Source organism: Micromonospora sp. NPDC047074 (assembly GCF_040643815.1).
GTDB lineage: Bacteria > Actinomycetota > Actinomycetes > Mycobacteriales > Micromonosporaceae > Micromonospora.
The window spans coordinates 49,598-106,444 of the sequence record NZ_JBEYVB010000006.1 but is presented as its reverse complement, the minus strand read 5'-3'; the positions used below and the strand labels follow the sequence as shown (position 1 = coordinate 106,444).

The window sequence follows — 56,847 nt, the reverse complement described above, 5'->3', positions numbered from 1 at the left end:
TGGGGCACGAGTTCGGCGAGGTGCACCAGGCCTGCCCGGGGCCCGGCCAGCCGGCGCCGGTGATGCAGCAGCAGACGTACGGCCTGGACGGCTGCGCCGCCAACGCCTGGCCGTACGTCGACGGCTCCCGGTACGAGGGCGAGATCGTCCCCGGCATCTGAGTTATTCCCGGTCCCGCAGTGCGGGCGACGTGTCACTCCTCATGGCAGGTCGCCCCTGGTGCGAGCGACAATGGCCCGGTTCGCCATAGCCGATCCCGGGGAGTCCACCGTGTCGCTGCCCCCGCTCGTCGAGCCCGCCGCCGAGCTGACCGTTGACGAGATCCGCCGCTACTCGCGCCACCTGATCATCCCGGACGTCGGGGTCGAGGGGCAGAAGCGGCTGAAGAACGCCCGGGTGCTCTGTGTCGGCGCCGGCGGTCTCGGCTCGCCGGCGCTGATGTACCTCGCCGCCGCGGGGGTCGGCACCCTGGGCATCATCGACTTCGACACCGTCGACGAGTCCAACCTCCAGCGCCAGATCATCCACGGCGTCTCCGACGTCGGCCGCTCCAAGGCCGAGTCGGCGGCGGCCTCGATCCGCGAGATCAACCCGCTGGTCAACGTGGAGATCCACAACACCGCGCTGGACCGGGAGAACGTGCGGGACATCTTCTCCCGCTACGACCTGATCGTCGACGGCACCGACAACTTCGCCACCCGCTACATGGTCAACGACGCGGCGGTGCTGCTCGGCAAGCCGTACGTGTGGGGGTCGATCTACCGCTTCGACGGCCAGGCGTCGGTGTTCTGGGCCGAGCACGGCCCCTGCTACCGCTGCCTCTACCCGGAGCCCCCGCCGCCCGGCATGGTGCCCTCCTGCGCGGAGGGTGGCGTGCTCGGCGTGCTCTGCGCGTCGATCGGGTCGATCCAGGTCAACGAGGCGATCAAGCTGCTCGCCGGCATCGGGGAGCCGCTCGTCGGCCGGCTGATGGTCTACGACGCCCTGGAGATGAGCTACCGCAAGATCAAGGTCCGCAAGGACCCGAACTGCGTGCTCTGCGGCGAGAACCCGACGGTCACCGACCTGCTGGAGGACTACGAGGACTTCTGCGGCGCGGTGTCGGTGGAGGCCCAGGAGGCGGTGGTCGACGCGACCATCACCGCCCTGGAGCTCAAGGAGTGGCAGGACGCGGGCAAGGACATCTTCCTCGTCGACGTCCGCGAGCCGGCCGAGTACGAGATCGTCCGGATCCCCGGCGCGACGCTGATCCCCAAGGGCGAGATCATCTCGGGCGAGGCGCTGGCCAAGCTGCCGCAGGACCGGCAGATCGTGCTGCACTGCAAGTCCGGGGTCCGCTCGGCCGAGGCGCTCGCCGCGCTCAAGGCCGCCGGGTTCCGTGACGCGGTGCACGTGCAGGGCGGCGTGCTGTCCTGGATCAAGCAGATCGACCCGTCGCTGCCGGCGTACTGAGCCCCTCGGCCGAGGTCACGGCGGGCCGTCCCGACCCCTGTGACCTCGGCCGATTCGGCGAGGCGGGATCGCATTCCCGCCGGTAGCGTTGCCGCCGTGGTCGACATCGATGCCGCGGTCGGATTCGTCGTGGCGCACGGGGACACCGTGGAGCGCGCCCGGCTGTCCCGGCTGCGCACCGGCGCCGCGCCGCCGCCCGAGCTGCTCGACGACGCGGAGGTCGGCGAGGCACCCGGCGGTGGCTGGCCGGCGACGCTGGGCGTCGGGATCGCCTCGGTGGACGCCACCTGCTTCCGCCTGTCCGAGCTGGACGACCTGGGGGCGCTCGGCCGCCCGGCCGCCCGCCGGGCGCTGGACTGGCTGGCCGCCCGGCAGTTGCGCGACGGCGGCTGGGAGGAGGATCCGGCGCTGGCCGGCCACGCCCCCGAGTGGGCCCGGCCGGGCGACCCCGAGGCCGGGTTCTACCTGACCGCCAACGCCGGCTTCTGGTTGACCGTCGCCGGCCTGGACGCCCGCGCCGCCGGGCCGCTCGACCACCGGGTCGGCGGCGCGTACGCGGGTGTCGTGCACGCCTCCGCGCAGTCGCTGGTCGCCCGGCTGCGCCCGGACGGCGGCTGGCCGTCCTTCCTGCCCGCCGGCTGGCTCAGCGCGGCGGTCCTGCACCGGCAGGAGATGTTCCACGAGGCGGCGCGGATCCAGGTGATCCTCGCCGAGCGGATGCCGGAGCTGTCCCCGAGCGACGTGGCGTGGCTCGCCGCGACGCTGCGCCGCGCCGGCATCGACGGAGAGGACTGGCTCATGGCGCGGGCGCGCCGCCGGCTGACCGAGACCCAGCGCAGCGACGGCGGATGGGAGAGCGACGACGGGCACCAGTTCGACGTGCACACCACGCTGCGCGCGATCCGGGCCTGCCGCTGACACCCACCTGACCAGACCTATCTGAGCTGGCTGATCACCAGCGGCCACCAGGCGTCGGGCGCGAACGCGGCCCGGTCGATGCTCTCCAGCACGGTGCGCAACGTCTCCGCCCGCTCGGCCCGGCCCGGCTTGCCCTCGTCGGCCTCGACGAAGAGGGCGAACTGGTAGAGGAACTCGACGAAGGTGCGGAAGTTGCTGTTCACGGCCTGGACGTCCTGCTGCGCCAGGTCGAACTGGAGGATCTCGCCGGTCTTCGGATCGAGCACGTAGAGCAGGTCGGGGTTGTCGGCGACCGCCCCGACCACGATCAGCCGGAGGTCCAGCGAGCCGTCCTCGGTGCTGAGCTGGATGGTGTCGAACAGCTCGATGTCGCCTTCCAGGAAGGCGGTGTAGACGACCGCCACGTCGAGCGGGATCTCGTCGCCCGCCGGCAGCAGGTCGGGGCCGAATCCGCCCTCCAGCCACGCCTCGCGCGGGTACGGGATGAGCTCGTCCTCGTTCCACAGTGAGCGGAACCGGGGGTCAGCGGCCATCGGTGGTCCTTCGCGTCTCGGGGTGCGGGCGGCGGGCGGCGCGCCGGAGGCGGCGGCGTCCGGACGGCGGACGTGGGGCGGCGTCAGGACGCCAGACCGGCGGCGACCAGCAGGCGTCGCCAGTTGTCGGCGTGTTCGCCGGCGTGCCGGCCCGTGCGCAGCCGCCGGTCCCGGACGCCGGGGCCGAGAACGACGGCGACCAGCTCCGGGTAGCCGGGGCCGAGCACGTGCTCGTCGAAGAACGTGACCGGGTCGCCGGCGATGACGGTGAACTCCACGTCCTCGTCGGGGTGCTCGTACTGGAAGACGTAGTCGTCCGGCTCCATCCAGTAGACGTCGAGGTCGGCGGTGTCGAGGTAGATCGGCGCGCCGGACGCGATGTCGCCGCGCAGCTTCGGCGGGATGCTGTGCACCTCGTGCCCGACCGCGAGCGGGCTGCCCATGGGGTCGTCCTCGTCCACGACGCGGGCCGCCCAGGCCGCCGGGCTGAGGATCGCCTCGGGCGGGTCGAACCGGAAGTTGTCGCCCGCCAGCCGGCCGAACAGGCTGTAGACCTCGGCCAGCCCGGGCAGGTCGGGGATCGGCTCCAGCGGGGTGGGCTCGCCGATGACGACGCCGAAGCCGCGCTCGGCCTCCAGGCGCCGCAGCAGCGCGAGCTTCTCGCGGATGCCGTCCAGGCGCGCCGGGTCCTGCGGGCTGGTCACGGGATCACCTTGACGATGACCGGTGTGCCCTCGGGAACGTCGCGCAGCGCGACGGAGATGTCGCTGCCGAGCTGGCGATTCGTCCAGGCGTCCATCGGCCTGAGGTTATCGTACGTGTCCGTTCCGTCCAGTTGCAGCTCCTGGATGTGGTCGGGGTCGTAGCCCTGGCCCCGGGCGGTGATCGGCCCCTTGCCGGCGTAGAGGCGCTCCACCACGTTCTTGTTGGCGAGGTACTTGTTCGTCTCGGGCGTGCCCTTGTCCTGGGTGAGGCGGCCGTCCTTGGTCAGGTTGCGGATCATCCGGTCGCGGTAGATGTTGGTGCGGGTGCGGCGCTTGCCGGTCGACGGGTCGTAGACCTTGTTGCTGTCCCGGTCCGACGGCGCCTTCTTCAGCTTGCCCTCCTGCCCGAGCCGGGCGAGGTCCCGCGCCTTGCGGTCGAAGTCGCGCTTGTCGAAGTCCGGCCGGTTCTTCAGCACCAGCACCGCCGGGCCGTTCGGCTTCGTGCCGGCCGCCTTGGCCGTGCGGAAGACGTCGGCGTTCTCCAGGTACGCGGAGACGACGCGGGCACCCCTGGCCTGCGTCTGCCGCGGCGGAGTGGTCCGCTTCCTAACCATTGAGCACCGTCTCCACGGCCATGCCGATGAGCGTGTCGATGATGAAGCCGGTGATCATCTTGAAGATCGGGATCTGGAGGAGGGAGGCTCCGAAGGTGACGGCCGCCGTCACGATCGCCTGGGCGATCTGGATCGCCAGCAGCGCCAACTGGATGATCACCTGGATCTTCAGGGCCAGCACCACGCCCGCCGCGACCATCAGCCCGACGCCGATGACGGTGGCCGGGCGGGCGACGTCCGCGATGTTGCGCGCCGCCGACTCGCCGTCGTTCCACTCCCCGGCGAACGCGGTGAAGCTCTCGCCCCGGTTGTTGTCGAGCACCGTCCGCGCCGCCGACTCCAGTTGCGCGACCGAGCCGGAGATCCGGCCGGACATGCCGGTCCACTCCCCGGCGAGCTGGAAGATCGCCGTCTCGTCGGACTGGGGCCACTCGTAGCCGAGCATCGAGAGCAGGGAGGCGAGCTCGCCCGGGATCGTCAGACCCACCGCGGCTCCTTTCGTGGTCGGGGCGGCTCAGCCACCCAGCGAGCCGAAGAGCGAGCGGAAGGAGGCGGCGGCGTTCTCCTCGGCGGCCCGGTAGCCGTCGGCCATCCCGCGCAGCCCGTCGACGTAGCTCTCCAGCTCGGTGATGTTGGTGCTGAGGCACTCGGCCAGCGCGTCCACGCACGCCTGGTGGGCGATGCCCAGCAGCGACCCGATGTCGTCGCCGCCGAAGGCCTCGGCGTAGCCGCCGACCGTTGCCTGGAAGCCCTCGAAGACCTGGCGGACGGACTCCTTGGCCTGCTCCAGCTCGTTCGCGCCGCGACCCAGCGCGTCGATGTCGACGTCGAGGCTCTCCACGTTCAGCTCCCGTGCAGTTTTCGCATTGTCTCGCTGACGGCCTGGCTGATCTCCCGCATCTGCCGCAGGCCCTGGTCCTGGAGGCGCTCGATGGTGGAGTTCAGCGCGGCGAGGTCGGGCATCGGCTCGGCTGCGACGGCGCCGTCGTCCTGGGCGTCGAGCGCCGTGTTGACGGCCTGGCGCAGCTCGTCGGCGAGGTATTCCGAGCCCTCCCGGAGCACCCGGGGGTCGATCTCGACGGCGCTGACCCGGCCGTCACCACCGAGGGTGACCCGGATCCGGCCGTCGGCGGCCTCGGCCACCGACTCCGCCCGTTCCCGGGGCACGGCGCCGCCACTGACCTCACGCAGTGCGGCCCGCGTCTGTGCCAGTTGCCGCTCCAGGGCTTCCTCGCCCAGCATGCCGCCTCCCCAAGACAAGCCGCGCCGAACCCGCACCAGCGTAACGGCCAGCCACATCGCGGCGGGCTGCCCCGCCACCGCGGACACGGTGATCCCCGGCACGGCCGCCACCGGGCACCGTCACCCGCGCAGGTGGCCGTCCCCGGTGACCACGTACTTCGTGGAGGTCAGCTCGGGCAGGCCCATCGGACCGCGCGCGTGCAGCTTCTGCGTGGAGATGCCGATCTCGGCGCCGAAGCCGAACTCGCCACCGTCGGTGAACCGGGTCGAGGCGTTGACCATCACCGCCGCCGCGTCCACCCGGGCCACGAACTCCCGGGCGACGCTTGTCGAGTCGGTGACGATCGCCTCGGTGTGGCCCGTGCCGTACCGCCGGATGTGCGCGACCGCCGCGTCGAGCGAGTCGACGACGGCGACCGAGATGTCGGCGGAGAGGTACTCGGTGGCGAAGTCCTCGTCGGTGGCCGGCACCACCGACGCCGAGTGGGCGGCGACCCGGTCGTCGCCGTGCACCGTGACGCCCGCCTCGGCGAAGGCGGCCAGCACCGGCGGCAGGAAGGCGTCGGCGACCGCCGCGTGCACGAGCAGCGACTCGGCGGTGTTGCAGGTGGACAGCCGCTGGGTCTTCGCGTTCAGCGTGATCGCGAGGGCTTTGGACAGGTCCGCGGCGGCATCGACGTAGACGTGGCAGTTGCCGACGCCGGTCTCGATCACCGGCACGGTGGACTCCTCGACGACCGTGCGGATCAGGGACGCGCCGCCGCGCGGGATCAGCACGTCGACCAGGCCCCGGGCGCGCATCAGCTCCTTGACCGAGTCACGGGTGGTGGCGTCGAGCAGCTGCACCGCGTCCGCCGGCAGGCCGGCCCCGGCGACGGCGTCGCGCAGCACCGCGACCAGGGCGGCGTTGGAGTGGGCCGCCGACGAGGAGCCGCGCAGCAGCGCCGCGTTGCCCGACTTCAGGCAGATGCCGGCGGCGTCGACCGTCACGTTCGGCCGGGCCTCGTAGATGATGCCCACCACGCCGAACGGCACCCGGATCTGGCGCAGCTCCAGCCCGTTGGGCAGGGTCGAGCCCCGGACCACCTCGCCCACCGGGTCCGGCAGCGCGGCCATCTGGCGCAGCGCGTCGGCGATGCCCGCCACCCGCCCCGCGTCGAGGGCGAGCCGGTCCAGCACGGCCGCGCTCAGCCCGGCCTCGCGCCCGGCCGCCAGGTCCGTGGCGTTCGCGGCCAGGATCTCCGGCGTACGCGCCACCAGCGCGTCGGCCATCGCCACCAACGCGGCGTCCTTGGCCGTACGCGTGGCGACGGCCAACGCCTCCGCCGCCGTACGTGCCCGCCGGGCCTGCTCGCTCACGCTCATCGCCGCTCTCATCTCCTCAGTCGATAGGAAGGGCCCCCTGCTATACGAAATCCGATAACAAGGTGCCCTTCCTTACAGCAGAACCAGGTCGTCGCGGTGGACTACCTCACGCTCGTACGCCGGGCCGAGCGCCGCGGCGAGTTCCGTGGTGGAGCGGCCGAGCAGTCCGGGCAGCTCGACCGCGTCGTAGTTGACCAGCCCCCGGGCGACGGGTGCGCCCTCGGAGTCCACCAGGTCGACCGGGTCACCGGCGGTGAACGCCCCGTCCACGGCCGTGATCCCGGCGGGCAGCAACGACTTGCGGCGCCCCACCACCGCCGCGACCGCGCCCGGGTCGAGGTGCAGCCGACCCCGGGGCGAGGTCGCGTGGGCCAGCCAGAACAGCCGGGCCGCCGGGCGTCGGCGGCTCGGGTGGAACAGCGTGCCGACGGGCTCGCCGGCCAGCGCGGGGGCGGCCAGCGGCGCGGCGGTCAGCACCACCGGGATGCCGAAGCCGGTGGCGATCCGGGCCGCCTCCACCTTGGTCACCATGCCGCCCGTGCCCACCCCGGCCCGGCCGGCGCCGCCGATGTCGACCCCGCTCAGGTCCCGCTCGTCGTGCACCTCGCTGATCCGGCTGGAGCCCGGGCGGGTGGGGTCGCCGGTCCAGAGGGCGTCCACGTCCGAGAGGAGCACCAACAGGTCGGCGTGGACCAGGGCGGCGACGAGGGCGGCCAGCCGGTCGTTGTCGCCGAACCGGATCTCCTCGGTGGCGACCGTGTCGTTCTCGTTGACGATCGGCACCGCCCGCAGGTCGAGCAGCTTGCGCAGGGTGCGGTACGCGTTGCGGTAGTGCGCCCGCCGGGTCACGTCGTCGACGGTGAGCAGGACCTGCCCGACGGTCAGCCCGTGCCGGGCGAAGGCGGTCGCGTACCGGCCGATCAGCAGGCCCTGCCCGACACTGGCGGCGGCCTGCTGGGTGGCCAGGTCGCGCGGACGCCGGGACAGCCCGAGCGGCGCGAGGCCAGCGGCGATCGCGCCGGAGCTGACCAGCACGACCTCCCGGCCCTCGGCGGCGAGCTGGCCCAGGCTGCCGACCAGCGCGTCGACCCGCTCGTCGGCCAGGCCGCCGCCGGCGGTGGTCAACGAGGAGGATCCGATCTTGACGACGACCCGCCGGGCCGCCGTGACTACGTCGCGCACCCGCCTATTCTGCGCGGTCGGTTCCGGCACACCCGGTCGGCTTCTCATATCGTGGCCGGTCGTGAGACCTGACGAGTACGTCGAGGCGGTGCTGGAACTTGTCGAGCGGATCCCGCCCGGCCGGGTGATGTCGTACGGGGCGGTCGCCGACGCGCTGGCCGAGCGGTCGGGGCGGACCTCCGCCCGGCTGGTCGGCTCGATCATGGCCCGGCACGGCGGGGGAGTGCCCTGGCACCGGGTGGTGAACGCGGCGGGCCGGCTGCCACCCGGTCACGAGCGCGAGGCGCGGGCCCGGCTGCGGGCCGAGGGGACGCCGCTGCGCGAGGCCGGGGTCGACATGACGGCGGCGAGCTGGCTCCCGGAAGAGGGGATGTGACCAGAGCCATAACGTGAGTAACATTCGGCCCCATGGAAGCGCCGCCGGGTGGAGCCGGCTCATCCGCGTCGGGCGTGCTGCCGCGCCGGGTGCACGCCGGCTACGCGCTCGGGTCGCTGGCCACCGGCGCGTTCGGCACCGTGCCCGGCCTGCTCCTGCTGCCGTACCTCACCGACACGCTCGGCGTCGCGGCGGGCGCCGCCGCCCTGCTGGTGCTCCTGCCGAAGGCGTGGGACGTGCTGGTCAACCCGGTCGCCGGCCGGATCTCCGACCGCACCCGGTCGCGCTGGGGCGCCCGCCGGCCGTACCTGCTGGGCGCCGGGCTCGCGCTCGGCGCGTGCTTCGCCGCCATCTTCGCCGCGCCGTTCGGCGCCGGGCCGGCCGCCGGGGCGTACGTGGCGGTCGCCTTCCTCGCCGCCGCCACCGCGTTCGCCTTCTTCCAGGTGCCGTACGTGGCGATGCCGGCCGAGCTGACCGGCGACTACGCCGAACGTACCCGGCTGATGACCTGGCGGATCGCGGTGCTGGCGCTGGCCATCCTGGTCTCCGGCGCGGTGGCCCCGCTGGTGCGCGACGCCGGCGGCGGAGGCGTCCCGGGGCACCGCTGGATGGGGCTCTTCGTCGCCGGGCTGATCGTGCTCGGGGCGGTCGGCGCGTTCCTCGGCACCCGCTCCGCGCCCGTCGGCACGGTGGGGGAGAGCGAGCCGACGCTGCGCGCCCAGCTCGCCGTCGCCACCCGGAACCGGCCGTTCCGGGCGCTGCTGCTCTGCTTCGTGGTGCAGTCCGCCGGGGTGGCCACCGTCCTCGCCGGGGTCAACTACTTCGCCGACCAGATCCTGCGGGACTCCGAGGGCGGGCCGACCATCCTGTTCGCCTGCTTCGTCGGGCCGGCGCTGCTGGTGATGCCGCTGTGGACCCGGGTCGGGGCACGGATCGGCAAGCTCGCCGCCCTGGTCGCCGCGTCACTGATCTTCGCGGCGGGCGCGTTGGCCCTGGTCGCCGCGCCGGTGCTGCCCGCGCCCGTGGTCTACCTCCTGGTCGCGCTGATCGGCGTCGGGTACGCCGGGCAGCAGGTGTTCGCCCTCGCCATGCTCCCCGACTGCATCGCGTACGACACGGCGCGCACCGGCCGGCGGCAGGCGGGAGTCTTCACCGGCCTCTGGACGGCCGGCGAGACCTTCGGGCTGGCCCTCGGGCCGGGCATCTTCGGCCTGGTGCTCCAGCTCAGCGGCTACGTCTCCTCCGACACCGGCACGTCGGCGGCCCAGTCCGACACCGCCCGGCTCGGCATCCTGCTCGGCTTCACCGTGCTGCCCGCCCTCCTGGTCGGCCTGGCCGTCCTGCTCCTGCGTCCCTACGACCTGACCCCCGCCCGGCTGGCCGACGCCCAGGCCGAGGCCGTGTCCCGCCCCGCCGGTCACCCGGTTGTGGTGGTGGACGACCACCGCTGAACCCCACGGAAAGGCAGCACGACTCCATGACCGACGAGGAAGCCGGCCGGCGCGCGCTGCCCGGCAACGGGTTGCCCGCCGAGCGGGTGCTGGCGGAGGTGCGGGCGCTGCGGGCCGCCGACCGGCCCACCCACGGGGGGCGGCTGTTCGCGTACGTCTACGACCCGGCGGTGCCCGGGCTGGACGAGCTGGCCGCCGCCGCGTACGCCGGCAGCGCGCACGTCAACGGGCTCGACCCGACCGCCTTCCCGTCCCTGCTGGCGATGGAGAACGCGCTGGTCGGCGCGGCCGCCCGGCTGCTCGGCGGCGGCCCCGGCAGCGCCGCCCCCGACGTCGTCGGCAGCGTCACCAGCGGCGGCACCGAGTCGCTGATCCTGGCCGTGAAGGCCGCCCGCGACGCCCACCCGGAGATCGCCGCGCCCCGGATCGTGGTGCCGGCCAGCGCGCACGCCGCGTTCGCCAAGGCGGCGCACTACCTGCGGGTCGCCGTGGACACGGTGCCCGTGTCGGCGCGGACGTTGCGGCCCGCCGCCGCCGACGTGGCCGCCGCCATCGGCCCGGAGACCGTGCTGGTGGTCTGCTCCGCCCCCTCGTACGCGCACGGCGTCATCGACCCGGTCACCGAGATCGCCGCCGCGGCGGCCGAGGCCGGGGTGCGCTGCCACGTGGACGCCTGCTTCGGCGGCTGGACCCTGCCGTACCTGCGCCGGCTCGGGGCGCAGGTGCCCCCGTTCGACTTCGCCGTCGCCGGGGTCACCTCGATCTCGGTGGACCTGCACAAGTACGCGTACGCCCCGAAGGGCGTCTCGGTGCTGCTGCACCGCGAGCCCGCGCTGCGCGCCCCGCAGTACTTCGCGTACGCGGACTGGCCCGGCTACACGATGGTCAACCCGGTGATCGCCTCCACCCGCTCCGGCGGGCCGATCGCCGCCGCGTACGCCACCGTGCGGCACCTCGGCGACGACGGCTACCTGCGGCTCGCGGCGGTCACCCGGGACGCCGCCGCCGGCCTGGCCGACGCCGTCCGCGCGGTCGACGGGCTGCGGCTCATGGCCGAGCCGGAGTCGACAGTCGTCTGCTTCACCTCCACCGACCCCGGGCTCGACCTCTTCGTCCTGGTCGACGAGTTGGCCGCCCGGGGCTGGCACACCCAGCCCCAACAGTCGTACGCCGATTTGCCGCGCAGCGTGCACCTGACGGTGACGGCCGCGGTGGCGCCCCGGGTGGCCGAGTTCGGCCCGGACCTGGCCGACTCGGTGGCCGCCGCGCGGGCCGCCGGGCCGGTCGCGCTCCCCGCCGAACTGCTCGCCCTGGCCGGCACGCTGACCCCGGAGGCGCTCACCCCGGAGCTGGTCGCCGGTCTCGCCGCCGGGCTGGGCCTGACCGTCCCGGCCGACGCCGGCACCGACGCCGCCGCCGCTCCGGCCGACGCCAGCGCGCCGGGCGGGCCGCTGCCCGGGCGGACGGCGGTGGTCAACACGCTGCTCGACGCCGCGCCGCCCGCGCTGCGGGAGCGGCTGCTGGTGGAGTTCGTCGGCCTGCTGCAACGCCCCACCTGGTGACTGTCGGCGGCTGACCTCGGCGGTCGCCCGGCCGGCCGCCGAGGAGACGACGTTCTCCACCGTCGCGGTGCCGTCCGCCGGCCGGGCGGAGCGACCGGTGGGCGCCACCGCGGACTGTGGTTGACTGGTGGCGGGCTTCGGGAAGGGGGCGGTCGTGCAGGTGCCGGCAGTGCTCGGCGAGCCGATCCGGTTCGTGCTGAACTGGGGCCGCCGCTACTCGCTCTGGGTCTTCAACTTCGGCCTGGCCTGCTGCGCGATCGAGTTCATCGCCACCAGCATGGGCCGGCACGACTTCATGCGGCTGGGCGTGATCCCCTTCGCGCACGGGCCCCGGCAGGCCGACCTGATGGTGGTCTCCGGGACGGTCACCGACAAGATGGCCCCCGCCATCAAGCGGCTCTACGACCAGATGCCCGAGCCGAAGTACGTCATCTCGTTCGGCGCGTGCTCCAACTGCGGCGGCCCCTACTGGGATTCCTACTCGGTGACCAAGGGCGTCGACCAGCTCATCCCGGTCGACGTCTACGTGCCCGGCTGCCCGCCCCGGCCCGAGGCGCTGCTGCACGGCATCCTGCGGCTCCAGGAGAAGATCGCCGCCGAGCAGTCCGGCATCGGCGGGGTGCCCCGCCCGGACGCGCTCGCCCCGCCGGTCGACGCCCCGCCGGCCGACGCCGGGTCCACCGGCGCGCGCCCGCGCTCGGCGGAGTCGCTGACCGCCCCGCCGGTCCGCCCGCCCCGCGACTGAACCGCGACCGGAACGCGGTGGCCGCCGGGGGCTAGCCTGCGCACCATGAACCACTCCGCCGATCAGCGTTCCGCCTACATCGTCGACGTGCTCACCGAGGAGTTCGGCGCGTCGATGGCCCTCGACCCGGCCGCCTTCCGGCGCAAGTTCCGCAAGATGGCCGCGTCGCCGTTCGCCTTCTACCGGGGCAGCGCCTCGCTGTTCTACGCCGACCAGGTCGGCGCCTTCGCCGACGAGCGGTTCCTCGACGACCGGACCAGCCGGGTGTGGATCCACGGCGACCTGCACGCGGAGAACTTCGGCACGTACATGAACGCGTCCGGGCAGCTCGTGTTCAACGTCAACGACTTCGACGAGGCGTACGTCGGCCCGTTCAGCTGGGACCTGAAGCGCCTGGCGGCCAGCGTGGCGCTGATCGGCTACACCAAGGCGCTCTCCGACCGGGCGATCAGCGACCTGGTCGCCGGCTTCGCGAGGTCGTACCTGACCGAGCTGCGGGCCATCGCGGCCGGCGGCGACGACGCGATCGGCTCGATCACCCTGGACAACGCCGACGGAGTGCTCCGCCGGGTGCTCCAGCAGGCGCGGCTCAACACCCGGGTCGACCTGCTCGCCGCCCAGACCACCATCGACAACTACGAGCGCCGGTTCTCGCTCGGCGACGGCGTCTTCGAGATCGACGCCGAGACGCGGGAGCGGGTCTGCGCCGCGTTCGAGCGGTACCTCGGCACCCTGCCGGCGTTCTCCGCCCAGTTCCGTCCGGTGGCCACGCACATCAAGGACGTCGTGCTGCGCAAGGGAGTGGGCATCGGCTCCGCCGGGCTGCCGTCGTACAACCTGCTCCTGGAGGGCCACACCCAGGCGCTGGAGAACGACGTGGTCATCTACATGAAGCAGGCCCAGGTGCCGGCGGTGGCCCGGCACATCGCCGACGAGGCGGTCGCGGCCTACTTCCAGCACCAGGGGCACCGCACCGCCGAGTCGCAGCGCGCACTCCAGGCGCACGCCGACCCGTGGCTGGGCTTCACCGAGCTGGACGGGGCGGGCCAGCTCGTCGCCGAGGTCTCCCCGTACGCGGCCGACCTCGACTGGGCCGACGTGAACGAGCCGGAGGAGCTGGCCGGGGTGCTGGCCGACCTGGGCCGGGCGGTCGCCCGGATGCACTCGGTGGCCGACGACGAGTCCAGCCACGACCTGGTCGACTACTCCACCGAGGAGGCGATCGTGGCGGCGGTGGACGCCGACGAGGCGGGTTTCGTGGCCCACCTGGTCGACTTCGCCCACGCGTACGGCGTCCAGGCCCGGCAGGACCACCAGCTCTTCGTCGACCTGTTCCGCAACGGCCGGCTGCCCGGCCTCTGAGCGGCGTCAGGAGCCGAACTCCAGCACCACCTTGATGTCGTCGGGTTCGTGGGCGTACGCCTCGGCGTACGCCCCCACCGGCACCCGGCGGGTGATCAGCGAGTCGAGCCAGCCCCCGTCGGCACGGGTCAGCGCCTCGGCGGCCAGGTCCCAGTGCCGGCGGTTGGCGTTCACGGAGCCGAACACCACGTTGTTCTCCAGCACGAGAGCGCGGTTGAGCGCGCCGGCGTCGAAGTCGATGGTCCGCCCGCCGCTGGAGACGCCGGTCAGGCAGACGACGCCGGCCGGCCCGACCTTGCACATCACGTCGAGGACGACCACCGGCGCCCCGGTGCACTCCAGCACCACGTCCGGTGCGAAGTCCAGCTCGTCGACCGGCACGGTGTGGTAGGTCGCCCCGAGCGCCCGGACCAGCTCCGGCTTCGGGCCGGTGGTGTTGCGGTCCAGCACGTGCACGGCGAGCCCGCGCTGGGTGGCGAGCAGCGCGGCCAGCAGGCCGATCGGTCCCGCCCCGGTGACCAGTGCGGTCTGCGGCTGCCATTCGGCGCGGGCGCCGATACGCTCGATGTGTTCCCACGCCTTGGCCACCACGCTCGTCGGTTCCAGCAGCATGCCGACCGGGGCGAGGGCCCGGTCCAGCCCGACGGCGAACCGGGGTTGCAGCCGCCAGCGTTCCCGGGCGAAGCCGGGCAGGGCCTTGATGCCGTGCTCGGTGAACTGGCCGTTGCGGCACATGTCCCACTCGCCGACCGCGCAGTTCGGGCAGGGCACCGGGTCGGGGTGCCGGACGATCCCCGCGACCAGGTCGCCGGGTTGCAGGGTGCCCGACGGGTCCTCCAGCACCCGGCCCAGTGACTCGTGCCCCAGGACCAACTGGTCCACGCCGGGCGGCGCCTCGCCGTACTCGCCGGCGATGATCTCGTGGTCGGTACCGCAGATCCCCACCGCCAGCGCCTCGACCAGGATCGCGCCCTCCTCGGGCGGCGGCTCCGGATGGTCCTCGACCAGCCGCAGGGAGTCGGCGACACCCGGGATGACAGTCACAGCGCGCACGGCCCCATCCTTCCCGGCCGGCCCGCCCGTCGGCGGGCAAAGCGACCAGATCACCCCGGATCGGGGGCGTCCCACCGGCGCCGCCCGGGCGGGCGGGGCCGGGCGCTGGGCCGTCGCTCGCTCCCGGCGGGCCCCACCCGGCAGGCCCTAGGATCAGCGGCATGACTCCGGAAGAGGTCGGTCAGCGGATGGTCGCGCTGCTCGCGACCGCCGAGGTGACCCCGTCGGTCTCCGGCGGCCAGGCACACGCCCGGGCCACTGTCGACGTACCGCCGGCGCAGTGGCGCGACGCGCTCCGCGCGGCCCGCGACGACGCCGAGCTGGCCTGCGACTTCTTCGACTGGCTCTCCGCCGTCGACGAGCTGGCCGGCGGCTTCGACGTGGTCGCCCACCTCTGGTCCACCACCCGCCGGCACGGCCTCCTGCTGCGCACCCGGGTGCCCCGGGAGGCCCCCTCGGTCGCCTCGGTGGTCGACGTCTACCCCGGCGCCGGTTGGCACGAGCGGGAGACGCACGAGATGTTCGGCATCGACTTCCCCGGCCACGCCGGGCTGACGCCGCTGCTGCTGCCGCCCGAGTTCGAGGGCCACCCGCTGCGCAAGGAGTTCGTGCTCGCCTCCCGGGTGGCCAAACCCTGGCCGGGCGCCAAGGAACCGGGCGAGTCCGAGGCCGGTGGCGGGCGCCGGCCGATCCGTCCGCCGGGCGTACCGGCGCCGGGGGAGTGGGGGACGACCCCGACGCCGGCCGGTGCGGGCGGGGTCGGCGAGGGCCCGCGCGGCGGCACCCCCGCCCGTCCGGCCCGGGAGCGGCCGGCCCGGCCGGCGCCGGGGGCCCGTCCGGCCCGTACCGCCCGGCCCGCCGGTGCCGCCGACGGCCCGGCACCGACCGATCCGCCGGCCCCCGGCGCGGGCCAGGAGTCGGCTGACCCGCCGGTCTCCGGCGCGGGCCCGGTGTCGGCTGACCCGCCGGTCTCCGGCGCGGGCCCGGCGCCGCGCGGCCCGGCCGCCGACCGGCCGGCACCCGACGACCGTGCCGGCGACGACGGAGGTACGCCCTGATGCCGCTGTGGTTGGAGCTGGTGATCCGGGTGGGCGGGGTGCTGGTCGCCTTCCTCACCCTGCCGCTGCTGGTCGGTCAGGCCGAGCACAAGGTGATGGCACACATGCAGGGCCGGCTGGGCCCGATGTACGCGGGCGGCTTCCACGGCTGGGCCCAGCTGGTCGCCGACGGCGTGAAGTTCGTGCAGAAGGAGGACGTCACGCCCCGGGAGGCGGACCGGGCCGTGTTCCGGCTCGCCCCGGCGGTCGCCCTCGTGCCCTACCTTCTTGTCCTGCTGGTGATCCCGCTCGGCCCGAACGACCTGGTCGGGCAGCCGCTGGACGTCGGCCTGTTCTTCGTGCTGGCAGTGGTGGGCGTGGGCGTGGTGGCGGTGTTGATGTCGGCGTGGGCGTCGGCCAACAAGTACAGCCTGCTCGGCGGGATCCGCGGCGCGGCCCAACTGCTCGGTTACGAGCTGCCGCTGGTGCTGGCCGCCGCGTCGGTGGCGATGGCAGCCGGCACCCTCAGCCTGTCCGGCATCGTCGAGGCGTGGCAGCCGTGGTGGCTGCTCTGGCAGGCCCCGGCCATGGTCGTCTTCTTCCTCGCCGGGCTCGCCGAGATCCGTCGCCCGCCGTTCGACATGCCGGTCGCCGACTCGGAGCTGGTCTTCGGCTACATGACCGAGTACACGGGGCTGCGGTTCGCCTTCTTCCTGCTCGCCGAGTACGTCGGCATCGTCGTGATCGCCGCGCTCACCACCGTGCTCTTCCTCGGTGGCTGGCAGGGCCCGTTCGCCGACGCGCAGCTCGGCTGGCTGTGGACCCTGCTGAAGGTCTTCGCCGTCTCGTTCCTGATCATCTGGCTCCGGGTGTCCTACCCCCGGCTACGCGAGGACCAACTCCAGCGCCTCTGCTGGCTGGTCCTGGTCCCCGTCTCCCTGGGCCAGCTCGTCCTGACGGCCGCCGTCCGCGTAGCGCTGTAACCCACCCCCACCCCCGCCCCTGCCTTCCCCGCCCCTTGGCGCTCGTCGATCTTGCACTTTGTGCCTCGACATATCTACCAAAGTGCACAATTCGCGGGCACAAAGTGCAAGATCGCAGGGCGGGGCGGGGCGGGGCGGGGTGGGGTGGGGTGGGGTCAGGGGAGGGGGGTGTGGGTGGGGGTGACGCGTTCGGTGGGTGGGGGCGGCGGGGGCGGGGTGCCGTCGCCGAAGGGCCGGCCGCCCAGGGTTTCCCGGCCGTGCGGGGTGAGCCAGTTCGCCAGGTCCGGGCCGAGCGGCACCACCCCGGTCGGGTTGATGTCGCGGTGCACCTCGTAGTAGTGCCGCTTGATGTGGTCGAAGTCGACCGTGTCGCCGAAGCCGGGGGTCTGGAACAGGTCCCGGGCGTACGCCCACAGCACCGGCATCTCGGTCAGCTTGCTCCGGTTGCACTTGAAGTGGCCGTGGTAGACCGGGTCGAAGCGGACCAGCGTGGTGAACAGCCGGATGTCCGCCTCGGTGATGGTGTCCCCGACCAGGTAGCGCTGCCCGGCCAGTCGCCCGCCCAGCAGGTCAAGCCGGTCGAACAGCCGGCGGTACGCCCTCTCGTACGCCGCCTGGTCGCCCGCGAAGCCGCACCGGTAGACACCGTTGTTGACGTCCCGGAACAGCACCGCGCTCACCTCGTCGATTTCGTCGCGCAGCCGCTCCGGATAGAGGTCGGGCGCGCCCTCGCGGTGGTACGCCGTCCACTCGGTGGACAGGTCGAGGCTCATCCGCCCGAAGTCGTTGGTGACCACCTGCCCGGTCGGCACGTCCACGATCGCCGGCACCGTGATGCCCCGCTCGTAGCCGGGGAACCGGGCGAAGTACGCGTCGGCCAGGCGCTCGATGCCGAGCACCGGGTCGCGCCCGCCCGGATCGAGGTCGAACGTCCAGCTCCGCTTGTCGTGGGTCGGGCCGGCGACCGCCATCGAGATCGCGTCCTCCAGCCCGAGCAACCTTCGTACGATGATCAACCGGTTCGCCCAGGGGCAGGCGCGGCTGACCGCCAGCCGGTAGCGGCCGGGCTGCACCGGCCAGCCGTCCCGACCGTCGGCGGTGATCCGGGTGGCGATGTAGCGCTGGTCCCGGGTGAACTCGCCGCCCGGTTCGACATACCTGCCGCCGGTCCGCATCAGCACCTCGTCGCCACCGGCCGCCCCGCCACCACCGGATGCGCCACCGGCCGTCGCGCCGCCGTCTGTCGTGCTGCCCTCGGTCGTGCCGTCCACGCCCGCCCCCTCCGCCGTCGCCTTCGTCCGTCCCCTCCCATCATGGCGGCTTCGCCACGGTCGGGGCGCGTCGAGCGTCGACCTCCGTCCCGTCCCGCCGGTTACCCGGTCCGGTCGTCGCCGGCGGGTGCGCTCGGGGCCGTGCAGACGGCGCGCGGATACGCTGCCGCGATGACCGATGTGGAGGCGGCGGCCCGGCGCTTCATCGCCGACGTGTGGAACGCCCGCCGGGAGGAGTCCGCGTACGAGTTGGTCGCGCCGCAGTGCCCGGGGCTGGGCGGCGAGGGCCCGGAGGCGACGCTGGCGTGGCACCGGGAACGACGTGCCGCCTTCCCCGACCTGCGCTACAAGATCGTGGACGTGGTGGCCGGCGGGGACCGGGTGGCGGTGCACTGGCGGGCGGCCGGCACCCACGCCGGGCCGTTCGGGCCGGTGCCGCCGACCGGGCAGGTGGTCAGCTATTCGGGGGCGAGCTTCCTGCGCTTCGACGACGCGGGCCGGATCGTCGACGTGTGGAGCAGCACCGAGCTGTTCCAGCTCCTCCAGCAGCTCGGAGTCGAGATGCTCCCGCCCGCGGCGGGTGGGATCAGCGGGACCGGGGCGTGATCCTGCCCAGCGGGATGTCGATCTCCCACGGCTCCGGGACGAGGATGCCGTCGGTCATCCGGGCCTGCTCGACGTAGACGCGCTTCGCCGGGTCGAGCTTGTGGGCGTGCACGACGGTCCAGGAGTCGGTCTCGATCCGCCAGAAGTAGGGGATGCCCGCCTCGGCGTACAACGCGGGCTTGAGCACCCGGTCGATGCTCCGCGACCCCTCCGCGACGATCTCGACCACCAGCATGACCTCGTGGGGCTGGTAGTGCGACGGGTTGCGCGCGGCGGCGTCCAGCTCTGTGACCAGCACGTCGGGGAAGAAGGACCGGGTCCGGGAGAGCCGCACCTCGACGCCCTGCGTGACGTCGAGGTCGGGCGGGCAGGTTTCCTCCAGCGCGGCCATGAGGCGACCGGCGATCGACTGGTGAAGTCGCGTGGGGGAGGGCGACACGATGAGGTTTCCGTCCAGGAGTTCGTGGCGGCGGCCGTCGTCGGGCAGGCGGTCGAGGTCGTCGGCCGTCCACCCGCCCGGCGGCGGATGGTCGCCCTGCAACGCGACGGTCATGGCGAGCCCTTTCCGGTGCGTCGTTCTCCCCACCGCACCGTACCGCCGGCAGACCCCGGGTGGTGGTCGCGCGCGCCGCGGCCACAGGGCAGGATGGTCGGCATGACCGACCGCAGCGAGCGCAGCGAGCCGGGCGGCACCGACCCAGATCGTGGCCTGCCGGGCGCGGGCCTGGTCAAGGGGCTCGCGGTCACGTTGAAGACGATGACCCGCCGCTCGACCACCCAGCAGTACCCGGACGTCGCCCCCGAGCTGCCGCCCCGCTCACGTGGGGTGATCGCGCTGCTCGAGGAGAACTGCACGGTCTGCATGCTGTGCGCCCGGGAGTGTCCGGACTGGTGCATCTACATCGACTCCCACAAGGAGGAGGTGGCGGTGCCCGGCGCCGCCCGCCCCCGCCAGCGCAACGTGCTCGACAAGTTCGACATCGACTTCTCGCTCTGCATGTACTGCGGCATCTGCGTGGAGGTCTGCCCCTTCGACGCGCTCTACTGGTCGCCCGAGTTCGAGTACGCCGAGTACGACATCAAGGACCTGCTGCACGACAAGGACCACCTCGGGCAGTGGATGGCCACCGTGCCACCGCCGCCCGCGCACGACCCGCACGGTGAGCCGGCGAAGGAGGAGACCGCCGCCGCGCGCAAGGCCGCGGTCCCGGCCGCGCCCGCCGCCCGTCCCGCCGCCCCTGCCGTACGCCCCGAGCCCGAGGCCGGCGCATGACCGGTGCGGACGTGCTGCTGCTCGCCCTCGGGGCGGTGGCGGTCGGTTCGGGGGTGCTGGTGGTGGCGACGCGACACCTGGTGCGCGCCGGCCTCTACCTGGTGCTCTGTCTCGGCGCGCTGGCCGGGATGTACCTGGTGCTCACCGCCGAGCTGGTGGCCTGGGTGCAGGTGCTGATCTACGTCGGCGCGGTGGTGGTGCTGCTGCTCTTCGCGGTGATGCTCACCCGCGCCCCGATCGGCGCCTCCGACGACCTGGACCGGCCGGGCTGGGCCGCGGCGCTGATCGGTGGCGGCACCGGCCTGGGGCTGGCCGCCCTGCTGGTCGACGCCTACCGCTGGACGGCCGTGGAGCTGCCCGACGCGGGCACCGCGGAACGCCTGGGCGATCAGATCTTCCGCAGCTGGGTGCTGCCCTTCGAGGTGCTCTCGGTGCTGCTGCTGGCCGCCCTGGTCGGGGCCATCGTGATCTCCCGCCCCGACATCGGCCGGCCGAAGGCCGACCAGGGCAGCGACCGGCCGAGGGCCGACCAGCGGAGCAGCGAGGGGCGGTCGCGGTGAGACCCGTCATCCCGTACGTCACCGCCGCACTGCTGTTCGGCCTCGGCGTCTACGGCGTACTGCGCAGGCGCAACGCGGTGCTGGTGCTGATGGCCGTCGAGCTGATGCTCAACGCGGTCAACCTGATCCTGGTCACCGCCGACACCACCGTGCGGGCCCAGCTGCCGCACGGCGGGCAGGTCTTCGCGCTCTTCGTGATCGTGCTGGCCGCCGCCGAGATCGGGGTCGGCCTGGCGATCGTGCTCCAGCTCTACCGGCTCCGGTCCACGGTGGCCGTCGACGAGGTGGCGCTGACCGAAGGCCGGCCGACCGACAGCCCGGTCGAGCCGGCCCTGACCCGGTCCGGCGCGGGCAACGGCGCCGGGGCCCGCACCCGGCCCGGGTCCGTCGACCGCCCGGAGGGGGAGCGGTGAGCACGACCACCCTGCTCGGCGCGCTGCTGCCGGCCGTACCGCTGGTCGCGGGTCTGCTCGGCCTGCTGCTGCCACCCGCGCCGCGCGGCGCCGGAACGGACGGGGGCCGCGCCCGACAGGTGGCGATCGCGCTCGGGGTGACCGGTGCGGCCGGTGCGCTGGCGCTCGCCGTCGCGCTGCTGGCCACCCTCGACCGGCCCGCCGAGGCGTCCACCACCTGGGTCGACCTCGGCGGGCTCACCGTGAGCCTCGGGGTGCGGCTGGACTCCGCCGCCGCGCTGGTCGCCGTCGCGGTCGCCGCGGTGGCCCTGGCCGTGCAGGTCTACTCGGTCGGCTACCTGCGGCGGGGCCCGCACGACGACGTCGACACCGACCACCGCTACCCGCCGTACGCGGCGCAGATCAGCCTCTTCACCGCGGCCATGCTGCTGGTGGTGGTCGCCGGTGACCTGATCCTGCTGCTGGTCGGCTGGGAGGTGATGGGCATCTGTTCCTACCTGCTCATCGCCCACGACCGCCGGCTGCCCGAGGCGCCGGCCGCCGCCATGAAGGCGTTCCTGGTGACCCGGGTCGGCGACGTCGGCTTCCTGCTCGGCATCGCGCTGCTCGGCGTCTCGGCCGGCAGCTTCCGGATCGCCGACGTGCTCGCCCACGACCACGCCACCGGTACGCTGACGGCCGCCTGCCTGCTGCTGCTCGCCGGGGTGGCCGGCAAGAGCGCCCAGTTCCCGCTGCACACCTGGCTGCCGGACGCGATGGCCGGCCCGACGCCGATCTCGGCGCTGATCCACGCCGCCACGATGGTCGCCGCCGGCGTGTACGCGGTGACCCGGCTCTACCCGCTGTTCGAGGTGACCCCGGCCGCGCTGACGGTGCTGGGCGTGATGGCCTCGGTCACCCTGCTGCTCGGCGCGTTCGCCGCCACCGCCCAGGACGACCTCAAGCGCGTGCTGGCCTGGTCGACGGTCTCGCAGATCGGCTACATGACAGGCGCGCTGGCGGTCGGCTCCACCCCGGCGGCCCTGTTCCACCTGCTCACCCACGCCGCGTTCAAGGCGCTGCTGTTCCTCGCCGCCGGTGCGGTGATCCACGCCGTCGGCACCACGCTGATGTCCCGCATGGGCGGGCTGCGCCGCAGCATGCCGGTCACCTTCTGGTGCACGGTCGTCGGGCTGGGCGCGCTGGCGGGGCTGCCCCCGCTGTCGGGCTTCTGGAGCAAGGACGGCGTGCTCGCCGTCGCCCAGGACGCCGCCCTGCACGGCACCGGCCCCGCCCCGGCCTGGGTGGGCTGGCTGGTCTGGCTGGCCGGGCTGGTCGGCGTCGCGGTCACCGCCTGGTACGCCACCCGCCTGCTGCTGCGCACCTTCTTCGGCGAGACGCGGATCCCGCTGGCCCACCCGCACGACCCGCCCGCCGTGCTGCGCTGGCCGCTGCTGCTGCTCGCCGTACCGGCCGCCCTGCTCGGCCTCGCCGGCTTCGACCAGTCCTTCGCCCGCCGGCTGCTGCTGACGCCGACCGTCAGCGCGCCGGCCGGCGAGCATCTCCTGATCCACGTCGGCCCGGAGTTGCTGCTGCCGCTGGCGCTGCTCGTCGTCGGGTCCGGGCTCGCCTGGCTCCGCTGGCGGCGGGACCCGGCCGCCGACCCGGCGACCGGGCTGGGCCCGCTGCGGCCGGTCTTCGCCGCCGCGTTCCGGCTCGACGACATCCAGCGCGCCCTGGTCGTACGCCCGACGACGGCGCTGGCCCGCGCGGCGCGTACGACCGACGAGGTGGTGGTGGACGGCGCGGTCGAGGGCAGCGGCCGGGCCGCGCTCGGCCTCGGCGGCGGGCTGGCGGCGCTGCACCGCGCGGCGCTGCCGCGCGCGGCGGCCGGGGTGCTGGCCGGGGCGCTGCTGATCGGCCTGGCGGCCGTCCTGATCGGAGTCTCCGCATGAGGGCCGTGAGTGCGAGGAGTGAGCCGGGTTTGCGAGCCCCGCAGTCGCGAACTGAGGTGACGCCGTGAGCGCGAGGAGTGAGCCGGTGTTGCGAGCCCCGCAGTCGCGAACTGAGGTGACGCCGTGAGTGCGAGGAGTGAGCCGGGTTTGCGAGCCCCGCAGTCGCGAACTGAGGTGACGCCATGAGGTTGGGGGAGTTCCTGCTGGTGGCGGTGCTGGCACTGCCGGCGCTCGGCGCGCTGGCGGTGGTGGCGACGCCCAGGGACCGGGCGGCCCGGATCGTCGGCACGGTCGTCGCCGGGCTGACCCTGGTGGCCGCCGCGCTGCTCCTCGTCGGCGATCGCGGCTGGACCGGCTACGCGGCCGACGCCCCCGCCGTGCGCCCCTGGCACCGGCTCGACCTGCCCTGGGTGCCCGGCCTCGACCTGCGCTTCCACCTCGGGGTGGACGGCATCTCCTGGCCGCTGGTCGTGCTGACCGCCCTGCTCACCCTGCTCTGCTGCGCCTACACGGTGTGGAAGGTGCCCGACGGCGGCAGCGGCCGGGCGCTGGTGGCCCTGCTGCTGGCCGTCGAGGTCGGCATCCTCGGCACCTTCCTCGCCCTCGACCTCGTGCTCTTCTTCGTCTTCTTCGAGGTCGTCCTGCTCCCCATGTACGCGATCATCGCCGGCTGGGGCGGCGCGGACCGGCGGCGGGCGGCCCGCAAGTTCGCCCTCTACACGCTGCTGGGCTCGGTGCTGCTGCTGGTCGGTGTCTTCACCGTGGTGGCCGCCGCCGGGACGGCCGACGTGGTGGCGCTCACCGGCGGGACGGGGCTGTCCCGGGGCACCCAGCTCGCCGCGTTCACGCTGCTCGCGCTGGCCTTCGCGGTGAAGAGCCCGCTCTGGCCGCTGCACTCCTGGCTGCCCGACGCGCACACCCAGGCACCTACCGTCGGCAGCGTCGTGCTCGCCGGGGTGCTGCTCAAGATGGGCACGTACGGGCTGATCCGGATCGCGGTCGGGGTGGCTCCCGAGGGCGCCCGCTGGGCCGCCCCGGTGCTCGGCGTGCTGGCGGTGGCGGCGATCCTGGTCGGGTCGCTGGTCTGCCTCGCGCAGCGCGAGCTGAAGCGGCTGATCGCGTACTCCAGCGTCGGGCACATGGGCTTCGTGCTGCTGGGGGTCGCCACGCTCACCGCCACCGGCATCCAGGCGGCCCTGATCGGCAACGTCGCGCACGGGGTGATCACCGGCCTGCTCTTCTTCCTCGCCGGCGCGGTCAAGGACCGTACCCACACCGGGTCGCTGGACGAGCTGTCCGGGCTGCGGGAGACCGCGCCCCGGCTGGCCGGGCTGCTCGGCTTCGCCGCCGTCGCCTCGCTCGGCCTGCCCGGACTGGCCGGCTTCTGGGGGGAGGCGTTCGCGGTGGTGGCCGCCGTCGAGGTCGGCGGGGCGCTCTGGACCACCCTCGGCGTGCTGGCGGCGGTCGGCGGGGCGCTCACCGCGGCGTACCTGCTGCGGCTGCTGCGGCGGGTGACGCACGGGCGGCCCAGCCCGGCGGTCGGGCGGCTCACCCCCGGCCTGGCCGGCGTGGAACTGGTCGCGTGGGCGCCGCTGGTGCTGCTCGCGCTGGCGGTCGGCCTGGCCCCGACCCTGGTGCTCGGCGTCGCCGAGGCCCCCGTCGACGCCCTGGTGGAGGTGCTGCGGTGAGCGAGCGGAGCGAGCGAATCATCGGGCGCAGTGCTCTGGTGGCTCGTGACGGCGCGCAGCGGAGCGGAGTGCGGGCATGAGCGTGGTGCAGAGCGTCGACAACGTGGCGCTGCTTCCGGCGTACCTGGCCGCCGGCACGGCCGTGCTGGTGCTGCTCGCCGACCTGCTGGTGGCCCGCTCCCGGGTCACGCTGGCGACGGCCGCCGTCGGCGCGGCGGCCACGGCGCTCGGCGCGGCCGTGGTCGGTGCGGGAGGCGAGCGGCGTACGTTCTGCGTCGGCCCCGACTGCTCGTACGTCTTCGGTGGCCGGGCCGCCCTCGTCGCCGGGGTGGTCGCCCTGCTGACCCTCGGCGTGCTCGCGCTGTCCGGCCCGCTGCTGCGGGCGGGGCAGTCGCCGACGGGGGAGTACTGCTTCCTGCTCGCCTGTTCGATGACGGGCGGCGTGGTGCTCGGCGCGGCCGGCGACCTGATCACCCTGATCGTGGCGCTGGAGACGCTCACCCTGCCGCTCTACGTCCTCGTCGGGCTGCGCCGGGGCAGCCTGGCCAGCGCCGAGGCGGCGGTCACCTTCTTCGTGGTCAGCGTGGTCGCCACCACGGTGACCCTGCTGGGGGCGGCGCTGCTCTACGCGGCCACGGGCGGGCTGCACCTGGGCCGGATCGGCGCGCTCCTCGCGGAGCGGCCGGAACTGCTGGACCTGCCGCTCACCACCGCCGCCGTGGCGCTGGTCGTGCTGGGGCTGGCGTTCAAGGTGGCGGCGGTGCCGTTCCACGCCTGGGCGCCGGCCACCTACGACGGCGCGCCGCTGCCGGTGGCGGCATACCTGTCCACCGCCTCCAAGCTGGGCGGCGTGGTCGCCCTGCTGGCCGTCGTGCAGCACGCGCTGCCGGCCGACGTGACCGGCCCGGTGCTCGCCCTGCTCGCGGTGCTGACCATGACCGTCGGCAACCTGGTGGCGCTGCGCCAGCGGCGTACGGTGCGGCTGCTCGCCTGGTCCTCCGTGGCCCAGGCCGGTTACATCCTCGCCCCGCTCGGCGCGCTGGCGCTGGCCGCCGGGCGCGCCGCCGACGCCCGCACCGCCGCGTACGCGGCCGCCGTCGCGTACGCCGTCTTCTTCGTGGTGCTGGAGTTGGCGGCCTTCGCGGCCGTGGTGGCGCTGCGCCCGGCGGGCGCCGACGGCGGCACGGTCGACGACCTGCGCGGCGCTGCCCGCCGGCACCCGTGGCCGGCGGTCGCGCTGGGGCTGGCGCTCGTCGGGCTCGCCGGCCTGCCGCCGGGCCTGGCGGGCCTCTTCGCCAAGGTGACAGTGGTCCGTTCGCTGCTGGACGGGGGCGCGGGCTGGCTCGCCGTGGTGGTGGCCGTGAACGCGGTGATCGGGCTGGCCTACTACCTGCGCCTCACCGCCGCACTCTGGGCCGCGCCGGCCGCGTCGCCCGGTGGCAGGGAAGCGCCGGCTGCCGCGTTCGCCCCGGTCGGCGGCGTTTCGGCCCCCGTGCGGGCCCGGACGGTCGGCCTGGTGCTCGTCGTGGCCACCGCGGTGGCGATTGTGATCGGTTTCGCACCGCAGCTCGTCCTCGACGTCGCCGCGCGCTGAACGGCGCTCCCGGCGGTCGGTTTCCCGCTTTCCGGCGGGGTAGGCATCGACGGGCACTCCGGACATCCCAGGCAACTCTCAGCCATGAGACGGATGGTTGACGGGTACCGGGATGTTGAACCGGTCAGCGGGTCCCGCGTGATCCGTGCACCGAAGGAGTGATCGTGCACCACAACCGTCTGAAGACCGCCGCGCTGCTCGGCCTGCTCACGTCGCTGATCCTGGCGGTGGGCTACTGGTTCGGCGGCAGTGGCGGCCTGGTCATCGCCGTCGTCCTGTCGCTGGTCATGAACGGCGTCACCTACTTCTACTCCGACAAGCTCGCGCTGCGCTCGATGCGGGCGCAACCGGTCAGCGAGGCACAGTTCCCCGAGCTGTACCGGATGGTCCGCGAGCTGGCCACCGAGGCCGGGCAGCCGATGCCGCGCCTCTACGTGAGCCCGACGGCGCAACCCAACGCGTTCGCCACCGGGCGGAACCCGCAGAACGCGGCCGTCTGCGTCACCCAGGGGATCACCGAGATCCTCGACTATCGCGAGCTGCGCGGGGTGATCGGGCACGAGCTGTCGCACGTCTACAACCGGGACATCCTCATCTCCAGCGTGGCGGCCGGTCTGGCCGGCATCATCACCATGCTGGCGAACATCGCCTGGTTCATCCCGCTGGGCGGGGGCGACGACGAGGATTCCCCGAACCCGGCCGTGCTGCTGCTCACCATCATCCTGGGCCCGATCGCGGCCACCATCATCCAGTTGGCGATCAGCCGCAGCCGGGAGTTCCAGGCTGACGCCTCCGGCGCCCAGCTCACCCGGGACCCGCTGGCCCTGGCCAGCGCCCTGCGGAAGATCCACATGGGTACGCAGAGCCGGCCGCTGCCGGCCCAGGGGCAGCTCACCAGCACCGCCCACCTGATGATCGACAACCCGTTCCGGGGCGGCGGCGTGGCCACGCTCTTCGCCACCCACCCGAAGATGGAGGAGCGGGTCGCGCGGCTGGAGCGGATGGCCGCGAACAGCGGCCCGGTGCAGTTCCAGCGCTGAGGCGTTGATCACCTTTCCGCCCGTGCCCGGTCCGCCGGGCACGGGCGGGACCTGCGTGTGAGCGCGTTAACCGTTTCTTCCACCCGCCGCGCGGCGTTAGGGTCGAAAGGTTTCCCGCTCGTTACACCACCTGGAGGTCGACCGTGGCCGCACTGCGCCAGTACCTGGGCGTCTGGCGGATCCCCGGAGCACCGATGCTGCTGCTCACCGGCATCATCGGCCGGCTCGGGATCGGGATGACGCCGCTGGCGCTGCTGCTGGTCGTCGAGCAGGTCACCGGGCGCTACTCGCTGGCAGCCGTCGCCGGCGGCATCTACGCGCTCTCCGGCGCCGCGCTCAGCCCCGTGGCCGGCCGGATCGCCGACCGGATCGGCCCCAGCCCGGTGCTCGTCGGCACCGCCATCGCCCACCCGTTCGCCCTGCTCGGGCTGCTCTGGGCCGCCCGCTCCGACTCCGGCAGCCTGGCGCTGGTCTTCGTGGCCTCCGGGGTCGCCGGGGCCACCTATCCGCCGCTGACCGCCGCGATCCGGGGCGCCTGGAACGACCTCACCTCACCCGCGTCCGGCCGGTGGCACCTGCGCAACACCGCCCTCGCCGCCGAGACCACCCTCTTCGAGATCGTCTTCGTACTCGGACCGCTGCTGGTCGCCGGCTTCATCCTGTTCGCCGACGCCGGGGCCGCCCTGGTCGGTTCGGCCGTGGTGACCCTGGTCGGCACCCTGGCGGTCGCTTTCGGCCGGGTGATGCGCGGCTGGCAGCCGCACCCGCGTGAACACCACACCAGAGGGCTCGGGCCGCTGCGCGTCCCCGGCTTCCCGGCGCTGCTGCTCTGCGTGGCCAGCATCGGCGTCGCCTTCGGCGCGGCCGGCGTGACCGTGCCGGCGTTCGCGACCGCCTACACCTCCGACGACCCCGACAGCCTCGCCGGGGTGCTGCTGGCCGTCTGGGGCGTCGGCAGCGCCGTGGGCGGATTCTGGTTCGGTGTCCGCAAGCCGGCCCGGAACATGACCCGGCAGTTCTCGCTGCTGCTCGGTGCGGTGGCCGCCAGCTTCGCCGTGTTCGCCGTGATGCCCACCCCGCTGGCGCTGGGCACCGCCCTGGTGATCGGCGGTGCCACGATCGCGCCCGCGCTCACCCTGGAGAACACCCTGGTCGGCCGGATCTCCCCGACCAGCATGCTGAACGAGGCGTACACCTGGGTGGTGACCATGTCGGTGGGGGCCAGCGCCGCCGGCGGCGCGGTCGCCGGCCTGATCGTCGACCACGGCGGCGGGGTGCCCTGGGCGTTCGTCTTCGCCGGGGTCGCGGTCGCCGTCGGCGCCGGGGTCGCCGCCCTGCCCGCCGGGCCCATCGCCAGCGCCGAGGCGAGGGCGGTACGCACCGAGGAACTGCTACCCGCCTGACGACCCGGCCGGTGCGGGTGCCACCTGCCGCCGCGCCGGCTCCGGCCGCCGGTCCATGGTCCGCCACGGTCCACCGAGCAGGGGTGTGAGCACGACGAGGAAGTAGCAGGTGCCGACCGCGACGAGGGTGCCGGTCGTGCCGAGGTGCTCGCTGGCGAAGCCCGCGCCGAGCGCGCCGAGGGGGATGGCGGCCCAGGCGCCCGCGCCGATGACGCCGTAGACGCGGGCGCGCATGTGCGGCGGCACCCGTTCGAGCTTGACGGTCCCGATCAACGGGTTGATCGCCCCGGCGGCGAAGCCGGAGACCGCGAAGACGGTGGCCTGCACGGGCAACGGCAGCCCGGCCGCGAGGCTCCAGAGGGGCGGAGCGCCGGCCACGGCGAACGCGGTCACGAAGGTCGTGCGGCGGGGCAGCCGGTGCCCGACGGCGCTGAAGGCCAACGAGCCGACGAGGGCGCCGCCGCCCATGGCGCCGACCAGCAGCCCGAAGGCGGTCGCACCCCCGAGTTCGCGGGCGGCGCGTGTGCGGCCAGGAGGCCCACCAGGGGCGTCCGGCGCGGCGGCGCGCTCAATCGGGCCGCCGGAACGCGTGGTGGATCAGCGTCACCGGGCGGGCGTCCGCCCGCTCGGGGTCGCTGCGCGCCGCCCAGCGTGCCGCCAGCGCCTCAAGATCTTCGCGCAGTTCCACCAGCTCGTCACTCGTCAGGTGCAGCGTGGTGTCGCTGCTGGCGGTGCCCCGGACCCACTGCGGCTCGTAGGTGGCCTCGGCGGCGAGGTAGGCCTGCAGGTTCTCCGTGTAGCGCTGGAGCACCGCCCGGCGCAGGAGATCGGAGGCGGCCTTGCGTTCCGGATCGTCGAGCACCTCGAACGGTTCCCAAGCGGTGCGGGCGTGCGCCGCCCGCCACCACCGTTCGCGGCGACTGCGCGCGCACTCCGGTGCCTCCTGCACGAAGCCGTGCTCGGCGAGCTTGCCCAGGTGGTAGCTGACCGACCCGACCGCCTCGTCGACGATGTCGCTGAGCATCCCGACGCTCTGCGGCCCCCGCGTCCGCAGCTCTGCCAGCAGGCGCAGGCGGGTCGGGTGGGCCAGGGCACGCATGGCGCGCGGGTCGGTCAGGTGCAGGACGGGCTGATTCTCTGCCACGCCTTTACGCTAAACGTACAAGAATTGACGTACAAGATGTCTTGTTGATTCTGTCATGGGGTTGCCGGTGCGGGCGGTTGCTGCTGAAGGCGGTGTGCGCGCCTGGCGGCGACTGGCTGTCAGGCGCGCACTCCCGTCGGTCGTGATCGAGCGGGCTGGGGCTCACTCCGGTCCTTGTCGACCGCGCGGCAACCCGCTTCAGCCGTCTGTGCCGTCACCGCCGGCGGCGAGTCGCCGGAGTCATGCCTGCGTATCTCGCCGATACGGGCGGCACGCGGAACGGCCGGTGCGTCCTTACCTGTAGTTGGTGAACTGGAGGGCGACGCCGAAGTCCTCGCTCTTGAGCAGGGTGATGACGGCCTGGAGGTCGTCCTTCTTCTTGCCGGTGACCCGGAGCTGGTCGCCCTGGATCTGGGCCTGGACGCCCTTCGGGCCCTCCTCGCGGATCTTCTTGCTGATCGCCTTGGCCTTGTCGGAGTCGATGCCCTGGATGACCTTGCAGTCGATCTTGAAGATCTTGCCCGAGGGTCGGGGGTCGCCGGCGTCCAGCGACTTCAGCGAGATGTTCCGCTTGATCACCTTCTCCTTGAAGACCTCCAGCGCAGCCCGCACCCGCTCCTCGGTCTCCGCCTGGAGGCTGATCGCCTCCTCGCCCGACCAGGAGATCTCGGCGCCGGTGCCCCGGAAGTCGAACCGCGTCGCGAGCTCCTTCTCCGCCTGGCGGAGGGCGTTGTCGACCTCCTGGCGATCGACCTTGCTCACGATGTCGAACGACGGGTTCGCTGCCATGCTCATGCTCCTGCTGTCCGGCGGTCTGTGGTCCATTTGTCCCCCGCTGACCAGCGGTACGACCCCCTGACGGTACCCGGTTGCGCCGATGCCGGGGTGAGCCGCTATCCTTGCTTCCGCCGCCGCGTTACGACGCGGTGGGGTGCCCTGGCGGGTTGCCCGAGCGGCCAATGGGAGCGGACTGTAAATCCGTCGCGAAAGCTACAGAGGTTCGAATCCTCTACCCGCCACCAGGTGCAAAAGAGGCCCCTGACTAGCGATAACGCCGGTCAGGGGCCTTTTTCGTGAGTCTCAATCGATTCCGCTTCAGCACGCTCGGTCCAGCTGGCTGCGTCACCTACCGTCACCGAGATCAACTCGGGTACCCGGCGAGGGTGGCGGTGAGGTCCTGAACCGGTGGGGGTAGCCGGCGGCTCTGAGACGCCCTCCGTCGCAGCGGCATGCGATCCTCTTCGCGGCTGATAACGCTACCTGTCCATCATGGGGAGACCACGTGGGTAACGCTCCGCGCGCTCGTCAGCGTGCCATGGCTCTGATCATGGCCTCGACACTTGGCTGCGCAACGATCGTGGGGCTCACCGTCGCCCCGGCCGCCGCGGCCGCGGGCGCACCCACTGACCTCAAGACCTCCGGCCAGCCGTGCGCCACCGCCGCACCGGGGCCGTACCTGAGCCCGGTCAGGCTCAACGACGCCCAGGCCGTCGTGCTGCGGGGCACCTTCGACCGTACGGGTGCGGGCTCCCAGCTTGAGGCCGACTTCCAGGTGTGGGACGTGGCCGACCCGGAGCACCCGCAGCAGTGGCTCCGCCTCGTCGGCGAGCAGAGCAACGAGGTCTACGTCCAGCTTGAGGACGATGCGAAGCAGCTCGACGGCGTCACGTACGCCTGGCGGGTGCGGGTCCTCGACGGCGCGGCAGCGTCGGCGTGGAGCGACACGTGCCATTTCACCATCGACCGCAGCGGTGGCCCGGCGCCGACCGTCACCTCTGCCGAGTATCCCGAGGGCAGCTGGGACGACGCCAGTGGCGCGATCGGCGTCCCCGGCGTGTTCGCGCTGGCCTCAGTCTCCGCCGACACCGTCAGCTACCGTTACCGGTTCGGCTCGGCCGAGGTCTGGGAAGACACCGTGGAGGGCACGGTGGACGCCGAAGGGCTCGGCGGTCCGGCGACCGTCCGCTGGACCCCGCGAGCTGCCAGCCACCACTCGCTCACCGTCCACGCCGTCGACCGGGCTGGCAACTGGTCAGAGCCGGCCCACTACGTGTTCTACGTCAAGGAGACCCGGCCGTCGGTCTTCTCTGCCGCGTACCAGGACTCGGCTCCGAACCTTGACTACAACGTCGGCGTGCCCGGCGCGTTCGAGTTCACCGCCACGGTCGCCGGCACAGCGGCGTTCGCATGGCGGATCGACGAGGGCGGACCATCGGGAACCGTGCCCGCGGACGCCGCCGGAAAAGCGACGGTCATGATCGCTCCGACGCGGGGCGGCTTGCAGACCCTCTACGTGCACAGCGTCACGCGTGACGGCACGGCGCACGCAGACCGCGCCTACCGGTTCCTCGTCGACAACGGCCCGACGCTCACCGGGGACCCGGGCGGCGACGTGGTCATCGGGTCGTCGCTCACCTTCCGCCTCGCGCCCCGGATGCCGGACGTCGAGGCGTACGTCTACTGGGCGGAATACTCGAGCCTGGACCAGCGGCCGATCGAGAAGATCACCGTTCCGGCCCGGCCGGACGGCACCGCCGACCTGACCTGGACGGCCACCGAGACCGGCGTCGCCGGCCTGCGGATCCAGAGCCGGAGCGCCGACGGCACCCTCTCCCATCCGCGCTGGCGACCGATCTCCGTCGACGGAGCGGCACCGACGGTGACCCGCACCGGCGGCACCGACCTGGGCACGCCGGCGACCTTCACGGCCCGCAGCCAGATGGCCGACGTGGTCGACTACGTGGCGACGCTCCACTACGACGAGGCCAGCAGCCAGGTCGTCGAGCCGGCCGCCGACGGCACCGCCACCTTCAGCTTCACCCCGGCCAGGAGTGGCTACAAGGCCGTCACGGTCATCGCCCGCAACGCCGCCGGCCTGCAGACGGACCAGGGCGGCGTGACCTGGACCGTGACGGACGGGCCCCGGGTCGCCTCGACCGACTTCCCGGCGACCGGCAGCGGTCACCTCGCCCCGGGTACCTTCCGCTTCACGCCGCGCATGCCCGGTTCGACCTCGTACCAATGGTGGGTCAGCAACGGGTCTGCCGCGGGCAGCGGCACCGTTGCCGCGGAGGCCGATGGCAGCGCGGCGGTGACCTGGACACCGCCGGTCGCCGACAGGTACGTCCTCAGCGTCCGCAGCTTTACGGCCGACCGCACCTCATCCATGGTCACCACGTACGGCTTCACCGTCGAGGGCCCGGCGATGGTGTCGAATTTCAAGGCGACCGGTGGTGTCGGCTCGGCCACGCTGTCCTGGACGCTGCCGTCGATCACAAACCTGGACCAGGTGATCGTGCGAAGTGCCACGGGCCCGACGGCGCCGTCGTCACCAACCGCCGGCACGGCGGTGTACGGGGGCACGGGCAGCGGTGTCACGGCGACGGGGCTGGTGCCGGGTACGACGTACACGTTCGCGGCGTGGGTCAAGGACAGCAGCGGCAAGCTGTCGGCCGCGCCGAGTGTGACCCTGGTCGGCAGCACGACCACGATCGCGGCCAGTGCCACGCCGCTGGCGTACGGGTCGGCGGTGACGGTGTCGGGCGCGGCAGTCCGCGCGGACACCGGCGCGGGTATCGCGAACGCTCCGGTGCAGCTCTACGGCAGGCGTAAGGGCACCAGCCAGTGGACGTTGATCACCACGTCGACCACTGACAGCTCGGGCGAGGTGAGCTACAGCCACAAGCCCTCGTGGGGTCTGGACTACAAGTGGCGGCACCGCGGCTCGACGGCCCACCTGGGTTCGGAGAGCGGCCTCACGACGGTCTGGGTGAAGACCACCGTCACTGCCTCGCTGTCGACGACGTCCGTTCCCCTCGGTGGCTCGGTCACCCTGTCGGGCAGCGTGTCCCCGGCCCACCCAGGCAAGGCGGTGCACCTGCAGCGTTACGTGGACGGAAGCTGGTCCACGGTGAGCAGCACGGCGTTGTCGTGGACCGGTGCCTACTCGTTCGCCATCCAGCCATCCGCGAAGGGCACCCACCACTACCGGGTGCACATGCCGCCCGACCTCGACCACCTGGCCAGCTACAGCGACAGCCGCAGCTTCGAGGTCCACTGACCCGACCCGCGTGGCCCCGCTGCTTCGACGAAGCAGCGGGGTGGACCGACAGGTCCAGCCGTGGACGCAAGGACCGGTGCCGCCAGCGGTGGTGCTTGTACGCGGTGTCGACGTCGATCTCCGCCACCACAGTCGGCTCCACCTGGTGGCAACGCAGCGGCTCGGGCGTCGTCCAGCCCAACCGGCATCAGATGGTCGGGATCATTCCGGTGGCGGCCATGTCCTGCCGCCGACCGGCTACCGAAACTCGTGTACGACCTCGATGAGCCCGACGAGGTGCGCGTTGAATTCGTCCAGCTCTTCGGCTGGCACCCACAGTTCCAGGATGGTGTCACCGCCAGCCTGTCGTACGGGGTAGCGGCGCAGGAAGTCCGTCTCGACGTGGAAGCGGGTCACGTATCCCACGCCGGATGCGGGCACGTTCCAGTCCCGGGCGATCATCACCGCGTAGTCCTCGTTGAGGACCGGGTAGAAGATCGGCTGGTCCGGCAGGCGCGGCGGCCACCTCCGCCATCCCGACTCGCGAACGAGGTCGAGTTCTGCCGGTCCGGTCGGGCGCCACAGCACCGTCGTTCCGCCACCGCTGCTCATCTCGACCTCGCTGCTCGGGTTCCTGGTGAGCCCGGACAGTACCGGCTGAGCAGCGCCCGACACCACCGCATTCGGCTCCTGGTGGAGGTGGGCTGATACCGCCGCCGCCGTCGTGTTCGCCGTCGGCGCGGCCCGGCGTTACTCCGGCGAACGTCGGTGCGGCCAGAATGCCGCACGTGGCGGGTTACGGGAAGCGTGAGGTTTTATCCGCCTCGAGACCTGGTGGCCGCACATCCTCGCGTTCATCCAGACCGGGATCACCACCGCCGGCTCGGAGGGCGCCAACCGCGTGATCAAAACCGTCGCCCGCGATGCCTACGGCTTACGCAATCCCGGCAGCCAACGACTACGCACCCGCTGCGCCACCACCCGACGAGTCCGCGATGCCTCAACTCCCCATAGCTCCGGAGCCGTGCGGGTAGCTTCACCAACACTCCCGAGGGAAGGTGGACCTGTGGCCGACAACGAAATTCGCCTGACGCTGAAGCGGGGGAAGGCCGAGAGCAGTGTGGTGAGCACAGCGATGTCGAACCGGTGGATGATGCACACGATGGGGAACCGGAACGTCGACGTCTTCGTCAACGGATGGTCGACCCCCCAAGGTGTCGACGTCCGCTACGTCGAGGACCCCTTGACAGGGATCGCATTTGTCACCCTCCGCGGCACACGGTCTCACGAAGTCGCCGAACTGCTGCGGCAACGGTGCGATTTGTGGGACTTCGCCGAAGCCCTCGAAACCCTGCGGCAACTCAAACCACGCAACAAGTACCGAGACGCCCGGCTCGCAGCCGCCTATGCAACGGCATACACCGCCCCCGACGAACCGGTGCCATCAATAAATATTCGCTGCCCTCGCCGCTGATCGCGACCCTGGCATCCGCCAAGCCGTGATCGTGGCCACGGGTCACAAGCCCTGGCCCGCTCTGGTCGGACTCGTAGAACATCTTGCAGAACATGACCCCAGTGACCATGTGCGCCACAATGCAACCGTCCTGCTTGAGGGTCTGCGACCTCGCCACAATTAACGCTCACGTCTGAGGTTGCGTGGTCGAGGGTCCGGCTGGACAACGATGCAAGAACGTGCCTGGCCACCCTCTGGGCGACAACACTCTCCACCCTCAGCGCATCGAGTTGGCTGAGAAGGCGATAAGGGGAGAAGTGCCGCTTCCTGTTCCGCTCCGCTGACGGGACGGACGTCCACTTCAACTGCGGCCGGCAACGCCGGCTCCGACCCGCCTGTCGTGAAGCGTGGGGTGGCGTTGGGCGGGCATGGTGGAGCCGTGGATGCAGTCCGGATGTCATGTTGGGCGGATGGAACCTTGATCGGCTTGGCTGAGGTCATGCGGTCGATCGATGGTGGGGAGGCGCTGCACTGGCGCCTGTTCGAGGCGGAGTTCAACGGCGATGTCCGGGCTGTGTGGCCGAAGAGTGGCACTCTGGCTGTCGAACAGCAGTCGCGGGAGCCGGGCGGCCTGCGGCTTTCCTGGGAGATCATGGCGGCGCTGGCCGGCAGCGGCGTGCAGATCATCGACGGTGACTTCGTGGGGTTCGATGATGCCGGCGTGCCGCAACTGCAACTCCTGATGGTCGACAGCGGGCACTGGAAGGTCTGGTCTGTCCGGCCCGCTGACTACGCGAGTGTGCGGAAGGCGTTCGCCCGGGTGGAGACGGTGCCGCACACGCAACCGGAGCCGGCGATCCGCCGTGGAGGATGGGCCGATGGCGGGTGAAGGAAACTCGCCACCGGTGACGACGGGCAGGCTCATGCTGGGCGGGCGCCGATCGCTCGGGCCGTACGGCTCGGCGCCTCGGCGATCGATGACGGCCTGCGCCTGATCGGCGCGTTTCCGACGGTCGCGTGGCGGGTATCTGCGCCCGTGCGGCTTCCCGGACGACGTGAGGCGAGCGCCGCGCGGCATCCGGACGACCGGATCGACGCGGCGCTGGCATCTCTCGGGCACCGGAGCGCCACGACGCTGCAGGACCGGTTACGCAAGCTGCGCTTCAGCGCCCTGGTAGGCGTCCAGGCGGGCGCCGCCGCCGCGCTGGCCTGGTACGTCGCCAAGGACCTGCTGAACAACCCGCAGCCGATCTTCGCCCCGGCGGTCGCCGTCGGCACGCTGGCCAGTTCGCTCGGCCACCGCCTGCGTCGCACGTTGTATCTCATCGCCGGCGTGGCGGTCGGGATCACCGTCGGGGACCTGCTCGTGGTCGTGATCGGCAACGGGCACATCCAGATCGGCCTGATCGTGGCCGTGTCCATCCTGCTGGCGGTCATGCTCAGCGGCGAGGGAGGCTTCATCGCCCAGGCCGGTGGCAGCGCCATGGTGATCGCAGTGCTCTCCCCGGCCTCGACGAATCTGGCGGTACCCCGTCTCGTCGACGGGGTGGTCGGTGGAGCCGCGGGGCTGGCCGTCTCGTTGCTTCTGTTGCCCCTGCATCCGGTCCACCGGATCAAACGGGCCGCCGGCCCGCCGCTGGACGCCCTTGCGCGCGAGCTTGCCGTGGCCGCGGACGCGTTGGCCGCCAGGGACCAGAAGATGGCCAAGCAGGCCCTCGACCGGCTCCGTGCCGTCAGTCTCGGTGATCTCGAAACGACGCTCAGCGGGGCCGTCGAGGTGGCCAAGGTCTCGCCGGTCCGCTGGCATCAGCGCACCGAACTGAGCGGATGGCGACACGGCGCGGGGCTGATGATGCGATCGCTGGTGCACAGCCGGCCGCTCGTGCTCCGGCTGACCGCGGTGATCGAGGACGGCGAACCGGTGCCGCAGGCCCTGGTGGAGGCGGTACGCAGCCTCGCCACGGCCGTGCGCCACGTCCGGGACGGCTTCGCTCCCGGAAAGCCGTCCACCACCTGCCAACGGGCTGCCCTCAACGCCATCCGGCTCGCCCATCAGGCACTGGGTAGCGGGTTGGGCTTCTCGGGGGTCAACGTCGCTGGGCAGATCAAGACCGTCGCCGTGAACACGCTGCGGGCCACCGGCATCAGTAAGGCCGACGCGGAGCGTCTCGAACAGTCGGTCGGGCCGGACTCGCGGGGTCGACCGGACACCCAGCCGGTGCCGGACAGCTGAACCCGCCGGCCTCCGGGCGGTCGTCGCGGACAGGTGGTGTGGTGGCGCGACAGCCCCGGCGGCCCCGGCGGCCCCGAAGGTCCGATCCGACGCCACCGCGCCCCTGGTGCACTGGCGAGAAGAAGGTATGGTGGTCGATGTCCAGCCGGCCGGCCCGACTTGGACCGACACTGCCGGACTAATCACACACAGTGACTGTTCGTTGCGATTCGAGGACCGTTTCCGGCTGTCAATCGAATTGCACCTAAGGTCGCATTCCGCAACATGCGAAGTGCAAGGTGGCCGCTCAGCGCCGTGATCAGGGACCGGCCGGGCGACTTCTGGGCCGAACGGCGGAGCCGGGCCAGCGCAACGGGTCGGCGGTGCTCCCGCCGCTTTTCTGGATACCTGCGGTGTGGCACGATCGTGGAGCCTCCACTATCCCCCTGACACTTCCCCGACAGGAGCAAACATGTCTGGTCGAAAGCTGGGCCGACTGTATGGCTCGCTCCTCGTGCTTGCCGTCGCCGCGATCATCGGTCTCGTCGACGTCGGTGGCGACCTGCGCACGGCGGACCTGATCTGGACCAACGGAGACCCCGTCGGGACCAACGGAGACCTGATCTGGACCGGCGCCCCCGAGGACGTCCTGGCCGACGGAGACCTGATCTGGACCGTCGCTCCGGTGGACGCCCCGGCCGGCGGCGGGCGCTGAATCCTGCTCCGTGACGTCGCCGGCCTGACCGGCGAAGGCCGGACAGGCCGTAGGGAGCGGTATGCCCCAGCGTGACCACAAGCGACGTCGGTCGACCCAACACGCCTGGTTCATCACTGGACCGCTGGCGTTCGTCGCCATCGTCTGTGCCACCCTGACCAGCCTGGTCGCCGACCCGGCGTTCGGTGAGTGGTGGCTGGCGCTCGCGCTGCTGGGCGTGATGATCGGCCTCGGCATGCCGGTCCTGAACTTCGTCGTCCGGCGGCAGTCGTTCGGTGTCACGCTGACCGAGATTCCGCTCGTCATCGCGTTCTATCTCGTGCCCCCACTCACCGTGATGGTGATCTACACGGTGGCGTTGGCGGTCGCGCAGACCAGGCACCACTTCGCCCCGGCGAAGTTCTGGTTCAACGTCGCGAAGACGGCGGCCGGGACGTCCCTCGCCGGGCTCGTCCTCCAGGCGCTGCCGCCCATGCGTGACGTCGGGCCGGGCACCTGGGCCAGCCTGTCCGCGGCCGTCGGCGCGGTGTTCCTGGTCAGCCTCGCGGGCATCGTCGGCGTGCACACCCTGATGCAGGGGTGGCAGGCCGGGCGCGACGCGCTGCGTACCGTGCCGCCCGGCCTGCTCACCGCCGCGATCAACGTGTGCCTGGGGCTGATCATCCTGATCGCGGTGACCGTGACGTGGTGGTCGGTGGCGCTGCTGGCGGCGCTGGGCGCGGCGCTGATCCTGGTCTACCGCTCGTACGCGCAGTTCTTCCGGCAGCACCGCACGCTCGCGGAGATGTACGACCTCACCCGCGCGATCGGGGAACGTGGCCAGGACGGCACCCTCGTCGACGCGCTCCTCGGCCGGGTGCGCGCCCTGATGCAGGCCGAGTACGCCACGCTCTGGCTGCCGACCCAGGGCCGGCACCCGGAGGTGCTGCTCACCGCCCGGGTGGACGACCCGGGGCTGCTGGACGTCGTACCGACCCCGTCGGCGTTGCGCGACCAGGCGGCCAGGGAGGGCCGGACGGTCGCCGTGGGCCGGGCCTTCGAGGGCGGGCAGGCGGCCCGTCGCGCGCTGAACAACGGCAGGGTCAAGGACGTCATCGTGGTGCCGCTCCGCTCCGGTCAGGCCGTGATCGGCACGCTGGAGGTCGCCAACCGGCTCAGCGACGTCGGCCACTTCACCGACAGCGACATCCCCGTCTTCGAGACGGTGGCGGCGCACGCGGCGGTGGCGCTGGAGAATTCGCGACTGGTGGACCAGTTGCGGCACGACGCCTACCACGACGCGCTGACCAAGCTGCCCAACCGGCGGCGGATCACCGGGGCGCTGGAGGAGGCCGTCAAGATCCGGGCGCCCGGCGAGGTGGTGGCGCTGCTGATGTTCGACGTCGACCGGCTGCGACAGGTCAACGAGTCGCTCGGCCACGCCGCCGGCGACAAGGTGCTCGCGGAGGTCGCCGACCGGTTGCGCTCCTGCGCGCCCTCGTCGGCCCTGGTCGGTAGGGCCGGCGGGGACGAGTTCCTGGTGACGCTGCGGCTGGAGAGTGCCGAGGCGGCGATGGAGCTGGCCGCGCAGTTGCGCGAGCAGATCCGCGACGAGATGGTCTTCGACGCGCTCACCCTGGACGTGGACACGGCGGTCGGTGTCGCCGTACACCCGGACCACGGCAGCGACGCCGCGTCCCTGCTGCAACGGGTGGACCTGGCGGCGACGGCGGCCAAGTCCGTGCCGGGGAGCGTGCAGCTGTTCAGCCCGGCGCTGGAGTCCCGGTCGCTGCGGCGGCTCGGCCTTGCCGGCGACCTGCGGCGCGCGTTGGACGACGGCGAGCTGGAGGTCTACTTCCAGCCCAAGGTGACGCTGCGGGACCGCCGGCTGGTCGGCGTGGAGTGCCTGGCCCGTTGGGAGCACCCCGCGCACGGCACGGTCGCCCCGGAGGACTTCGTCGCGGTGGCCGAGCACACCGGCCAGCTCGGCCGGTTCACCGACTTCGTGCTCCGCGAGGGGCTGCGGCGCAGCCGGGACTGGACGCACGCCGGCCAGCCGCTCGACGTGGCGGTCAACCTCTCCCCGCGTACGCTCACCGACCCGCACTTCCCGGCCAGGGTCAGGGAGCTGCTCGAAGAGTACGACGTGCCACCGCAGCGGCTCACGTTGGAGATCAAGGAGGCCGGGGTGCTGGACGGCACCGACCGGCCCATCCCGACCCTGCGGCGGCTGAGGGATCTCGGCGTACGGCTGTCGGTGGACGACTTCGGCACCGGTGACTCGTCGCTGGCCCACCTGCGCCGGCTTCCGGTGCACGAGGTGAAGGTCGACCGCTCCTTCGTGCAGGGCATGGCGACGGACCCGGGTGACCTGGCGATCGTCAACGCGGTGGTCACGCTCTCCCAGCAGTTCGGCCTGGCTGTGGTCGCCGAGGGTGTGGAGAGCGAGCTGACCCTGGAACTGCTCCAGGACATCGGCTGCGAGATCGGCCAGGGCTTCCTGTTCAGCCGGCCGTTGCCGTACGAGCGGCTGGAGGCGTGGTTCGGCGCCCAGGTCGATCCGGAGACGATCTCACCGGGGGAGCTGCCGCGGCTGCGGGCCGTGCCCTGATCTGCGGAAACGCTCCGGTGGGGGATCCGATTTCATCTCCACCGTGCGGCCGTGTAATGTATCCCCTGCGCGACGCCCTCCGGGGAGATCGCGCAGGCCCCCTTAGCTCAGTCGGCAGAGCGTCTCCATGGTAAGGAGAAGGTCTACGGTTCGATTCCGTAAGGGGGCTCAGAGGGTCCGGCTGGACCCACCACGGCGGTGTAGCTCAGATGGCAGAGCAAGCGGCTCATAATCGCTGTGTCGCCGGTTCAAGTCCGGCCACCGCTACTCTCGTCCACCGGGCCAGCTCCCGGCGGTCGGTGGGACGGGCGCCATAGGCGCCCGCTTTGCATGTCCGCGCAATCAGTGCGTAGGCTGATGCGCTGTAGTTGTTACCCGTTAGCGAGGAAGGCACTCCGCCGTGGCGAAGGCGACCGATGTCCGGCCGAAGATCACTTTGGCGTGTGTGGAGTGCAAGGAGCGCAACTACATCACGCGCAAGAACCGCCGTAACGACCCGGACCGCATCGAGCTGAAGAAGTTCTGCCCGCGGGACGGCAAGCACACGGTCCACCGCGAGACCCGCTGATCCGCGGCCGGCATCGCCGGCCCGGTCCTCTGGCACTTCCCGATCGCCGGTTCCGTACGGACGGCGCGGCTCCGGCCGCCGTCGACCGCACGGGCCGGCGATTGTCGTTTGCGTGTAGGTTCGCGGCATGTCCCTGGACCCGTCCTTCGTCGGCCGGACGTATCCGCCGACCGCCCCCTATCAGGTGGGCCGCGAGAAGATCCGTGAGTTCGCCACGGCGATCGGCGCCGCCGACCCGGCCCACCACGACCCGGAGGCGGCCCGTGCCCTCGGCCACGCCGACCTGGTCGCCCCGCCGACCTTTCCCTTCGTGCTCACGATGGCGGCCAACCAGCAGATCATCGACGACCCGGAGCTCGGCGTCGACTACAGCCGCGTCGTCCACGGCGACCAGCGCTTCGCGTACACCCGGCCGGTGGTGGCGGGGGACGAGCTGGTCTGCGTGAGCGTCATCGACGCGGTCAGCAGCCGTGGTGGGCACGGCTTCCTGACCACCCGCACCGAGGTCAGCACCCCGGCCGGCGAGCCGGTGGTCACCGTCTGGATGAAGCTCGTCGTACGCGGGGAGGGCTGAGATGGAGCTGCCAGCCAGGACGTTCCGGGTGACGCGCGCGGACCTGGTCCGCTACGCCGGCGCCTCGGGGGACTTCAACCCGATCCACTGGAGCGACCGGGTCGCCACGAAGGTGGGCCTGCCGGGCGTGATCGCCCACGGCATGTTCACCATGGCGCTGGTCGGCCGGGCGGTTGCGGAGTGGGCCGGGGCGCCCGACGCGATCGTCGACTTCAACGTCCGCTTCGCCCGGCCGGTGGTCGTCCCCGACGACGACGAGGGCACCGAGATCGAGGTCACCGCGGTGGTCCGGGACGTCACCGAGGACGGCCTGACCAGGCTCGACGTGACCGCGACCTGCCTGGGGGAGAAGGTGCTGTCGCAGGCCCGGGCGACCGTCCGGACGGCCCGCTGACCAGGCACTCGACGCGCGAGGGGCAGACCGGTTGGGAAAGTCGTGCCGCTACCCGTACACTGGTCCGCCGTGGGGCAAGTAACCCCTGCACGGTCGTTCATGACCGAGCGGGGCGAGCATTGCCGCACAGGGGTGTAGCTCAATTGGCAGAGCAGCGGTCTCCAAAACCGCAGGCTGCAGGTTCAAGTCCTGTCACCCCTGCGCCTCAGGCCTGACCGTTCCCGTGGGTCGCGCCGCCGAACGGCGGCGTCCGGCCCGTGGTGGTGGCATTGGCGAGGTGGCTCCGAAGCATTCGGGCCCTCTGGCTGATCCGCCGGCCGCGGCCCGTCGCGGGACGGTTGGTCCGGCCGGCGTGACCAAACGCCGCGCACGCCCGACAGCGTGTGACCCGACATCCCGCGACGGAGGGCGAAGTGGCCGACAAGAAGCGGCGCGGCGAGGACGCTGGCGACGACGGTCTGCACGACGAGGTTGTCGACGAGGTGGCCGACGACGACGCCACCGGCGACGACGCCGAGGAGCCGGTATCCCGGGGCGGCACCGCGACGCGGTCGAAGACCAAGGCGGATTCGGCGGACAGCCAGTCGAAGACCAAGGCGGAAACCGGTCGCGTGGGTCTGTTCGGCCGCATCGCCCGATTCATCCGCGAGGTCGTGGCGGAACTGCGTAAGGTCATCTGGCCGACCCGCAAGGAGCTGCTGACCTACACGGCCGTGGTGGTCGCCTTCGTCGCGGTGATGCTGACGATCGTGGCCGGCCTGGACTTCGCCTTCGCGAAGGGCGTGCTGTGGGTCTTCGGCAGCACCAGCTGACCGGCCGACTGAGCCGATAGTGACGGAAGTGAGCGAGCGTGCCTGAGTACGACGAGACCGCCGAGACCACGGACGACCAGTCCACGGTGGCGACGGCGGCTGGTGACGAGTCGGTCGAGGCCGCCAGCGAGCCGGAGTTCCCCACCAGCGAGCCCGCGCCGGACGAGGACTACGACCCGGTCGCCGAGCTGCGGCAGAAGCTGCGCTACGCGCCGGGCGACTGGTACGTGGTGCACTCGTACGCCGGCTACGAGAACAAGGTCAAGACCAACCTCGAGACCCGGATCACGAGCCTCGACATGGAGGACTACATCTACCAGGTCGAGGTGCCGACCCGGGAAGAGGTCGAGGTCAAGAACGGGAAGCGGTCGCAGATCCAGGCCAAGGTCTTCCCGGGCTACATCCTGGTCCGGATGGAGCTGACCGCCGAGTCGTACTCCTGCGTGCGCAACACGCCGGGCGTGACGGGCTTCGTGGGTGCGACGGACCGGGCCGACCGCCCGGCGCCGCTCTCCCTCGACGAGGTGCTGAAGTGGCTGGCGCCGGCCGTCGAAACCGAGCAGAAGAAGGCCAAGCCCGAGGTCAAGGTCCTCGACTTCGAGGTCGGCGACTCCGTCACCGTCACCGACGGGGCCTTCGCCTCGCTGCCCGCGACGATCAGCGAGATCAACGCCGACCAGCAGAAGCTCAAGGTGCTGGTGTCGATCTTCGGGCGCGAGACGCCGGTGGAGCTCAACTTCAACCAGGTCGCCAAGATCTGACGTCCGGGGCGCCGGCGGTGGGCAGCGGCCCGCCGCCGGCGTACCTGTTGCGCCCTCGCGCCCGACCTCGGCGGCGAGGGCGACGGGACGCTGCGCTACCCTAGAACGTCGCCGCTGTCGCATCGCGCTGACCGTGCGCGCCCGCGGCCGGCACCTTTCCCAGTTCCAAGCCCCAGGAAGAGACATGCCTCCGAAGAAGAAGCTCGTCAAGACGTTCACGCTTCAGCTGAAGGCGGGCCAGGCCACGCCGGCTCCGCCGGTGGGCCCCGCGCTCGGTCAGCACGGCGTCAACATCATGGAGTTCTGCAAGTCCTACAACGCGCAGACCGAGTCTCAGCGGGGCGACATCGTCCCCGCCCAGATCAGCGTCTACGAGGACCGGTCCTTCACCTTCGTGCTGAAGACGCCGCCCGCGGCCCGGCTGCTGATCAAGGCCGCCGGCGTCGACAAGGGCTCCGGCGTCCCGCACACCCAGAAGGTCGGCACCGTGACCCGCGCCCAGGTGCGCGAGATCGCCGAGAAGAAGATGTCCGACCTCAACGCCAACGACCTCGACCAGGCTGAGAAGATCATCGCCGGCACCGCCCGGTCGATGGGCATCGTCGTCAACGACTGAGCTCGGCCCCGGCAGACCAGACCAGATCGTGGGAGGGCGCGCGTGACCGCCGCCCGCCAGAGACCACAGGAGTAACCAGAAATGCAGCGCAGCAAGAGCTACCGCAAGGCCGCCGAGGTCATCGACCGGTCGAAGCTCTACACCCCCGCCGAGGCCGTGAAGCTGGCCAAGGAGACCACCAACGTCAAGTTCGACGCCACGGTCGAGGTCGCGATGCGCCTCGGCGTCGACCCCCGCAAGGCGGACCAGATGGTCCGCGGCGTGGTCAACCTGCCGCACGGCACCGGTAAGACCGCCCGCGTGATCGTCTTCGCCGCCGGCGCGAAGGCCGAGGAGGCCGCCGCCGCCGGTGCGGACGAGGTGGGCACCGACGAGCTGGTCGCCCGGATCCAGGGTGGTTGGCTCGACTTCGACGCGGCGATCGCCACGCCGGACCAGATGGCCAAGATCGGCCGGATCGCGCGGATCCTGGGCCCGCGCGGTCTCATGCCGAACCCGAAGACGGGCACGGTGACCATGGACGTCACCAAGGCCGTCGCGGACATCAAGGGCGGTAAGATCACCTTCCGGGTGGACAAGCACTCCAACCTGCACCTGATCATCGGCAAGGCCTCGTTCGGCGAGAGCCAGCTGATCGACAACTACGCGGCGGTCCTCGACGAGGTCCTGCGGGCCAAGCCGTCCGCCGCGAAGGGCAAGTACCTCAAGAAGGTCACCCTCACCACCACCATGGGCCCGGGCGTCCCGGTCGACCCCAACGTGGTGAAGAACCTGCAGGAGGCTCCGGCCGAGGGCTGAGCAACCGCACCCGTGACGGGGCGTCGCCACATCGTGGCGGCGCCCCGTTCCATGTCGGCTGTGGCATGCTCGGCCGGTGCGGCTGGAGGATGTCTGGTTGCGGTACCGGCGGCGGGGCCCGTGGGTGCTGAGGCAGATCGGGGTCCGCGTCGACCCCGGTGAGGTCGTCGTCGTGCTCGGCCGCAACGGTGTGGGCAAGTCGACCCTGCTCCAGGTGGCGGCCGGAGTGCTGCGCCCGATCCGGGGGAGGGTCACCGACCGGCCCCGGCACGTCGGGTGGGTTCCGGAGCGTTTCCCGGCCGACCAGCCCTTCACCGTCGAGCGCTACCTGACCGCCATGGGCCGGGTGGCCGGCCTGGACCAGGCGGCGACCGGCCGCGCGGTCGAGGACTGGACCTCCCGGTTGGGCCTCGCCGCGTACCGCCGGGTCCGGCTGCCGGAGCTGTCCAAGGGCACCGCCCAGAAGGTCGGACTGGCCCAGGCGATGCTGCGCCCACCTGGCCTGCTGGTGCTGGACGAGCCGTGGGAGGGCCTCGACGCCGCGACCCGGGAACTGGTGCCCGAGGTGATCGACGAGGTCGCGGCCGGGGGCGGGTCGGTGCTGGTGAGCGACCACCGCGGCGAGATCGCCCGGCTGCCCGGCGCGCGTCGCTGGACGGTGGCGGACGGCACGGTCACCGAGAGCGCGCCGTCGGCCGACGCGGCGCTGGCGGTGATCGAGGTCGCGGTGCCGGCCGCGCGGGTCGACAGCACCGTCGCCCGGTTGCGCGCCGACGGCCACCAGATCCTGCGCGTACGCCCGCCGAACCGGGCCGGCCTGGCCGATGAGCCGCCGACGGGCACCGTGGACGCCGACGCGGCGCCCGTGCCCGGCGGGCCGGAGGCGGCGGGCCACCCCGCCGGAGGGGCACGGTGACCGCGCTCGTCCGGCTGCGGCTGGCCGGCTTCCTGCGTACGGGGCGGGCGCTGGCCCCGCTGCTCGCCGGCCTGGTGGCCCTCGGCATCCTCTACGGCGGCGGCCGGGCACAGCCGGGGGAGGCGTACGGCGTCTCGGCGGTGCTGCTCTTCCCGGTGCTGGCCTGGCAGACCAAGGTGCTGCTGGATGTCGAGCCGGACGTCCAGCGCCGGCTGGCGCAGGCGCTGGTCGGGGTGCGCCGGGAGCGGTTGGCCGGGCTGCTCGCGGCCGGGGCGGCCGGGCTCGGCACGGTGGCCGTCGCGCTGATCTTCCCGTGGCTGGTCGGCGGGGTCGCCGGCCCGGTGGACCCGGGGGACCGGTCGGTGCCGGTCGGCATCGCCATCGGGCTGTGGACGCACCTGTCGGCCGTACCCGCGGCGGTGGCGCTCGGGGCGTTGGCCAGCCGCGCCTCGACGGGCAGCGCCGGCTACGGCGTCGCGGTGCTCGCGGTCGGCGGGGTCGGCGCCGTCGTCCTCGGCCTGAGCGGCTCGGTGGCGCCCTGGCTGGCACCGCCGGTCATGGCGACCGCGCGGGCGGCCACCGGCGAGCTGACCGTGCCGACGGTGGCCCTGCTCACGGCCTGGGCCGCGGCCTGGAGCGTGGCGGCCGGTGCCGGCTACCTGTGGCGGCGTCGTCGCCGGCCCTGACCGCCACCGACCACGGCCTGTCGCGGCGGGTGACGCGGCCCACGTGGGGGCGATTTGGTGGTCATGGGACTGCTCGCGTAACCTTGGCCGCGAAGTTCCACCCAGAGACCGCTGGTCACCGTGCCCCGGCACGGTCGAAGGTCCCGCGACGACGGGCGACCCGCGCAGGGCGGTAAGCGAAACTCGGTGCTGAGCATGGTCCGCCGACTGTGCCCCGTGTGCCGGCCCTCGCCCCGTGCGCCCTGCGCCGGGGCTTTTCTCGTTGTCGTGGCGCCTCCGCCTCCGTCGAACGCCTTGGCCGACGACGGTGACCGGCCTCGAGTAACGAGAGAGGAGGGACATGGCGGACAAGCCGATCCGGGCCGACAAGGCCACGGCCGTCGCTGAGCTGACCGAGAGCTTCCGTAACGCGGGTGCCACGGTGCTGACCGAGTACCGCGGTCTGACGGTTTCCCAGCTCACCCAGCTGCGGCGCTCGCTTGGCAAGGAGACCAGCTACACGGTCGCGAAGAACACGCTCGCGAAGCGTGCCGCGACCGACGCTGGCATCTCCGGCCTCGACGAGATGTTCACCGGTCCTACCGCGCTGACTTTCGTTTCGGGCGACGTCGTCGAGGCGGCGAAGGGGCTTCGCGACTTCGCGAAGGCCAACCCGAAGCTCGTCATCAAGGGCGGTGTCTTCGAGGGCAAGGCCATTTCCGCGGCCGAGGTCACGAAGCTCGCCGACCTGGAGTCCCGCGAGGTGCTGCTGGCCAAGCTGGCCGGCGCGATGAAGGGCAACCTGAGCAAGGCCGCGGCCCTGTTCCAGGCCCCGCTGTCGAAGACCGCCCGCCTGGCGGCCGCCCTGCAGGACAAGCGCGAGAAGGAGGGCGCCGAGGCGGCCTGAGGCCCCGCGGCGCACCCAGTTCTTACCTAACAGATTCAGGAAAGGACGCCAGACATGGCGAAGCTCAGCACCGACGAGCTGCTCGACGCGTTCAAGGAGATGACGCTGATCGAGCTCTCCGAGTTCGTGAAGCAGTTCGAGGAGACCTTCGAGGTCACCGCCGCGGCTCCGGTCGCCGTCGCCGGCCCGGCCGGCCCGGCCGCCGCCGCCCCGGCGGAGGAGGAGAAGGACGAGTTCGACGTCATCCTCGAGGCTGACGGCGGCAAGAAGATCCAGGTCATCAAGGTCGTGCGCGAGCTGACCGGCCTGGGCCTCAAGGAGGCCAAGGACCTGGTCGAGTCGGCTCCGAAGGCCATCCTGGAGAAGGCCAACAAGGAGACCGCCGACAAGGCCAAGGCCAAGCTCGAGGGCGAGGGCGCCAAGGTCACCCTCAAGTGACCTGACGCACCACCAGGCGCGTACGCCCGGCTCGCGCGAGCCGGGGCACTCCGCGTCACGGCGGGCGGTGATCCGACAGTGGATCGCCGCCCGCCGTCTTGGTGCGGTGCCGTCAGTGCGGTGAGCAGGGCGTAGGCGCCCGGTGCCGGCGCCGGGGCGGGGCGCGCCGGTAGCTCGTCGGTGGGAAAGACGCGGCGACCCGGATGCCGGGCCTTGACGCGGCCCCGGGCTGCCAGGCACGCTGACACCAGCAAGACCTTCCGCGCTTGCAACGGCCACCTCTTGGGTAATGGCAGCGGCAGCACCATGGGCCGCGGCACCCGAGCGGCCCGGCAGGAACGTCGCGTTCCGAGCGGCCCGGTGAGACCCTCGTTCGAGGGGTCCCGAGGCGCGTTCCGCGATGACCTGCGGGGTGGGCTGGACAGCGGTTAGCCTCTCGGCTACACTGCTAGTTTGCGCTGCCTTCCGACTTGACCCCTGCTCGGAAATGTCCGATTACGGCTATTTCTGGCGGGGTCATTGGAGTGCACGCGTACCAGCCGTTCTGCAGCACCGGTCCTCGGAAGGACGCATCTTGGCAGCTTCCCGCCCTGCGAAGACCAGTCGTACGTCGAGCGCATTCGCTCCCCGCCGAGTTTCATTCGGCAGGATCACCGAACACCTCGAGGTCCCCAACCTCCTCGCCATTCAGAACGAGTCCTTCGACTGGCTCGTCGGCAACGAGGCTTGGCAGGGCCGGTCGGCGGACGACCCGCACGCACGCTCGGGTCTCGCGGAGATCCTCGACGAGATCAGTCCCATTGAGGACTTCTCCGGCACCATGTCGCTCTCCTTCTCGGCGCCGCGCTTCGACGAGGTCAAGGCCTCGATCGAGGAGTGCAAGGAGAAGGACCTGACCTACTGCGCCCCGCTGTTCGTGACCGCGGAGTTCACCAACAACACCACCGGCGAGATCAAGAGCCAGACGGTGTTCATGGGTGACTTCCCGATGATGACGCCGAAGGGCACCTTCATCATCAACGGCACCGAGCGCGTCGTGGTCAGCCAGCTCGTCCGGTCCCCGGGCGTCTACTTCGACAAGCAGCCGGACAAGACCTCCGACCGCGACCTCTCCAGCGTCAAGGTCATCCCCAGCCGGGGCGCCTGGCTGGAGTTCGACATCGACAAGCGCGACACGGTCGGCGTCCGCATCGACCGCAAGCGCCGGCAGGCCGTCACGGTCCTGCTCAAGGCCATCGGTTGGTCGGCCGAGCGGATCCGCGAGCGGTTCGGCTGGTCCGAGCTGATGATGACCACGCTCGAGAAGGACCACATCGCCGGCGCGGACGAGGCGCTGCTCGACATCTACCGGAAGCTCCGCCCTGGCGAGCCGCCGACCCGCGAGAACGCCCAGACCCTGCTCGACAACCTCTTCTTCAACCCGAAGCGGTACGACGTCGCCAAGGTCGGTCGTTACAAGTTCAACAAGAAGCTCGAGCTGGAGGTGCCGATCACCACCGGCACCCTGACCGAGGACGACATCGTCGCCACCGTGGAGTACCTCTGCCGGCTGCACGCCGGTGAGGACGGCTACGAGGCCGACGACATCGACCACTTCGGCAACCGGCGCCTGCGTACCGTGGGCGAGCTGATTCAGAACCAGGTCCGGGTCGGTCTGTCCCGGATGGAGCGGGTCGTCCGCGAGCGGATGACCACCCAGGACGTCGAGGCGATCACGCCGCAGACCCTGATCAACATCCGCCCGGTGGTGGCGGCGATCAAGGAGTTCTTCGGCACCTCGCAGCTGTCCCAGTTCATGGACCAGACCAACCCGCTGGCGGGCCTGACCCACCGGCGCCGGCTGAGCGCGCTCGGCCCGGGTGGTCTGTCCCGGGAGCGGGCCGGCTTCGAGGTCCGCGACGTGCACCCGTCCCACTACGGCCGGATGTGCCCGATCGAGACGCCGGAAGGCCCGAACATCGGTCTGATCGGCGCGCTGTCCACCTTCGCCCGGGTCAACCCGTTCGGCTTCATCGAGACGCCGTACCGGAAGGTCGTCGACGGTCGGGTCACCGACCAGATCGACTACCTGACCGCGGACGAGGAGGACCGGTTCGTCAAGGCGCAGGCCAACGCGCCGCTGAAGGCCGACGGCACGTTCGCCGAGGACCGCGTCCTGGTCCGCCGTAAGGGCGGCGAGACCGAGGACGTCCCGCCGGCGGCAGTGGACTACATGGACGTGTCGCCGCGGCAGATGACCTCGGTCGCGACCGCGATGATCCCGTTCCTCGAGCACGACGACGCCAACCGGGCACTGATGGGCGCGAACATGCAGCGCCAGGCGGTGCCGCTGGTCAAGGCCGAGTCCCCGCTGGTCGGCACCGGCATGGAATACCGTGCCGCCGTCGACGCCGGTGACGTGGTCGTCGCCGAGGTCGGTGGCGTCATCGAGGACCTCTGCGCCGACTACATCACCATCCACCAGGACGACGGCCACCGCCGCACGTACCTGCTGCACAAGTTCCGCCGCTCCAACGCCGGCTCCTGCGTCAACCAGAAGCCGGTCGTCTTCGAGGGCGACCGCGTCGAGGCCGGCCAGGTCATCGCCGACGGTCCCTGCACCGACGAGGGCGAGATGGCGCTCGGGCGCAACCTGCTCGTGGCGTTCATGTGCTGGGAGGGCCACAACTACGAGGACGCGATCATCCTGTCGCAGCGCCTCGTGCAGCAGGACGTGCTCACCTCGATCCACATCGAGGAGCACGAGGTCGACGCCCGGGACACCAAGCTGGGCCCGGAGGAGATCACCCGCGACATCCCGAACGTCAGCGAGGAGATGCTCGCCGACCTCGACGAGCGCGGCATCATCCGGATCGGCGCCGAGGTCGTCCCCGGCGACATCCTGGTCGGCAAGGTCACGCCCAAGGGCGAGACCGAGCTGACCCCGGAGGAGCGGCTGCTCCGCGCGATCTTCGGTGAGAAGGCGCGCGAGGTCCGCGACACCTCGCTGAAGGTGCCGCACGGCGAGACCGGCACGGTCATCGGCGTGCGTACCTTCTCCCGCGAGGACGGCGACGAGCTGCCGCCGGGCGTCAACGAGCTGGTCCGGGTCTACGTCGCCCAGAAGCGGAAGATCCAGGACGGCGACAAGCTCGCCGGCCGGCACGGCAACAAGGGCGTCATCTCCAAGATCCTGCCGATCGAGGACATGCCGTTCCTTGAGGACGGGACGCCCGTCGACATCGTGCTCAACCCGCTGGGTGTGCCGAGCCGGATGAACATCGGCCAGGTGCTGGAGACGCACCTCGGCTGGGTGGCGAAGACGGGCTGGAGCGTCGACGGCGACGACGCCGAGTGGAAGCGCCAGCTGCGCTCCATCGAGGCGCACGAGTCCGAGGCGGACACCAACGTGGCCACGCCGGTCTTCGACGGTGCCCGCGAGGAGGAGATCTCCGGTCTGCTGGCGTCGACCCTGCCCAACCGGGACGGCAAGCAGCTGATCGGTTCCTCCGGCAAGGCGCAGCTGTTCGACGGCCGCTCCGGCGAGCCGCTGCCGGACCCGATCGCGGTCGGCTACATCTACATCCTGAAGCTCAACCACCTGGTCGACGACAAGATCCACGCTCGGTCGACCGGCCCGTACTCGATGATCACGCAGCAGCCGCTGGGTGGTAAGGCGCAGTTCGGTGGCCAGCGCTTCGGTGAGATGGAGTGCTGGGCGATGCAGGCGTACGGCGCCGCGTACGCCCTGCAGGAGTTGCTGACGATCAAGTCCGACGACGTCCTCGGCCGGGTGAAGGTCTACGAGGCCATCGTCAAGGGCGAGAACATCCCGGAGCCGGGCATCCCGGAGTCGTTCAAGGTGCTGCTCAAGGAGCTGCAGTCGCTGTGCCTCAACGTCGAGGTGCTGTCCAGCGACGGCGTGGCCCTGGAGATGCGCGAGACCGACGACGAGGTGTTCCGCGCCGCGGAGGAGCTGGGCATCGACCTGTCCCGGCGCGAGCCGAGCTCGGTCGAAGAGGTCTGAGGTGAGCGGTCGGGGGCCGGCTCGCCGGCTCCCGACCCCACCCACTAGCTAGCAGTACAGACGACGACATAGGGGACATAGTGCTCGACGTCAACTTCTTCGACGAGCTGCGCATCGGCCTCGCCACCGCCGACGACATCCGTCAGTGGTCGCACGGTGAGGTCAAGAAGCCTGAAACCATCAACTACCGCACCCTGAAGCCGGAAAAGGACGGGCTCTTCTGCGAGAAGATCTTCGGTCCGCAGCGGGACTGGGAGTGCTACTGCGGTAAGTACAAGCGGGTCCGGTTCAAGGGCATCATCTGCGAGCGCTGCGGCGTCGAGGTGACCCGGTCGAAGGTCCGGCGTGAGCGGATGGGGCACATCGAGCTCGCCGCTCCGGTGACCCACATCTGGTACTTCAAGGGCGTGCCGAGCCGGCTGGGCTACCTGCTGGACCTCGCCCCCAAGGACCTCGAAAAGATCATCTACTTCGCCTCGTACGTCGTGACCAGCGTGGACGCGGAGTCGCGTCACCGTGACCTCTCGACGATCGAGAACGAGATCCTGGCCGAGAAGCGGCAGTCGGAGAACAGCCGCGACTCGGAGATCGAGAAGCGGGCCACCAAGCTCGAGGCCGACCTGGCCGAGCTAGAGGCCGAGGGTGCCAAGGCGGACGTCCGGCGCAAGGTCAAGGAGGGCGGAGAGCGCGAGATGCGCCAGATCCGCGACCGGGCCCAGCGCGAGATCGACCGCCTGGACGAGGTGCTGGACACCTTCCGCAAGCTGGAGCCGAAGCAGCTCGTCACCGACGAACTGCTCTACCGCGAGCTGCGGGACCGGTTCGGTGAGTACTTCACCGGCAGCATGGGCGCCGAGGCCATCAAGGCGCTGGTCCAGAACATGGACCTCGACGCCGAGGCCGAGAACCTGCGCGAGACCATCCGCTCCGGCAAGGGCCAGCGGAAGATCCGGGCGCTCAAGCGGCTGAAGGTCGTCGCGGCGTTCCTGAACACCCGCAACTCGCCGCTCGGCATGGTGCTCGACTGCGTCCCGGTCATCCCGCCGGACCTGCGCCCCATGGTGCAGCTGGACGGTGGCCGCTTCGCGACCTCGGACCTGAACGACCTGTACCGCCGCGTGATCAACCGGAACAACCGCCTCAAGCGTCTGATCGACCTCGGCGCGCCCGAGATCATCGTCAACAACGAGAAGCGGATGCTCCAGGAGGCCGTCGACGCGCTGTTCGACAACGGCCGTCGCGGCCGGCCGGTCACCGGGCCGGGTAACCGCCCGCTGAAGTCGCTCTCCGACATGCTCAAGGGCAAGCAGGGCCGGTTCCGCCAGAACCTGCTGGGCAAGCGCGTCGACTACTCCGGCCGTTCGGTCATCGTGGTCGGCCCGAAGCTCAAGCTGCACCAGTGCGGCCTGCCCAAGCAGATGGCGCTGGAGCTGTTCAAGCCGTTCGTGATGAAGCGGCTGGTCGACCTCAACCACGCGCAGAACATCAAGTCCGCCAAGCGGATGGTCGAGCGGCAGCGGCCGGTCGTGTGGGACGTGCTGGAAGAGGTCATCGGCGAGCACCCGGTGCTGCTGAACCGCGCGCCGACCCTGCACCGCCTGGGCATCCAGGCCTTCGAGCCGCAGCTCGTCGAGGGCAAGGCCATCCAGATCCACCCGCTGGTCTGCACGGCGTTCAACGCCGACTTCGACGGTGACCAGATGGCGGTGCACGTGCCGCTGTCCGCCGAGGCCCAGGCCGAGGCGCGGATCCTGATGCTGTCGTCGAACAACATCCTCAAGCCGGCCGACGGCAAGCCGGTCACCATGCCCACCCAGGACATGGTCATCGGCCTCTACCACCTCACCCACCTCACGGCGGGCGAGCGGGGCGAGGGCCGGTCGTTCAGCTCCGACGCCGAGGCGCGGATGGCGTACGACAACGGCGAGCTGCACCTGCAGGCCCCGGTGAAGATCCGCCTGCGTGGCGTGGTCGGGGTCGACAACGGCGCCGGCGCCGAGCCGTGGACCGCCCCGGAGGGCTGGGTCGAGGGCGAGCCGCTGACCGTGGAGACGACCCTCGGCCGGGTGCTGTTCAACGAGACGCTGCCGCAGGGCTACCGCTTCGTGAACTACGAGATCCGCAAGGGCCAGCTCTCCGCGATCGTCAACGACCTTGCCGAGCGCTTCCCGAAGGTGGCGCTGGCCGCCACCCTCGACGGGCTCAAGGAGGCCGGTTTCCACTGGGCCACCTGGTCCGGCGTGACGATCGGCATGGAGGACGTCATCGCCCCGCCGCGCAAGCGGGAGATCCTGGAGCGGTACGAGAAGGAAGCCGACCAGATCGACAAGCAGTACCAGCGCGGTCTGATGACCCCGGAGGAGCGCCGCGGCGAGCTCATCCAGATCTGGACCAAGGCGACCAACGAGGTCGCCAAGGAGATGGACACCGCGCTGCCGCAGGAGAACCCGCTGTGGAAGATGATCAACTCGGGCGCCCGCGGTAACCTCCTCCAGCTCCGGCAGATCGCGGCGATCCGTGGTCTGGTGGCCAACCCGAAGGGCGAGATCATCCCGCGGCCGATCAAGGCCAGCTACCGGGAGGGTCTGTCCGTGCTGGAGTACTTCATCTCCACGCACGGCGCCCGTAAGGGCCTCGCGGACACCGCCCTGCGTACCGCCGACTCGGGTTACCTGACCCGTCGTCTGGTGGACGTCTCGCAGGACGTCATCATCCGCGAGGAGGACTGCGGCACCGACCGGGCCATCCCGATGCAGATCGGGGAGCGGATCGACGGCAAGCTCGTCGTGCACGAGCACGCCGAGACCAGCGTGCACGCCCGGACGCTGGCCGACGACATCAAGGGGCCGGACGGCGTCGTCGTCGCCGAGCGGGGTCAGGACATCAACTCCATCCTGGTCGACAAGATCGTCGCCGCCGGGACGGAGACGGTGCGGGTGCGCAGCGTGCTCACCTGCGAGTCGAAGCTGGGCGTCTGCGGAGCGTGCTACGGCCGTTCGCTGCCGACCGGCAAGACCGTGGACGTCGGCGAGGCGGTCGGCATCATCGCCGCCCAGTCGATCGGTGAGCCGGGTACGCAGCTGACGATGCGTACCTTCCACACCGGTGGTGTCGCGGGTGAGGACATCACCCAGGGTCTGCCGCGTGTCCAGGAGATCTTCGAGGCCCGGGTCCCGAAGGGCAAGGCGCCCATCGCCGACACCCCGGGTCGGGTCCGGATCGAGGACGGCGAGCGCTCGCGGAAGATCATCGTGGTGCCGGACGACGGCAGCGAAGAGATCGTCTACGACAAGATCTCCAAGCGGGTCCGGCTGCGGACCCACGACGGCGACCACGTCGCGGTCGGCGAGAAGCTCACCGAGGGCACCATCGACCCGCACGAGCTTCTGCGGATCATGGGTCCGCGGGCGGTCCAGGTCCACCTGACCAGTGAGGTCCAGGAGGTCTACCGCTCGCAGGGTGTGCTCATCCACGACAAGCACATCGAGATCATCATCCGCCAGATGCTCAAGCGGGTGACGGTCATCGACTCCGGCTCGACCGAGTTCCTGCCGGGCGTGCTGGTCGACCGGGCGCTGTTCGAGTCGGAGAACCGCCGACTCGTCTCCGAGGGCGGCGAGCCCGCCGCCGGCCGACCGGTGCTGATGGGTATCACCAAGGCCTCGCTGGCCACCGACTCCTGGCTCTCGGCGGCCTCCTTCCAGGAGACCACCCGGGTGCTGACCGACGCGGCGATCAACTCGCGCAGCGACTCGCTCGTCGGCCTCAAGGAGAACGTGATCATCGGTAAGCTCATCCCGGCCGGTACGGGCATCAGCAAGTACCGCAACGTCCGGGTCGAGCCGACCGAGGAGGCGAAGGCCAAGGTCTACTCGATGACCGGCTACCCGGAGACCGACTACGGCTTCGGGCCGGCCAGCGGCCAGGCGGTTCCGCTGGACGACTTCGACTTCGGGTCGTACCGCTAGTCAGCACTTCTCGAACGAGGCCCCCGGCAGCCGCCGGGGGCCTCGTCGCGTCCCGGGCCCGTGGTCGCCCGGGCGGGCGCCACGGTGGACCGGGCCGGGGCATGATGGGGACATGACGACCGCACCAGGGCAGGCGCCCGTCGCCCAGCCGGGGCCGCCACGCCATCCGCTGGACCCGGATCCGGCCCGGGCCACGAAGGCACGGGCCGTCTTCGCGCTGGGCCTGATCGGTGCGCTGACCGGCCTCTTCATCGGCGGCGTGGTGCCGGCCACGGTGGCGCTCCAGCTCGCCCGCCAGGCGCGCCGGGAGGCGTACGCCTCGGGGGGTTTCCTGACCGGCGCGGCCTGGCTGCGCCGGGGGGAGCGGCTGGCGTGGACGGGCCTGGTGCTGGTGGCCGTCAGCGTGGTGGCGGTGGTGGTGATCGGGGTGGTCCGGCTGGCCGACGCGCCCTTCGGGCAGGATTTCGCGCCGAACGTGGACTGACCGACCGCTCGGGGGAACGGGTCGCGCCGGGCACGGGCCGCCCGGCTGGCGGCGGTAGCCTGGCCGGGTGTCCGTCGCGCGGCGGTGGACGCCGAACGTCGACAGGAGGACCCGTGACGGAACCGGCGCGTTTCTCGGGCAACGATCCCGTGGCGCCCCCCGCCGCGAATCCGGAGGCCGCATCCCCGGACGGGGCGCGGTGGGCCCGGCCCGACGCCGACCAGGCCGGCCCGTCCGCGGCCCCGGGACACCCGCAGTCAACCCCGCCCTGGGGCGCGTCGTCCGGCGGCCCGGCTCCCGCGTCGTCTCCGTGGGGCGCGTCGTCCGGTGGCCCGGCTCCCGCGTCGTCTCCGTGGGGCGCGTCGTCCGGTGGCCCGGCTCCCGCGTCGTCTCCGTGGGGCGCGTCGTCCGGCGGCCCGGCTCCCG

The 56,847-nt window shown here is 71.9% G+C and carries 53 protein-coding genes, 4 tRNA genes and 2 pseudogenes (1 of these 59 running past the window's edge); 44 read left to right on the top strand and 15 right to left on the bottom strand.

Going from position 1 to position 56,847, the window contains the following annotated elements:
* The 3 genes from ABZ809_RS11955 to ABZ809_RS11945 all read left to right on the top strand — a co-directional run.
* On the top strand, positions 1-161 hold the 3' portion of the coding sequence (locus ABZ809_RS11955; protein ID WP_357562458.1) for a DUF3152 domain-containing protein. 562 nt of this gene lie to the left of the window's left edge; only the last 161 of its 723 coding nucleotides appear in the window; the start codon falls outside the window, past its left edge; it ends in the stop codon at positions 159-161.
* 70 nt (positions 162-231) lie between these two features.
* Positions 232-1,452, top strand: coding sequence for an adenylyltransferase/sulfurtransferase MoeZ (gene moeZ / locus ABZ809_RS11950; RefSeq protein ID WP_357562599.1), 1,221 nt, complete (start codon positions 232-234; stop codon positions 1,450-1,452).
* A gap of 39 nt (positions 1,453-1,491) precedes the next feature.
* Positions 1,492-2,370 (top strand): prenyltransferase/squalene oxidase repeat-containing protein, encoded by an 879-nt coding sequence (locus ABZ809_RS11945; RefSeq protein WP_357562457.1) that lies wholly within the window; start codon positions 1,492-1,494, stop codon positions 2,368-2,370.
* A gap of 17 nt (positions 2,371-2,387) precedes the next feature.
* Here ABZ809_RS11945 and ABZ809_RS11940 read toward each other — a convergent pair whose 3' ends face one another.
* From ABZ809_RS11940 to proB, 8 genes are all read right to left on the bottom strand, one after another.
* Positions 2,388-2,903 carry an SUKH-4 family immunity protein gene (locus ABZ809_RS11940; RefSeq protein ID WP_357562456.1) on the bottom strand — a complete coding sequence of 172 codons (516 nt, stop codon included), beginning with the start codon at positions 2,901-2,903 and terminating at the stop codon, positions 2,388-2,390.
* Positions 2,904-2,986: 83 nt separating this feature from the next.
* Positions 2,987-3,607, bottom strand: a complete 621-nt coding sequence (locus ABZ809_RS11935; RefSeq protein WP_357562455.1) for a hypothetical protein — start codon at positions 3,605-3,607, stop codon at positions 2,987-2,989.
* Complete coding sequence (locus tag ABZ809_RS11930; protein ID WP_357562454.1) at positions 3,604-4,221, bottom strand: hypothetical protein; 618 nt, start codon at positions 4,219-4,221, stop codon at positions 3,604-3,606. The genes ABZ809_RS11935 and ABZ809_RS11930 overlap by 4 nt, the downstream gene beginning before the upstream one ends.
* Positions 4,214-4,708: a hypothetical protein gene (locus tag ABZ809_RS11925; RefSeq protein WP_357562453.1), complete on the bottom strand. Its 495-nt coding sequence runs from the start codon at positions 4,706-4,708 to the stop codon at positions 4,214-4,216. Before ABZ809_RS11925 ends, ABZ809_RS11930 begins: the two co-directional genes overlap by 8 nt.
* 27 nt (positions 4,709-4,735) lie before the next feature.
* Positions 4,736-5,062: a hypothetical protein gene (locus ABZ809_RS11920; protein WP_357562452.1), complete on the bottom strand. Its 327-nt coding sequence runs from the start codon at positions 5,060-5,062 to the stop codon at positions 4,736-4,738.
* Positions 5,063-5,064: 2 nt separating this feature from the next.
* The gene (locus ABZ809_RS11915; RefSeq protein ID WP_357562451.1) at positions 5,065-5,463 is read right to left on the bottom strand and encodes a YbaB/EbfC family nucleoid-associated protein; all 399 of its coding nucleotides are present in this window, start codon (positions 5,461-5,463) and stop codon (positions 5,065-5,067) included.
* A 120-nt stretch (positions 5,464-5,583) separates the two neighbouring features.
* Complete coding sequence (locus tag ABZ809_RS11910) at positions 5,584-6,828, bottom strand: glutamate-5-semialdehyde dehydrogenase (RefSeq protein ID WP_357562450.1); 1,245 nt, start codon at positions 6,826-6,828, stop codon at positions 5,584-5,586.
* 72 nt (positions 6,829-6,900) lie between these two features.
* Positions 6,901-8,058 (bottom strand): glutamate 5-kinase, encoded by a 1,158-nt coding sequence (gene proB / locus ABZ809_RS11905; protein WP_357562449.1) that lies wholly within the window; start codon positions 8,056-8,058, stop codon positions 6,901-6,903.
* 13 nt (positions 8,059-8,071) lie between these two features.
* Between proB and ABZ809_RS11900 the strand changes: the two genes are divergently transcribed.
* The 5 genes from ABZ809_RS11900 (at position 8,072) to ABZ809_RS11880 (ending at position 13,506) form a co-directional block, all read left to right on the top strand.
* The gene (locus tag ABZ809_RS11900) at positions 8,072-8,386 is read left to right on the top strand and encodes an MGMT family protein (protein ID WP_357562448.1); all 315 of its coding nucleotides are present in this window, start codon (positions 8,072-8,074) and stop codon (positions 8,384-8,386) included.
* Positions 8,387-8,418: 32 nt separating this feature from the next.
* The gene (locus tag ABZ809_RS11895) at positions 8,419-9,837 is read left to right on the top strand and encodes an MFS transporter (RefSeq protein WP_357562447.1); all 1,419 of its coding nucleotides are present in this window, start codon (positions 8,419-8,421) and stop codon (positions 9,835-9,837) included.
* A 26-nt stretch (positions 9,838-9,863) separates the two neighbouring features.
* On the top strand, positions 9,864-11,399 hold the full coding sequence (locus ABZ809_RS11890; protein WP_357562446.1) for an aminotransferase class V-fold PLP-dependent enzyme: 1,536 nt from the start codon (positions 9,864-9,866) through the stop codon (positions 11,397-11,399).
* Between the two features lie 154 nt (positions 11,400-11,553).
* Entirely contained in the window at positions 11,554-12,144 is a 591-nt protein-coding gene (locus ABZ809_RS11885; protein ID WP_357562445.1) for an NADH-quinone oxidoreductase subunit B family protein, read from the top strand.
* A gap of 45 nt (positions 12,145-12,189) precedes the next feature.
* Positions 12,190-13,506, top strand: coding sequence for a DUF2252 domain-containing protein (locus tag ABZ809_RS11880; RefSeq protein WP_357562444.1), 1,317 nt, complete (start codon positions 12,190-12,192; stop codon positions 13,504-13,506).
* Positions 13,507-13,512: 6 nt separating this feature from the next.
* Here the strand turns inward: ABZ809_RS11880 and ABZ809_RS11875 are convergent, their stop codons facing one another.
* Entirely contained in the window at positions 13,513-14,559 is a 1,047-nt protein-coding gene (locus tag ABZ809_RS11875) for a glucose 1-dehydrogenase (RefSeq protein WP_357562443.1), read from the bottom strand.
* Positions 14,560-14,720: 161 nt separating this feature from the next.
* Here ABZ809_RS11875 and ABZ809_RS11870 point away from each other — a divergent pair.
* Positions 14,721-15,287 (top strand): annotated as a pseudogene (locus ABZ809_RS11870) (NADH-quinone oxidoreductase subunit C); the annotation flags it as partial.
* A gap of 329 nt (positions 15,288-15,616) precedes the next feature.
* Complete coding sequence (locus ABZ809_RS11865) at positions 15,617-16,579, top strand: complex I subunit 1 family protein (RefSeq protein WP_357562442.1); 963 nt, start codon at positions 15,617-15,619, stop codon at positions 16,577-16,579.
* 155 nt (positions 16,580-16,734) lie between these two features.
* On the opposite strand, the gene ABZ809_RS11860 is transcribed toward ABZ809_RS11865, so the two are convergent.
* On the bottom strand, positions 16,735-17,754 hold the full coding sequence (locus tag ABZ809_RS11860) for a glutathione S-transferase C-terminal domain-containing protein (protein WP_357562598.1): 1,020 nt from the start codon (positions 17,752-17,754) through the stop codon (positions 16,735-16,737).
* 267 nt (positions 17,755-18,021) lie between these two features.
* On the opposite strand from ABZ809_RS11860, the gene ABZ809_RS11855 reads away from it, so the two are divergent.
* Entirely contained in the window at positions 18,022-18,456 is a 435-nt protein-coding gene (locus ABZ809_RS11855) for an ester cyclase (protein ID WP_357562441.1), read from the top strand.
* On the opposite strand, the gene ABZ809_RS11850 is transcribed toward ABZ809_RS11855, so the two are convergent.
* Positions 18,437-19,009, bottom strand: a complete 573-nt coding sequence (locus ABZ809_RS11850; RefSeq protein ID WP_357562440.1) for a Uma2 family endonuclease — start codon at positions 19,007-19,009, stop codon at positions 18,437-18,439. The genes ABZ809_RS11855 and ABZ809_RS11850 overlap by 20 nt on opposite strands.
* 93 nt (positions 19,010-19,102) lie before the next feature.
* On the opposite strand from ABZ809_RS11850, the gene ABZ809_RS11845 reads away from it, so the two are divergent.
* The 8 genes from ABZ809_RS11845 (at position 19,103) to ABZ809_RS11810 (ending at position 28,361) form a co-directional block, all read left to right on the top strand.
* Positions 19,103-19,729 (top strand): NADH-quinone oxidoreductase subunit I, encoded by a 627-nt coding sequence (locus ABZ809_RS11845; RefSeq protein WP_357562439.1) that lies wholly within the window; start codon positions 19,103-19,105, stop codon positions 19,727-19,729.
* Complete coding sequence (locus ABZ809_RS11840) at positions 19,726-20,289, top strand: NADH-quinone oxidoreductase subunit J (RefSeq protein WP_357562438.1); 564 nt, start codon at positions 19,726-19,728, stop codon at positions 20,287-20,289. The genes ABZ809_RS11845 and ABZ809_RS11840 overlap by 4 nt, the downstream gene beginning before the upstream one ends.
* Positions 20,286-20,702 (top strand): NADH-quinone oxidoreductase subunit NuoK, encoded by a 417-nt coding sequence (gene nuoK / locus ABZ809_RS11835; RefSeq protein ID WP_357562437.1) that lies wholly within the window; start codon positions 20,286-20,288, stop codon positions 20,700-20,702. The genes ABZ809_RS11840 and nuoK overlap by 4 nt, the downstream gene beginning before the upstream one ends.
* On the top strand, positions 20,699-22,636 hold the full coding sequence (locus ABZ809_RS11830) for an NADH-quinone oxidoreductase subunit L (protein WP_357562436.1): 1,938 nt from the start codon (positions 20,699-20,701) through the stop codon (positions 22,634-22,636). The genes nuoK and ABZ809_RS11830 overlap by 4 nt, the downstream gene beginning before the upstream one ends.
* Positions 22,637-22,818: 182 nt before the next feature.
* Positions 22,819-24,324 (top strand): NADH-quinone oxidoreductase subunit M, encoded by a 1,506-nt coding sequence (locus ABZ809_RS11825; RefSeq protein WP_357562435.1) that lies wholly within the window; start codon positions 22,819-22,821, stop codon positions 24,322-24,324.
* Positions 24,325-24,400: 76 nt separating this feature from the next.
* Positions 24,401-25,918 (top strand): proton-conducting transporter membrane subunit, encoded by a 1,518-nt coding sequence (locus tag ABZ809_RS11820; RefSeq protein WP_357562434.1) that lies wholly within the window; start codon positions 24,401-24,403, stop codon positions 25,916-25,918.
* A gap of 164 nt (positions 25,919-26,082) precedes the next feature.
* A complete protein-coding gene (htpX, locus tag ABZ809_RS11815; RefSeq protein WP_357562433.1) occupies positions 26,083-26,958 on the top strand; it encodes a zinc metalloprotease HtpX in 876 nt (291 codons plus the stop codon).
* Positions 26,959-27,101: 143 nt separating this feature from the next.
* Positions 27,102-28,361, top strand: a complete 1,260-nt coding sequence (locus tag ABZ809_RS11810; protein WP_357562432.1) for an MFS transporter — start codon at positions 27,102-27,104, stop codon at positions 28,359-28,361.
* Here ABZ809_RS11810 and ABZ809_RS11805 read toward each other — a convergent pair.
* The 3 genes from ABZ809_RS11805 to ABZ809_RS11795 form a co-directional block, all read right to left on the bottom strand.
* On the bottom strand, positions 28,350-28,934 hold the full coding sequence (locus ABZ809_RS11805; protein WP_357562597.1) for an MFS transporter: 585 nt from the start codon (positions 28,932-28,934) through the stop codon (positions 28,350-28,352). The two genes, ABZ809_RS11810 and ABZ809_RS11805, sit on opposite strands and share 12 nt — an antisense overlap.
* Positions 28,930-29,505, bottom strand: a complete 576-nt coding sequence (locus ABZ809_RS11800) for a helix-turn-helix domain-containing protein (RefSeq protein WP_357562431.1) — start codon at positions 29,503-29,505, stop codon at positions 28,930-28,932. The genes ABZ809_RS11805 and ABZ809_RS11800 overlap by 5 nt, the downstream gene beginning before the upstream one ends.
* A 294-nt stretch (positions 29,506-29,799) precedes the next feature.
* Positions 29,800-30,294 carry a YajQ family cyclic di-GMP-binding protein gene (locus ABZ809_RS11795; RefSeq protein ID WP_357562430.1) on the bottom strand — a complete coding sequence of 165 codons (495 nt, stop codon included), beginning with the start codon at positions 30,292-30,294 and terminating at the stop codon, positions 29,800-29,802.
* Positions 30,295-30,443: 149 nt separating this feature from the next.
* On the opposite strand from ABZ809_RS11795, the gene ABZ809_RS11790 reads away from it, so the two are divergent.
* Together ABZ809_RS11790 and ABZ809_RS11785 are read left to right on the top strand one after the other, a co-directional pair.
* Positions 30,444-30,527, top strand: a tRNA-Tyr gene (locus tag ABZ809_RS11790).
* Between the two features lie 305 nt (positions 30,528-30,832).
* Positions 30,833-33,565 (top strand): hypothetical protein, encoded by a 2,733-nt coding sequence (locus ABZ809_RS11785; RefSeq protein WP_357562429.1) that lies wholly within the window; start codon positions 30,833-30,835, stop codon positions 33,563-33,565.
* 237 nt (positions 33,566-33,802) lie between these two features.
* Here the strand turns inward: ABZ809_RS11785 and ABZ809_RS11780 are convergent, their stop codons facing one another.
* Positions 33,803-34,156, bottom strand: a complete 354-nt coding sequence (locus ABZ809_RS11780) for a hypothetical protein (protein WP_357562596.1) — start codon at positions 34,154-34,156, stop codon at positions 33,803-33,805.
* Between the two features lie 205 nt (positions 34,157-34,361).
* Here ABZ809_RS11780 and ABZ809_RS11775 point away from each other — a divergent pair.
* The 23 genes and pseudogenes from ABZ809_RS11775 to ABZ809_RS11665 form a co-directional block, all read left to right on the top strand.
* Positions 34,362-34,496 (top strand): annotated as a pseudogene (locus tag ABZ809_RS11775) (transposase); the annotation flags it as partial.
* A 114-nt stretch (positions 34,497-34,610) separates the two neighbouring features.
* Complete coding sequence (locus ABZ809_RS11770; RefSeq protein WP_357562428.1) at positions 34,611-35,018, top strand: hypothetical protein; 408 nt, start codon at positions 34,611-34,613, stop codon at positions 35,016-35,018.
* Between the two features lie 478 nt (positions 35,019-35,496).
* Positions 35,497-35,886, top strand: a complete 390-nt coding sequence (locus ABZ809_RS11765) for a hypothetical protein (protein WP_357562427.1) — start codon at positions 35,497-35,499, stop codon at positions 35,884-35,886.
* A 147-nt stretch (positions 35,887-36,033) separates the two neighbouring features.
* Positions 36,034-37,230, top strand: a complete 1,197-nt coding sequence (locus ABZ809_RS11760) for an FUSC family protein (protein WP_357562426.1) — start codon at positions 36,034-36,036, stop codon at positions 37,228-37,230.
* Between the two features lie 451 nt (positions 37,231-37,681).
* Positions 37,682-37,924, top strand: coding sequence for a hypothetical protein (locus tag ABZ809_RS11755; RefSeq protein WP_357562425.1), 243 nt, complete (start codon positions 37,682-37,684; stop codon positions 37,922-37,924).
* Between the two features lie 61 nt (positions 37,925-37,985).
* Entirely contained in the window at positions 37,986-40,514 is a 2,529-nt protein-coding gene (locus ABZ809_RS11750; protein WP_357562424.1) for a bifunctional diguanylate cyclase/phosphodiesterase, read from the top strand.
* A gap of 96 nt (positions 40,515-40,610) precedes the next feature.
* A tRNA-Thr gene (locus ABZ809_RS11745) sits at positions 40,611-40,683 on the top strand.
* A gap of 25 nt (positions 40,684-40,708) precedes the next feature.
* Positions 40,709-40,781, top strand: a tRNA-Met gene (locus tag ABZ809_RS11740).
* 133 nt (positions 40,782-40,914) lie between these two features.
* Positions 40,915-41,082 (top strand): 50S ribosomal protein L33, encoded by a 168-nt coding sequence (gene rpmG, locus ABZ809_RS11735; protein ID WP_013288652.1) that lies wholly within the window; start codon positions 40,915-40,917, stop codon positions 41,080-41,082.
* Between the two features lie 127 nt (positions 41,083-41,209).
* Entirely contained in the window at positions 41,210-41,656 is a 447-nt protein-coding gene (locus ABZ809_RS11730) for a MaoC family dehydratase N-terminal domain-containing protein (RefSeq protein ID WP_357562423.1), read from the top strand.
* A 1-nt stretch (position 41,657) separates the two neighbouring features.
* Positions 41,658-42,050: a MaoC family dehydratase gene (locus tag ABZ809_RS11725; RefSeq protein ID WP_357562422.1), complete on the top strand. Its 393-nt coding sequence runs from the start codon at positions 41,658-41,660 to the stop codon at positions 42,048-42,050.
* A gap of 128 nt (positions 42,051-42,178) precedes the next feature.
* Positions 42,179-42,251, top strand: a tRNA-Trp gene (locus ABZ809_RS11720).
* 212 nt (positions 42,252-42,463) lie between these two features.
* Complete coding sequence (secE, locus tag ABZ809_RS11715) at positions 42,464-42,862, top strand: preprotein translocase subunit SecE (protein ID WP_357562421.1); 399 nt, start codon at positions 42,464-42,466, stop codon at positions 42,860-42,862.
* Between the two features lie 38 nt (positions 42,863-42,900).
* The gene (nusG, locus tag ABZ809_RS11710; RefSeq protein WP_357562420.1) at positions 42,901-43,623 is read left to right on the top strand and encodes a transcription termination/antitermination protein NusG; all 723 of its coding nucleotides are present in this window, start codon (positions 42,901-42,903) and stop codon (positions 43,621-43,623) included.
* A 184-nt stretch (positions 43,624-43,807) separates the two neighbouring features.
* Complete coding sequence (gene rplK, locus ABZ809_RS11705; protein ID WP_357562419.1) at positions 43,808-44,239, top strand: 50S ribosomal protein L11; 432 nt, start codon at positions 43,808-43,810, stop codon at positions 44,237-44,239.
* 81 nt (positions 44,240-44,320) lie between these two features.
* Positions 44,321-45,037 carry a 50S ribosomal protein L1 gene (rplA, locus tag ABZ809_RS11700; RefSeq protein WP_357562418.1) on the top strand — a complete coding sequence of 239 codons (717 nt, stop codon included), beginning with the start codon at positions 44,321-44,323 and terminating at the stop codon, positions 45,035-45,037.
* A gap of 76 nt (positions 45,038-45,113) precedes the next feature.
* Positions 45,114-45,953 carry an ABC transporter ATP-binding protein gene (locus ABZ809_RS11695; protein WP_357562417.1) on the top strand — a complete coding sequence of 280 codons (840 nt, stop codon included), beginning with the start codon at positions 45,114-45,116 and terminating at the stop codon, positions 45,951-45,953.
* The gene (locus tag ABZ809_RS11690) at positions 45,950-46,639 is read left to right on the top strand and encodes a hypothetical protein (RefSeq protein WP_357562416.1); all 690 of its coding nucleotides are present in this window, start codon (positions 45,950-45,952) and stop codon (positions 46,637-46,639) included. The genes ABZ809_RS11695 and ABZ809_RS11690 overlap by 4 nt, the downstream gene beginning before the upstream one ends.
* Before the next feature lie 340 nt (positions 46,640-46,979).
* On the top strand, positions 46,980-47,525 hold the full coding sequence (gene rplJ / locus ABZ809_RS11685; protein ID WP_357562415.1) for a 50S ribosomal protein L10: 546 nt from the start codon (positions 46,980-46,982) through the stop codon (positions 47,523-47,525).
* A 54-nt stretch (positions 47,526-47,579) separates the two neighbouring features.
* Positions 47,580-47,963: a 50S ribosomal protein L7/L12 gene (gene rplL, locus ABZ809_RS11680; protein WP_357562414.1), complete on the top strand. Its 384-nt coding sequence runs from the start codon at positions 47,580-47,582 to the stop codon at positions 47,961-47,963.
* Between the two features lie 574 nt (positions 47,964-48,537).
* Positions 48,538-51,969: a DNA-directed RNA polymerase subunit beta gene (locus tag ABZ809_RS11675; protein WP_357562413.1), complete on the top strand. Its 3,432-nt coding sequence runs from the start codon at positions 48,538-48,540 to the stop codon at positions 51,967-51,969.
* A gap of 80 nt (positions 51,970-52,049) precedes the next feature.
* Entirely contained in the window at positions 52,050-55,937 is a 3,888-nt protein-coding gene (locus ABZ809_RS11670; RefSeq protein WP_357562412.1) for a DNA-directed RNA polymerase subunit beta', read from the top strand.
* 112 nt (positions 55,938-56,049) lie between these two features.
* Positions 56,050-56,421: a hypothetical protein gene (locus ABZ809_RS11665; protein ID WP_357562411.1), complete on the top strand. Its 372-nt coding sequence runs from the start codon at positions 56,050-56,052 to the stop codon at positions 56,419-56,421.
* The last annotated feature ends 426 nt before the right edge of the window (positions 56,422-56,847 follow it).

Excerpts from the sequence above, each read along its gene's own strand:
- rplA (WP_357562418.1), top strand. The coding sequence starts at position 44,321 with ATGCAGCGCAGCAAGAGCTACCGCAAGGCCGCCGAGGTCATCGACCGG.
- rplK (WP_357562419.1), top strand. The coding sequence starts at position 43,808 with ATGCCTCCGAAGAAGAAGCTCGTCAAGACGTTCACGCTTCAGCTGAAG.
- ABZ809_RS11765 (WP_357562427.1), top strand. The coding sequence starts at position 35,497 with ATGCGGTCGATCGATGGTGGGGAGGCGCTGCACTGGCGCCTGTTCGAG.
- proB (WP_357562449.1), bottom strand. The coding sequence starts at position 8,058 with ATGAGAAGCCGACCGGGTGTGCCGGAACCGACCGCGCAGAATAGGCGG.
- ABZ809_RS11725 (WP_357562422.1), top strand. The coding sequence starts at position 41,658 with ATGGAGCTGCCAGCCAGGACGTTCCGGGTGACGCGCGCGGACCTGGTC.
- ABZ809_RS11795 (WP_357562430.1), bottom strand. The coding sequence starts at position 30,294 with ATGGCAGCGAACCCGTCGTTCGACATCGTGAGCAAGGTCGATCGCCAG.
- ABZ809_RS11860 (WP_357562598.1), bottom strand. The coding sequence starts at position 17,754 with ATGCGGACCGGCGGCAGGTATGTCGAACCGGGCGGCGAGTTCACCCGG.
- ABZ809_RS11940 (WP_357562456.1), bottom strand. The coding sequence starts at position 2,903 with ATGGCCGCTGACCCCCGGTTCCGCTCACTGTGGAACGAGGACGAGCTC.
- ABZ809_RS11845 (WP_357562439.1), top strand. The coding sequence starts at position 19,103 with ATGGTCGGCATGACCGACCGCAGCGAGCGCAGCGAGCCGGGCGGCACC.
- ABZ809_RS11880 (WP_357562444.1), top strand. The coding sequence starts at position 12,190 with ATGAACCACTCCGCCGATCAGCGTTCCGCCTACATCGTCGACGTGCTC.
- ABZ809_RS11825 (WP_357562435.1), top strand. The coding sequence starts at position 22,819 with ATGAGGTTGGGGGAGTTCCTGCTGGTGGCGGTGCTGGCACTGCCGGCG.
- ABZ809_RS11895 (WP_357562447.1), top strand. The coding sequence starts at position 8,419 with ATGGAAGCGCCGCCGGGTGGAGCCGGCTCATCCGCGTCGGGCGTGCTG.
- ABZ809_RS11890 (WP_357562446.1), top strand. The coding sequence starts at position 9,864 with ATGACCGACGAGGAAGCCGGCCGGCGCGCGCTGCCCGGCAACGGGTTG.
- ABZ809_RS11780 (WP_357562596.1), bottom strand. The coding sequence starts at position 34,156 with ATGAGCAGCGGTGGCGGAACGACGGTGCTGTGGCGCCCGACCGGACCG.
- ABZ809_RS11915 (WP_357562451.1), bottom strand. The coding sequence starts at position 5,463 with ATGCTGGGCGAGGAAGCCCTGGAGCGGCAACTGGCACAGACGCGGGCC.
- ABZ809_RS11820 (WP_357562434.1), top strand. The coding sequence starts at position 24,401 with ATGAGCGTGGTGCAGAGCGTCGACAACGTGGCGCTGCTTCCGGCGTAC.
- ABZ809_RS11865 (WP_357562442.1), top strand. The coding sequence starts at position 15,617 with ATGCCGCTGTGGTTGGAGCTGGTGATCCGGGTGGGCGGGGTGCTGGTC.
- ABZ809_RS11730 (WP_357562423.1), top strand. The coding sequence starts at position 41,210 with ATGTCCCTGGACCCGTCCTTCGTCGGCCGGACGTATCCGCCGACCGCC.
- ABZ809_RS11930 (WP_357562454.1), bottom strand. The coding sequence starts at position 4,221 with ATGGTTAGGAAGCGGACCACTCCGCCGCGGCAGACGCAGGCCAGGGGT.
- ABZ809_RS11665 (WP_357562411.1), top strand. The coding sequence starts at position 56,050 with ATGACGACCGCACCAGGGCAGGCGCCCGTCGCCCAGCCGGGGCCGCCA.
- ABZ809_RS11750 (WP_357562424.1), top strand. The coding sequence starts at position 37,986 with ATGCCCCAGCGTGACCACAAGCGACGTCGGTCGACCCAACACGCCTGG.
- ABZ809_RS11755 (WP_357562425.1), top strand. The coding sequence starts at position 37,682 with ATGTCTGGTCGAAAGCTGGGCCGACTGTATGGCTCGCTCCTCGTGCTT.
- moeZ (WP_357562599.1), top strand. The coding sequence starts at position 232 with ATGGCCCGGTTCGCCATAGCCGATCCCGGGGAGTCCACCGTGTCGCTG.
- ABZ809_RS11855 (WP_357562441.1), top strand. The coding sequence starts at position 18,022 with ATGACCGATGTGGAGGCGGCGGCCCGGCGCTTCATCGCCGACGTGTGG.
- ABZ809_RS11910 (WP_357562450.1), bottom strand. The coding sequence starts at position 6,828 with ATGAGCGTGAGCGAGCAGGCCCGGCGGGCACGTACGGCGGCGGAGGCG.
- rplL (WP_357562414.1), top strand. The coding sequence starts at position 47,580 with ATGGCGAAGCTCAGCACCGACGAGCTGCTCGACGCGTTCAAGGAGATG.
- ABZ809_RS11850 (WP_357562440.1), bottom strand. The coding sequence starts at position 19,009 with ATGACCGTCGCGTTGCAGGGCGACCATCCGCCGCCGGGCGGGTGGACG.
- ABZ809_RS11785 (WP_357562429.1), top strand. The coding sequence starts at position 30,833 with ATGGCCTCGACACTTGGCTGCGCAACGATCGTGGGGCTCACCGTCGCC.
- rplJ (WP_357562415.1), top strand. The coding sequence starts at position 46,980 with ATGGCGGACAAGCCGATCCGGGCCGACAAGGCCACGGCCGTCGCTGAG.
- ABZ809_RS11840 (WP_357562438.1), top strand. The coding sequence starts at position 19,726 with ATGACCGGTGCGGACGTGCTGCTGCTCGCCCTCGGGGCGGTGGCGGTC.